Origin of the sequence: Streptomyces albus subsp. albus, from assembly GCF_000725885.1 — a bacterium.
GTDB lineage: Bacteria > Actinomycetota > Actinomycetes > Streptomycetales > Streptomycetaceae > Streptomyces > Streptomyces albus.
Genome location: NZ_JODR01000015.1, coordinates 115,344 through 166,389 on the forward strand (window position 1 = coordinate 115,344; position 51,046 = coordinate 166,389).

General features: G+C 74.2%; 50 protein-coding genes (1 of these 50 running past the window's edge). 21 read left to right on the plus strand and 29 right to left on the minus strand.

The window, feature by feature from the left end:
• Window positions 1-780, plus strand: partial view of a selina-4(15),7(11)-diene synthase gene (locus IO40_RS0118005; protein WP_031175737.1) — the 3' portion only. It extends 393 nt beyond the left edge of the window; only the last 780 of its 1,173 coding nucleotides appear in the window; its start codon lies beyond the left edge, outside the window; it ends in the stop codon at window positions 778-780.
• A gap of 154 nt (window positions 781-934) precedes the next feature.
• Here IO40_RS0118005 and IO40_RS0118010 read toward each other — a convergent pair whose 3' ends face one another.
• The 5 genes from IO40_RS0118010 to IO40_RS0118030 form a co-directional block, all read right to left on the minus strand.
• The gene (locus IO40_RS0118010) at window positions 935-2,143 is read right to left on the minus strand and encodes a low temperature requirement protein A (protein WP_016467916.1); all 1,209 of its coding nucleotides are present in this window, start codon (window positions 2,141-2,143) and stop codon (window positions 935-937) included.
• Entirely contained in the window at window positions 2,143-2,754 is a 612-nt protein-coding gene (locus IO40_RS33740; RefSeq protein ID WP_234029743.1) for a DUF488 domain-containing protein, read from the minus strand. The genes IO40_RS0118010 and IO40_RS33740 overlap by 1 nt, the downstream gene beginning before the upstream one ends.
• Before the next feature lie 142 nt (window positions 2,755-2,896).
• Window positions 2,897-4,465, minus strand: coding sequence for an amidohydrolase family protein (locus IO40_RS0118020; protein ID WP_031175738.1), 1,569 nt, complete (start codon window positions 4,463-4,465; stop codon window positions 2,897-2,899).
• 292 nt (window positions 4,466-4,757) lie between these two features.
• The gene (locus IO40_RS0118025; RefSeq protein WP_031175739.1) at window positions 4,758-5,978 is read right to left on the minus strand and encodes a S8 family peptidase; all 1,221 of its coding nucleotides are present in this window, start codon (window positions 5,976-5,978) and stop codon (window positions 4,758-4,760) included.
• A gap of 383 nt (window positions 5,979-6,361) precedes the next feature.
• Window positions 6,362-9,313 carry an ATP-binding protein gene (locus tag IO40_RS0118030; protein ID WP_031175740.1) on the minus strand — a complete coding sequence of 984 codons (2,952 nt, stop codon included), beginning with the start codon at window positions 9,311-9,313 and terminating at the stop codon, window positions 6,362-6,364.
• Between the two features lie 927 nt (window positions 9,314-10,240).
• On the opposite strand from IO40_RS0118030, the gene IO40_RS0118035 reads away from it, so the two are divergent.
• The 3 genes from IO40_RS0118035 (at window position 10,241) to IO40_RS0118045 (ending at window position 12,593) form a co-directional block, all read left to right on the plus strand.
• Window positions 10,241-10,468, plus strand: coding sequence for a hypervirulence associated TUDOR domain-containing protein (locus IO40_RS0118035; RefSeq protein ID WP_016467921.1), 228 nt, complete (start codon window positions 10,241-10,243; stop codon window positions 10,466-10,468).
• Window positions 10,465-11,748 carry an FAD-dependent oxidoreductase gene (locus IO40_RS0118040; RefSeq protein WP_016467922.1) on the plus strand — a complete coding sequence of 428 codons (1,284 nt, stop codon included), beginning with the start codon at window positions 10,465-10,467 and terminating at the stop codon, window positions 11,746-11,748. Before IO40_RS0118035 ends, IO40_RS0118040 begins: the two co-directional genes overlap by 4 nt.
• A gap of 68 nt (window positions 11,749-11,816) precedes the next feature.
• Entirely contained in the window at window positions 11,817-12,593 is a 777-nt protein-coding gene (locus IO40_RS0118045; protein ID WP_016467923.1) for a TSUP family transporter, read from the plus strand.
• Window positions 12,594-12,689: 96 nt separating this feature from the next.
• Here IO40_RS0118045 and IO40_RS0118050 read toward each other — a convergent pair whose 3' ends face one another.
• The 5 genes from IO40_RS0118050 to IO40_RS0118070 all read right to left on the minus strand — a co-directional run bounded on the left by IO40_RS0118050 (window position 12,690) and on the right by IO40_RS0118070 (window position 17,423).
• Window positions 12,690-13,376 carry a nitroreductase family protein gene (locus IO40_RS0118050; protein ID WP_031175741.1) on the minus strand — a complete coding sequence of 229 codons (687 nt, stop codon included), beginning with the start codon at window positions 13,374-13,376 and terminating at the stop codon, window positions 12,690-12,692.
• Window positions 13,377-13,408: 32 nt separating this feature from the next.
• On the minus strand, window positions 13,409-14,740 hold the full coding sequence (gene solA, locus IO40_RS33745; protein ID WP_262070663.1) for an N-methyl-L-tryptophan oxidase: 1,332 nt from the start codon (window positions 14,738-14,740) through the stop codon (window positions 13,409-13,411).
• Window positions 14,741-14,939: 199 nt separating this feature from the next.
• Window positions 14,940-15,512 (minus strand): phospholipase A2, encoded by a 573-nt coding sequence (locus IO40_RS0118060; protein ID WP_031175742.1) that lies wholly within the window; start codon window positions 15,510-15,512, stop codon window positions 14,940-14,942.
• A gap of 103 nt (window positions 15,513-15,615) precedes the next feature.
• A complete protein-coding gene (locus tag IO40_RS0118065; protein WP_016467927.1) occupies window positions 15,616-16,518 on the minus strand; it encodes a serine hydrolase in 903 nt (300 codons plus the stop codon).
• The gene (locus IO40_RS0118070) at window positions 16,515-17,423 is read right to left on the minus strand and encodes a LysR family transcriptional regulator (RefSeq protein ID WP_033229083.1); all 909 of its coding nucleotides are present in this window, start codon (window positions 17,421-17,423) and stop codon (window positions 16,515-16,517) included. Before IO40_RS0118070 ends, IO40_RS0118065 begins: the two co-directional genes overlap by 4 nt.
• Window positions 17,424-17,650: 227 nt before the next feature.
• On the opposite strand from IO40_RS0118070, the gene bla reads away from it, so the two are divergent.
• The gene (gene bla / locus IO40_RS0118075; protein ID WP_031175743.1) at window positions 17,651-18,586 is read left to right on the plus strand and encodes a class A beta-lactamase; all 936 of its coding nucleotides are present in this window, start codon (window positions 17,651-17,653) and stop codon (window positions 18,584-18,586) included.
• 60 nt (window positions 18,587-18,646) lie between these two features.
• On the opposite strand, the gene IO40_RS0118080 is transcribed toward bla, so the two are convergent.
• The 4 genes from IO40_RS0118080 to IO40_RS0118095 form a co-directional block, all read right to left on the minus strand.
• Window positions 18,647-19,468, minus strand: a complete 822-nt coding sequence (locus IO40_RS0118080; protein ID WP_234336551.1) for an SDR family NAD(P)-dependent oxidoreductase — start codon at window positions 19,466-19,468, stop codon at window positions 18,647-18,649.
• Between the two features lie 170 nt (window positions 19,469-19,638).
• The gene (locus IO40_RS0118085; protein ID WP_016467931.1) at window positions 19,639-20,100 is read right to left on the minus strand and encodes a GNAT family N-acetyltransferase; all 462 of its coding nucleotides are present in this window, start codon (window positions 20,098-20,100) and stop codon (window positions 19,639-19,641) included.
• Window positions 20,101-20,249: 149 nt separating this feature from the next.
• Window positions 20,250-20,495 carry a hypothetical protein gene (locus IO40_RS0118090; RefSeq protein ID WP_016467932.1) on the minus strand — a complete coding sequence of 82 codons (246 nt, stop codon included), beginning with the start codon at window positions 20,493-20,495 and terminating at the stop codon, window positions 20,250-20,252.
• Window positions 20,496-20,644: 149 nt separating this feature from the next.
• Complete coding sequence (locus IO40_RS0118095) at window positions 20,645-21,643, minus strand: ATP-dependent DNA ligase (RefSeq protein ID WP_106963602.1); 999 nt, start codon at window positions 21,641-21,643, stop codon at window positions 20,645-20,647.
• Between the two features lie 283 nt (window positions 21,644-21,926).
• On the opposite strand from IO40_RS0118095, the gene tdh reads away from it, so the two are divergent.
• From tdh to IO40_RS0118120, 5 genes are all read left to right on the plus strand, one after another.
• The gene (gene tdh, locus IO40_RS0118100; RefSeq protein ID WP_016467934.1) at window positions 21,927-22,955 is read left to right on the plus strand and encodes an L-threonine 3-dehydrogenase; all 1,029 of its coding nucleotides are present in this window, start codon (window positions 21,927-21,929) and stop codon (window positions 22,953-22,955) included.
• A 37-nt stretch (window positions 22,956-22,992) separates the two neighbouring features.
• Window positions 22,993-24,210 (plus strand): glycine C-acetyltransferase, encoded by a 1,218-nt coding sequence (locus IO40_RS0118105; protein WP_016467935.1) that lies wholly within the window; start codon window positions 22,993-22,995, stop codon window positions 24,208-24,210.
• Window positions 24,207-25,106, plus strand: a complete 900-nt coding sequence (locus IO40_RS0118110) for a LysR family transcriptional regulator (RefSeq protein WP_016467936.1) — start codon at window positions 24,207-24,209, stop codon at window positions 25,104-25,106. The genes IO40_RS0118105 and IO40_RS0118110 overlap by 4 nt, the downstream gene beginning before the upstream one ends.
• Window positions 25,107-25,327: 221 nt before the next feature.
• The gene (locus tag IO40_RS0118115) at window positions 25,328-26,797 is read left to right on the plus strand and encodes a sugar porter family MFS transporter (protein ID WP_030408018.1); all 1,470 of its coding nucleotides are present in this window, start codon (window positions 25,328-25,330) and stop codon (window positions 26,795-26,797) included.
• Window positions 26,798-26,864: 67 nt separating this feature from the next.
• Window positions 26,865-27,083, plus strand: a complete 219-nt coding sequence (locus IO40_RS0118120) for a hypothetical protein (protein ID WP_016467938.1) — start codon at window positions 26,865-26,867, stop codon at window positions 27,081-27,083.
• Between the two features lie 49 nt (window positions 27,084-27,132).
• Here IO40_RS0118120 and IO40_RS0118125 read toward each other — a convergent pair whose 3' ends face one another.
• Window positions 27,133-27,876 carry a uracil-DNA glycosylase gene (locus IO40_RS0118125; RefSeq protein WP_016467939.1) on the minus strand — a complete coding sequence of 248 codons (744 nt, stop codon included), beginning with the start codon at window positions 27,874-27,876 and terminating at the stop codon, window positions 27,133-27,135.
• Window positions 27,877-28,309: 433 nt separating this feature from the next.
• Here IO40_RS0118125 and IO40_RS0118130 point away from each other — a divergent pair, with 433 nt between their 5' ends.
• The gene (locus IO40_RS0118130; protein ID WP_016467940.1) at window positions 28,310-29,356 is read left to right on the plus strand and encodes a beta-ketoacyl-ACP synthase III; all 1,047 of its coding nucleotides are present in this window, start codon (window positions 28,310-28,312) and stop codon (window positions 29,354-29,356) included.
• 10 nt (window positions 29,357-29,366) lie between these two features.
• On the opposite strand, the gene IO40_RS0118135 is transcribed toward IO40_RS0118130, so the two are convergent.
• The 5 genes from IO40_RS0118135 to IO40_RS33750 form a co-directional block, all read right to left on the minus strand.
• On the minus strand, window positions 29,367-30,908 hold the full coding sequence (locus IO40_RS0118135) for a serine/threonine-protein kinase (protein ID WP_031175745.1): 1,542 nt from the start codon (window positions 30,906-30,908) through the stop codon (window positions 29,367-29,369).
• Window positions 30,901-31,689, minus strand: a complete 789-nt coding sequence (locus IO40_RS0118140) for a hypothetical protein (protein ID WP_016467943.1) — start codon at window positions 31,687-31,689, stop codon at window positions 30,901-30,903. Before IO40_RS0118140 ends, IO40_RS0118135 begins: the two co-directional genes overlap by 8 nt.
• A gap of 236 nt (window positions 31,690-31,925) precedes the next feature.
• Window positions 31,926-33,116, minus strand: a complete 1,191-nt coding sequence (locus tag IO40_RS0118145) for a cytochrome P450 family protein (RefSeq protein WP_033229057.1) — start codon at window positions 33,114-33,116, stop codon at window positions 31,926-31,928.
• A 94-nt stretch (window positions 33,117-33,210) separates the two neighbouring features.
• Window positions 33,211-33,900 (minus strand): HAD family hydrolase, encoded by a 690-nt coding sequence (locus tag IO40_RS0118150; RefSeq protein WP_031175747.1) that lies wholly within the window; start codon window positions 33,898-33,900, stop codon window positions 33,211-33,213.
• Between the two features lie 289 nt (window positions 33,901-34,189).
• Window positions 34,190-35,284, minus strand: a complete 1,095-nt coding sequence (locus IO40_RS33750) for a SigB/SigF/SigG family RNA polymerase sigma factor (protein WP_016467946.1) — start codon at window positions 35,282-35,284, stop codon at window positions 34,190-34,192.
• Window positions 35,285-35,605: 321 nt separating this feature from the next.
• On the opposite strand from IO40_RS33750, the gene IO40_RS0118160 reads away from it, so the two are divergent.
• The gene (locus IO40_RS0118160; protein WP_016467947.1) at window positions 35,606-36,316 is read left to right on the plus strand and encodes a VOC family protein; all 711 of its coding nucleotides are present in this window, start codon (window positions 35,606-35,608) and stop codon (window positions 36,314-36,316) included.
• A 98-nt stretch (window positions 36,317-36,414) separates the two neighbouring features.
• On the opposite strand, the gene IO40_RS0118165 is transcribed toward IO40_RS0118160, so the two are convergent.
• From IO40_RS0118165 to IO40_RS0118200, 8 genes are all read right to left on the minus strand, one after another.
• The gene (locus IO40_RS0118165) at window positions 36,415-36,642 is read right to left on the minus strand and encodes a DUF6480 family protein (protein ID WP_016467948.1); all 228 of its coding nucleotides are present in this window, start codon (window positions 36,640-36,642) and stop codon (window positions 36,415-36,417) included.
• 100 nt (window positions 36,643-36,742) lie between these two features.
• On the minus strand, window positions 36,743-37,123 hold the full coding sequence (locus tag IO40_RS0118170) for a DUF3662 domain-containing protein (protein ID WP_031175748.1): 381 nt from the start codon (window positions 37,121-37,123) through the stop codon (window positions 36,743-36,745).
• 101 nt (window positions 37,124-37,224) lie between these two features.
• Window positions 37,225-38,436, minus strand: coding sequence for an alpha/beta hydrolase (locus tag IO40_RS34885; RefSeq protein ID WP_051719266.1), 1,212 nt, complete (start codon window positions 38,434-38,436; stop codon window positions 37,225-37,227).
• A gap of 206 nt (window positions 38,437-38,642) precedes the next feature.
• Window positions 38,643-39,038, minus strand: a complete 396-nt coding sequence (locus IO40_RS0118180; RefSeq protein ID WP_031027960.1) for a DUF2795 domain-containing protein — start codon at window positions 39,036-39,038, stop codon at window positions 38,643-38,645.
• A 10-nt stretch (window positions 39,039-39,048) separates the two neighbouring features.
• Window positions 39,049-39,813 carry a VOC family protein gene (locus tag IO40_RS37660; RefSeq protein ID WP_016467952.1) on the minus strand — a complete coding sequence of 255 codons (765 nt, stop codon included), beginning with the start codon at window positions 39,811-39,813 and terminating at the stop codon, window positions 39,049-39,051.
• 108 nt (window positions 39,814-39,921) lie between these two features.
• On the minus strand, window positions 39,922-40,731 hold the full coding sequence (locus IO40_RS0118190; protein ID WP_016467953.1) for an SAM-dependent methyltransferase: 810 nt from the start codon (window positions 40,729-40,731) through the stop codon (window positions 39,922-39,924).
• Window positions 40,732-40,797: 66 nt separating this feature from the next.
• Complete coding sequence (locus IO40_RS38000; RefSeq protein ID WP_016467954.1) at window positions 40,798-40,968, minus strand: hypothetical protein; 171 nt, start codon at window positions 40,966-40,968, stop codon at window positions 40,798-40,800.
• 17 nt (window positions 40,969-40,985) lie between these two features.
• Entirely contained in the window at window positions 40,986-41,342 is a 357-nt protein-coding gene (locus IO40_RS0118200) for a PRC-barrel domain-containing protein (protein ID WP_016467955.1), read from the minus strand.
• A gap of 271 nt (window positions 41,343-41,613) precedes the next feature.
• Here IO40_RS0118200 and IO40_RS0118205 point away from each other — a divergent pair, with 271 nt between their 5' ends.
• From IO40_RS0118205 to IO40_RS0118240, 8 genes are all read left to right on the plus strand, one after another.
• Window positions 41,614-43,023: an ABC transporter substrate-binding protein gene (locus IO40_RS0118205; RefSeq protein WP_016467956.1), complete on the plus strand. Its 1,410-nt coding sequence runs from the start codon at window positions 41,614-41,616 to the stop codon at window positions 43,021-43,023.
• A complete protein-coding gene (locus IO40_RS0118210) occupies window positions 43,020-43,937 on the plus strand; it encodes a carbohydrate ABC transporter permease (protein ID WP_016467957.1) in 918 nt (305 codons plus the stop codon). Before IO40_RS0118205 ends, IO40_RS0118210 begins: the two co-directional genes overlap by 4 nt.
• Complete coding sequence (locus tag IO40_RS0118215; RefSeq protein WP_031175751.1) at window positions 43,934-44,761, plus strand: carbohydrate ABC transporter permease; 828 nt, start codon at window positions 43,934-43,936, stop codon at window positions 44,759-44,761. The genes IO40_RS0118210 and IO40_RS0118215 overlap by 4 nt, the downstream gene beginning before the upstream one ends.
• Window positions 44,762-44,982: 221 nt before the next feature.
• Window positions 44,983-45,357 carry a hypothetical protein gene (locus IO40_RS0118220; protein ID WP_016467959.1) on the plus strand — a complete coding sequence of 125 codons (375 nt, stop codon included), beginning with the start codon at window positions 44,983-44,985 and terminating at the stop codon, window positions 45,355-45,357.
• Window positions 45,358-45,480: 123 nt separating this feature from the next.
• The gene (locus IO40_RS0118225; protein ID WP_016467960.1) at window positions 45,481-46,101 is read left to right on the plus strand and encodes a carbonic anhydrase; all 621 of its coding nucleotides are present in this window, start codon (window positions 45,481-45,483) and stop codon (window positions 46,099-46,101) included.
• 11 nt (window positions 46,102-46,112) lie between these two features.
• Entirely contained in the window at window positions 46,113-47,729 is a 1,617-nt protein-coding gene (locus IO40_RS0118230) for a SulP family inorganic anion transporter (protein ID WP_016467961.1), read from the plus strand.
• A complete protein-coding gene (locus IO40_RS0118235) occupies window positions 47,726-48,508 on the plus strand; it encodes an SDR family NAD(P)-dependent oxidoreductase (RefSeq protein ID WP_030408032.1) in 783 nt (260 codons plus the stop codon). Before IO40_RS0118230 ends, IO40_RS0118235 begins: the two co-directional genes overlap by 4 nt.
• A gap of 40 nt (window positions 48,509-48,548) precedes the next feature.
• Complete coding sequence (locus IO40_RS0118240) at window positions 48,549-49,814, plus strand: glycosyltransferase (protein ID WP_031175752.1); 1,266 nt, start codon at window positions 48,549-48,551, stop codon at window positions 49,812-49,814.
• Window positions 49,815-49,845: 31 nt separating this feature from the next.
• Here the strand turns inward: IO40_RS0118240 and IO40_RS0118245 are convergent, their stop codons facing one another.
• Window positions 49,846-50,418 carry a tetratricopeptide repeat protein gene (locus IO40_RS0118245; RefSeq protein WP_016467964.1) on the minus strand — a complete coding sequence of 191 codons (573 nt, stop codon included), beginning with the start codon at window positions 50,416-50,418 and terminating at the stop codon, window positions 49,846-49,848.
• A 62-nt stretch (window positions 50,419-50,480) separates the two neighbouring features.
• Between IO40_RS0118245 and IO40_RS0118250 the strand changes: the two genes are divergently transcribed.
• Window positions 50,481-50,927: a GNAT family N-acetyltransferase gene (locus IO40_RS0118250; protein ID WP_016467965.1), complete on the plus strand. Its 447-nt coding sequence runs from the start codon at window positions 50,481-50,483 to the stop codon at window positions 50,925-50,927.
• Window positions 50,928-51,046 lie beyond the last annotated feature (119 nt).

The window sequence follows — 51,046 nt, forward strand, 5'->3', positions numbered from 1 at the left end:
CGTATGGAACTGCACGGCACACCCGCGCAACTGGCCCGCTGGGTCGATGCGCTGCGCGAGTACTTCCTGTCCGTGGTGTGGGAGGCGTCGCACCGCAGCAAGGGCACCGTCCCCGACCTCAACGACTACACCCTGATGCGGCTGTACGACGGCGCCACCTCCGTCGTCATGCCGCTGCTGGAGATGGGCCGCGGCTACGAACTCCAGCCCCACGAGCGGGACGACACCGCCGTGCGGGCCGCCGCCGAGATGGCCTACTTCATCATCACCTGGGACAACGACCTCTTCTCCTACCACAAGGAGTCCCGGGCACAGCAGTGGTACCTCAACGTCGTGCGGGTGCTGGAGCACCACCACGGGATGGACCCCGCACAGGCGATGGAGACCGCCGTCGCCCAACGCGACCGTGTCATGTGCCTGTTCCTGCGGCTCCAGGCCCGCCTCTCCGCAACCGGCAGCCCCCAGCTGCGCCAGTACCTGGACAGCCTCGCCGCCTTCATCCGGGCCGCGCAGGACTGGGGCATCTCCTCCCGCCGCTACACCACCCCCGAGGACCCGGCCGACCTGCCCACCGCCTTCCGCGACACCCCCACCGACGACAGCACCGAACCCCTCGACATACCGGCTGTCTCCTGGTGGTGGGACACCGTCCCCGAAGGCCCGGCGCCCGCCGCCTCGCACCGCGGCTCCGCCCTCGACGGGAACCGGCCCGCCGAAGTACCGCATCTGGCCGTTCCCGAGCGGGTGCCGGCCGGACGCCACCGGCACACCTACGCCTGAACAGCGGTCGTATGAGGGCCGTGAGGGCGAGCACGAGGAGCACGGTGCCGCGGACCGCACCGGGTGCCTGAACCGCCACCCGGGCCGGGGCCCCGCGCCATGGAGGGCGCGGGGCCCCGGTGCAGGCGGGGCGAGCGGCGTGGCGACGGGTACGTCACGCCGTGCGGACCGCCGCGCGGTGGAGGGCCGCGACATCGGCCGCCAGGACGGCGGCGACGGTCAGCCCCATGGCCAGCACCGCCGGGCCGAGGCCGATGAGCGGCGGGGCGCACCCCAGGGCCGGCACGATCGCGGCGCCGACCACCACCGGCAGGGGGTGGCGGACGGCTCCGGTGCGGGCCAGCCGGTGCAGGAAACCGAAGAGGAGCAGCACCCCGGCGGCGGGCACGGCGACGGCCAGTCCGGCGGCGCGGGGCGACAGAGGGGCGTGGTGCTCGGCGGCGAGTGCCGCCTCCAGCCCCGCGCCCAGCGCGGCCACCGCGGCGAACCCCACGTAGTGGCCGTATCCCCAGGTGAGGGCAGTGCGCAGGGTGGTCAGTGTGACGTCGTCGCCGGTGAAGTAGATCCACCACAGGGAGAAGACGAGCAGCAGCCCGCCGACGGCGATGAGCAGCACCGACGCGGTCAGACCGTGCGCGGTGACGGCCGCCTGCACGGCGGTCAGCGAGGCGAGGATGACCTCGCCGAGCACGATGATGGTGAACAGGCCGTACCGCTCGGCGATGTGCTGCGGATGCCAGCCGGTGGCGCGTCCCCCGGCCTCGGCCCAGGCGGGTACGGCCAGTTCGGCCGCCACCAGCAGCACGAAGGTGACCGGCAGCCAGGTGCCGGCGGCCCACTCGCGGGCGATCCAGCCGCCCTGGACGACGGCGATGCCCGCGGCGTAGCGCAGGGCCGTGCCGCGGCGTTCACGGTGCTCGGCGGCGGCCCGCAGCCACTGGGTGATCAGCGCGAGCCGCATCAGGACGTAGCCGGCGACCACCACGGTGAAGTCACCGTCCCGGAAGGCCGCGGGGACGCCCGAGGCCAGCACCAGGACGCCCGCCATCTGCACCAGTGTCAGCGTGCGGTAGAGCACGTCGTCGGTGTCGTAGGCGGAGGCGAACCAGGTGAAGTTCATCCAGGCCCACCAGATCGCGAAGAAGACAGCCGCGTACCCGGCCAGGCCCGTGCCCGGATGCCCTTCCGCGAGGGCGTGGTGGAGCCGGCCGGCGGCCTGCGAGACGGCGACGACGAACGTCAGGTCGAACAGCAGCTCCAGCGGGGTCGAGGCGCGGTGCTCCTCCGCCGAGTCCCGTCCGCGCATCGCCCGCCGCAGCGGGGGGCCGCTCCCCCGCGTGCCCTCCGGACCGCCGGCGCTCATCACGCATCCCCGGGACCGGTGCCGGTGCCGCTGGGGTGGTCCCCGTCGTGGGCCCCGTCGGCGGGACGGGAGGTGGACGGGGGTCTGTCGTAGACCAGCAGGCCGTCGTCGCGCAGCCGGGCGCCGGGCGTCGGCGGGTGGGCGGTGAGCCGGCCGTCGTGACCGAGGTGGTGGACGGGACGGCCGCGGGCGAGTACGGCGAAGTCCGCGACGAGCCGGCGGTGGCAGCGCCACCACACCGACTCGCCGCACATCACGGCGGTGGGGGTGCGCGCGGCCTCGGCCAGCAGGTCGTCCATGGCGGCGAGGAAGTCCGGGTCCCGGGTGTGGCCGGCGTAGCCGCGGAAGGAGGCGTTGTGCCAGAAGGTGTCGGGGCTGTCGTCGGCGGCGCGGCGGAAGCCGCCGAGCCGCCCGTCCCAGCGGTAGCCGATGCCTTCCTCGGGCAGCCACCGGCTCAGCGCCTCGCGGTGCACGTCGGGATTGCGGCGGCTGCCGGGTGCGGTGCGTACGTCCACCACGGACCGCACCCCGGCCGCGTGCAGCAGCCGGGCCAGCCCGGCGCGGCCGGCGGTGCCGTGACCGAACGTCAGCAGCGGCGGTAGGTCGTCCACGCCGCCCAGGATGGCACCGGCCGGCCGGCGTACCGGTGCCGTACACGGCCCGACGCCCCCGGACGGCGGGTGCTCGTGCACGGCGGGCGGCTGCCTCGCGGGCGGGCCGCCCCCGTGGCCGGGGCGCGGCGGCCGGGCGCCGTCAGCTGTCGTCCCCCGGGGTCGGATCGACCCGTTCGATACCGGCGCGGCGGACCACGGCACGGCCCGCCTCGCGGGCCCGCCGGACCAGTGCGGGGCCGTCCCAGTCGGTGGGCCAGCCGCGCCACAGCCTCAGACGGCCGGCCACGAAGACTGCGGTGATCTGGTCCCGGTTGGCGAGCCGCACCAGCTCCCACTCCAGGTCCCAGGAGGGTGTCAGCTCGGGCACGCGCAGATCGACGAGGAGGAAGTCGGCGGCCTGGCCGGCGGCGATCCGCCCGGTGGTCTTCCTCAGCCCGACCGCGTCCGCGCTGTGGGCGGTGGCGTGGTCGAGCCACAGGCGTCCGGCGCCGCAGACGGAGTCGCCGGTGTCCAGGCCGCTGGTCAGGCGCTGGGCGGTCTCGGCGGCGTCCACCATCCGGAAGCCGTCGCCGCGGGTGCCGTCGGTGCCGGTGGCGAACCGGACCTTCAAGGCGGCCATCATGGTGGCCTGGGCCACCGCGTTGCCCTTCCAGGCGCTGGCGACCGGGTTGTAGCTGACGGCGGCGCCGGTGTCGGCCAGCAGCCCGATCTCCTGCGGGGTGAGCAGGGTGGTGTGGGCGCACAGGGTGTGCGGGAGCAGGGCGCCCACGTGGTGCAGATGGGCGACGGGGCGGCGGCCGACGGATTTGAGGGAGCGTTCGACGGCGGCCAGGTGTTCGTTGACGTGCGTCTGGAAGACCGCACCGGCCTCCTCGCACATCCGGGCGGTCGCCTTGAGGACCTCGGGGGTGGCGTCCTCGGGCACGGGGATGGCCAGGGAGGGGTGGATGAGCCGGTGTCCGTCCCAGCGGGCGAGGTGTTTCTCGCCGCCCTTGCCGTCGGAGACGACCTTGCCCAGGACGCAGCGGATACCGGCCTCCTCCGCGCCCTTGGCCACGGCCTCGACGTCGACGGGGGCGCGGGTGCCGGCGTCGGCGACGGTGGTGAAGCCGCCGCGCAGCGACTCCAGCGCGGCGAGTTTCGCCGAAAGGTAGGCGCTCTCCTCGTCGAGCGCGTGTTCCAGCGGTTCCCACACCGTCTTGAAGATCTCGGAGGGCTGGCCGAACGCCTGGGCCTTGCCGAAGCTCTGGGTCAGATGGTGGTGGGCGTCCACGAAGCCCGGCATCAGCAGATGGCCGGCGAGCCGTACGGGTTTCGGGTGACGGTGTTTCGCGGTCAGTTCGCGGGCGGGGCCGACGGCGCGGAAGACGCCCTTCTCGACGAGGACGGCGTGGTCCTTCGCGAGCCCGGAGGGCAGCAGCACCCGGTCGGGTACGAGCAGCAGCCGGTCGCCGTCGAGGGCGTCGGGGCCGGGGCCGTCGTCGTCGGGGCGCGGAGCGCGGTCGCGCAGCTGGGCCGTCGCCGCCGGCGCGGCGTGGGTCCCGGCCGCCTCGGTGGCGTGGGCGGGCGTCGTCGCGGTGGCGCCCAGCAGGCCGGCCGCGCCGGTGGCACCGGCGCCGGCGAGGAAGCGGCGGCGTGCGATGTCGTCCCGTACGTTCTGCGGCGCGTCCTGTCCCGCCTGCTGCTGTGGTATCGACTCGTCCGCCACCGCGCACCTCCGGCCGTTTCCCGCGAAGAAGGCCCCGACCATAGATCAGCCCACGGTGCGGAACAAGCCTTCCGTCATACGGTAGTTGTGCGCTACATGTGGGACGAGAGAGGAGTCGCGGGCCGCCCGGTGCGGCACCGGCACGGCGTTGTGCCGTGCCGGCGCCGTACGGTGCGCGGCCGTATGCCGCGAGCCGTAGCGGTGCGGACACCGCACGGCCCGCGGCACCGTCCGGCGACGGTGCCGCGGGCCGCGGCCATGACGACCGCGAGAGCAGCGGTCGGGCCGGGGATCAGCCCAGGCCGGTGACGTTCAGCAGGGCGTTGGGAGAACCGGAACCCGGGTTGCCGACCACGCCCTTCTGCGCGGCGTTGACGAGGGCGTCACGCACCTGGCTCGGCGAGGCGCCCGGGTGGGCCGACAGGTAGAGCGCCGCGGCGCCGGCGGCGTGCGGAGTGGCCATCGAGGTGCCGCTCATCGTCGTGGAGCCGCCGCCGTTGCGGGTCGAGACGATGCTGCCGCCGGGTGCGAACAGGTCGAGGCAGCGACCGTAGTTGGAGAAGTACGAGCGGCCGTCACCGCGGTCGGTGGAGCCGAGCGTGATGGCGGCCGGCACCCGCGCCGGGCTGGTGCTGCACGCGTCACGGGAGTCGTTGCCGGCGGCCACGGCGAAGGTGACGCCGCTGTTGATGGCGCCCTGGACGGCGTTGTCCACCGAGGTGCTGGCGCCGCCGCCCAGGCTCATGTTGGCGACGGACGGGCCGCTGTGGTTGCGCGCCACCCAGTCGATACCGCCGATGACCTGGGACCACTGCCCGGAGCCGGAGCAGTTGAGCACCCGCACGGCGACCATCTTGACGTTCTTGGCCACACCGTAGGTGCGGCTGCCGACCGTGCCGGCCACGTGCGTGCCGTGGCCCTGGCAGTCGCTGGCGTCGGAGTCGTTGTCGATGAAGTCGTAGCCGCTGCGCACCCGCCCGCCGAAGTCGGGGTGCGTCATGTCCACGCCGGTGTCGACGATGTACGCGGTCGCTCCGGAACCGTCGTTGGGGTAGGTGTAGGAGCTGTTCAGCGAACCGTCGATCCGGTCGATGCCCCAGGAGGGCGGGTTGGGCTGGGTCCCGGTGGCCCGCACCTTGCCGTCGGCCTCCACGTACTTGACGCCCGGCGCCGCCGCGAGCTTCTTGGCCTCCGCCTCGGTCGCCCGGAAGGAGAACCCGCGGAACGCCGTGGAGTACACCTGGTCGACCGTGCCGCCGTAGGTGTCGGTGAGCCGCTCGGCCGTGGCCCGCGCCTGGGAGCGCACGGCGGACGACGCGGACGCCTCGCCGTCGAGGGCCACGATGTACCGGCCCGCTATCGCGCCGGGGGCGGAGGCGTTGCGGATGGTGCCTTCCTGCTCGCCGGGGGTGGACGCGCCCGCGGTGGCGGCCCCGCCCAGCCCCAGTACCGTGGCGGTCAGCGCACCGATGCCGAGGGCGGCGAAGCGTCTGCTGCGCGTACGAGTACCCATGGATGCTGCTCCTCATCGTGGGGGTGCCGGGCGGTTCGCGCCCGGTCAAGTGCCCACACCCTCCGTCCGGCACCGGAGCGAAACAATCCGGAATGCGATAGGTAGGGGTACGTATTCGGATAACGGACGCCCCGCGGCGGACGCCCCGTTACGGCCGCCCGCCGTCCCCGTCGGGATGTCCGCCGGCATCCCCGTCCCGCCGCCCGCCGACCCGGCACCCGTCCTGGCATACCGGCGCCCCGTCCTGGCGCCCCGGACTCACGCTCCCTCCCCCGGCGCCCCGGCCCGCGAACCGCCCTCCCCCGCCGGGGAGTCCCCGCCGGGGACTACCCGCCGGGGACTACCCGCCGGGGAGCCAGCCCCGGCCTGCGGGCCGGGCACGGTCAGCCGGGGGCCGCACCGTGCCCCGCTGCGGTCGGGTCCTGGCCGGCCGGGCGCAGGACGGCGACCTGGTCCCGCGAGGTCACGTTCAGCTTGCGCAGCACCCGCGCCACGTGCTGCTCGACCGTGCGCGGCGAGAGGAACAGCACCTCCGCTATCTCCCGGTTGGTGCGGCCCAGGGCCACCAGCCGGGCGACCTCCTCCTCGCGGGGCGACAGTTCGGCACCGTAGCCGCGCCGCCCCCGCCGGGAGGGCACGGCCGTACCGTTCTGTCGCAGCGCGCGGCGGCAGCGGGCCGCGTCCCGGATGGCACCCAGCGCCCCGAACTCCTCGGCCGCCCGGGCCAGTCCGGTGGCGTCGGGGGGCTCCCCCAGCGCCAGCCGGTTGCGGGCCGCGGCCTCGCCGGTGCGGGCCGCCGAATACGGCTGGGGCAGTGCGGCGTAGGCCGCGCGGGCGGCGTCGAAGACGGCGGCTGCCTCCGCGTGCCGCCGCTCCCCGGTGGCGACCACCCCGCGGCAGGCCAGATGGGCGGCTGCGGCCAGCGGGGCGTCCCGGCCGGCCAGCCGTTCGCCGAACTCGGCGGTCAGCTCGGCCGCTTCGGCGTGCCGGCCGCGGCGCACCAGCGCGCTGACCGTCATCGGCGCCAGATCCGCGGCCCAGGTCCAGATGCCCTTGACGCGGACGCGTTCGGTGGCCCGCAGTGCCTCGGCGCAGCCGGCCTCCTGATCGCCGCAGGCCATGTGCAGCCGGGCCATGGCGGCGGACGCGGCGGCCAGGATGTTGGCCGGCGCGTTGGCGGGGTCGGCCAGACCCGCGTCCCGCAGCCGGGAGGCGGCCTCCTCCCATTCGCCGCGGGCCGACGCCAGCAGACCGAGCACCAGATGGGCGTCGGCGGCGATGCCGGAGACGCCGCCGACCAGGCCGAGCGCCTGCCGGGCCCGTTCGGCCAGCCCGTCCCACCGGCCGGTGTGCCAGGCCAGCCGCAGCGCGGTGCCCTCCACGATGGTCTCCAGATAGGGCGCCCCGCATTCGGCGGCCAGCCGGCGGCCCTCCAGCCGGTAGCGGCGTGCCGCCTCGTAGTGGCCGAGGCAGGTGGCGGCGTCGGCGAGGTTGCCGCAGGCGCGGGCGACCTCGCGGCGTTCGGCCACCGACTGCCCCTGGGTGAGCAGTTCGTCGGCCGCCCGCCACACATGGGGCGAGCCGGTGGACATCAGCAGGGCGAGGTGGTTGCCGCGTACGGCGATCCGCAGGGCACCGTCCGTCTGGGTGGCCACCAGTTCCTCGGCCCGCGCGATCCACCGCTCGTGCACCTGGAGGGGCTGGTCGCCCCAGCTGGGCATGGCCAGCGCAGCCATGCCGCGGGCGGCGAGCGCCGGTCTGTCGCGCAGTTCGGTGACGGCGGTGGCGGTGTCGGCGCGGCCTTCCTGGTAGCGGCCCGCCTGGTTGTTGAGCAGCAGTCCGAGGTTGAGCCGGATCTCGCCGCGCAGCCCTTCGGGGAGGCCGGCGTCCCGCAGGACGCGGCGCAGCAGTGCGGTGGCGCGGCGGTGTGCCAGGCCCACGGCTGCTTCCCTGCTGAGCCGGGCCGCCAGCCGGCCGCGTTCCCGGGCGGGCAGCCTGCCGTCGCACAGCAGCTCTTCCAGCAGTTCGACGACGAGTGCGGTGTCGCCCATCTCGTGCGCGGCCTCGACGGCTTGTTCGCAGTGGTGCTGCCAGCCGGCCCAGTCGCCGGAGAGCCGCGCGTGGTAGGCGAGCCGTACCAGTGGCGGCGGGTCCTGGCGGGCGAGTGCGGCCAGTGCCCGCTGGTGGAGGGCGTGCCGGTCGGGGCCGGGCAGCATCGAGTAGACGGCTTGCTGGGCGAGGGTGTGGCGGAATCCGTAGCGGCCGTCCTCCTCCTCGTGGAGCATGCCGGACAGCAGGGCCTCGCGGACGGCGGCGGCGGCGCGGCGGGCGGCGGGCCGGGCGGTTGCGGCGGGTGGGGCCGCGTGCTGGGGTCCGCCGTCCTGCATGACGTCGGCGATCAGCTCCTCCTCGGCGGGGACGCGCAGGACGGCGGCGGCGCGGACGGCGTCGGCGGCTGCCGGGGACAGCTGTGCCATGCGGTCGGCGGTGGCCTCCAGCAGCAGGGCGGGGACGCGCATGGTGGCGACGTCCTCGACGTCGAGCCACTTCCTGCGGCGGGGGCCTTCGGTCAGCACCCGTACGGTCTCCTCCAGGACGAAGGGGATGCCCGCGGTGCGGCGGTGGAGTTCGGCCGCCAGTTCGGTGGAGACGGGCCGCCCGCCGGTCATGGCGGCTGTCAGATCGCTGACGGCCGCCGCGTCCAGCGGGTGCAGGGGGACGCGGATCTCGGTGGTTCCGGGCGGGCAGCGGTGGGCCCGGCCCAGGGGGAGGCCGCCGTCGGGCAGGTCCTCGCGCCGGTGGCTGAGGACGAGCGCCAGCCGCGGGGGCGGCGCGTCCACCAGGAACCGGAGCAGGTCGCGGGTGCCGTCGTCGGCCCAGTGCAGGTCCTCGACCACGACGACGGTGTCGCCCAGCGCCTCCAGCAGGGCGCGGACGGCGCGGAAGAGCCGGTGCTGGGTGGCGCGGTGGTCGGCGGCGGGTTCGGGGGCGGGCGGCAGGGCGGCGGCGAGTTCGGGCACGTGGGAACGGAGGGCGCCGCAGACGGGGTTGAGCCGCCGGGGCAGATCGTCGCCGAGGCCGCGGAAGAGATCGACGACCGGGCCGTAGGGGAAGGGCTCACGCAGCGGCAGGCAGTTGCCCGCCAGGACGCGTCGCCCCGGGGTGGCGGTGCGGGCGAGGGCCTCGTGGATGAGACGGGTCTTGCCGATCCCGGCCTCCCCCTCGACGAAGGCGACGGACGGCGCGGCGGCCAGCGCCGCGCACAGTGCGCCGAGTTCGTCCCTGCGGCCGACGAACCGGGAGGAGCGGGGGGACCGGAGAACCGCGTACGGCACGAAGCCACCTCCACAGCCACGCTCGGTCGCGTACGGGGTGCCGCCGGACCTGCATGGGTGTTCGACGTTCGGACTTGGGTCGGCGGTCAGCATCTTCCGTGTGTTCGGTACGGACAACAAGCCCCGCGGAGGGGCCGCCCGAAGGTGGTACGGCACCGGCCGGGGCGGCGTACGGCGGTTTTCGGCCCGGGCCGAGGCGGGGGGCGTGAAGGGTCGGGGCGCGGGGGTGCCCCGGGACCGCTCCCGCTGGAAGGTGGCGTGGAGCCACCGCAGCGACGTCGGGACCAGGACGGCACCCACGGCCGACGAGCCGGCGGCGGCCTCCCCGCTCGGCGGGGCGGGAGGCAGCACGGGGTACCGGCCGACGCCCCGGCCAGCAGCGGGCCCGCGCGACGGCCGGGGCGACGGCCGGCCGGGCCGCGAGGTCGGGCGCGGCCCGGATCGGCGTCGGCGCCGCCGAGGCGAGGCTCCGCACCAGTCCGGGTGCCGGACCGACGGCGTCCGCCGTGCGCCGTGCGCAGCGCCCGGTGGATGCTCCACGCCCGCCGCCCCGCCTCGGCGACGGTCCCCCGGCCTTCGGGGCCACCGCCGCGACCGGCCGCGGCGAGCGCCGCCGCGCGCGGGCCCCGCACGGAGCGCTCGGGCTGCCGGTGCCGCTTGCGCAGCCGGGCGGCCCGGGGCCCCGGCCGTCCGGACCGCCGCGGTCACCGGGACCGGACTCCCCTGGCACGAGGACGTCCGCCCCTCCTTGCCCTTTCCGACCAGGTTTTCCCGGCTTTGCCGTGGTAACTCCCGAGGTGGCGAGTGAGCGGAGCGGTCACCCGCGCGCCGGCACGCCACGCGTCTCGGCGTACCGGATCGGCGCGGAGAGGCCGCGGTCACCGCGCGCGCCGGCGCGGACGGCGTGCGGACCGGACGGAGGGTGACATGGGCAAGGACGGAGAGCTGCGGAAAGGCGACCGGGTGGCCTGGTCGAGCCACGGCAGCGAGGCGGTCGGCACGGTGACCCGGAAGATCACCCGGCGCACCCGCGCGGCGGGCCGGACGGTCGACGCCTCCCCCGAGGCACCGCAGTACGAGGTGGTCAGCGAGAAGTCGGGCCGCACGGCGGTGCACCGGCCGGAGGCGCTGCACAGGAAGCCGGGCCGGTCGTGAGCGAGCTGCCGGCCCACGGCGACGTGGTCGTGGTCGGGGCCGGACTCGCGGGCCTCGCGGTGGCCCGGCGGCTGCAGAGCCGCGGGGTGGACGTCGTGGTCGTCGAGGCGGCCGACGAGGTCGGCGGCCGGATCCGTACGGACACGGTGGACGGGTTCCAGCTCGACCGCGGGTTCCAGGTGCTCAACACCGCCTATCCGCAGCTGTCCCGGCACCTGGATGTGGGACGGCTCGACCTGCGCCCCTTCGAGCGCGCGCTCAGACTGCGCACCCGGGGCCGGACCGTGGTGCTGGGCGACCCCCGCCAGGACCTGCGGGCGGTGCCGGCTGCGCTGGCGGCACCGATCGGCTCGCCCCTCGGCAAGCTGGCGCTGGCCGCGCACGCCGCCGCCGTCGGCTATCTGCCCGCCCGGGTGCTGCTGCGCCGCCGCGATCTGCCCTCGGTGGTGGCGTGGCGGCGGCGCGGGCTGGGCGGCACCGTCACCGACACGCTGCTGCGGCCCTTCTTCTCCGGACTGACCTGCGACCCGGCGCAGGTGACCTCCAGCCGGTTCACCGATCTGATGCTGCGCATGTTCGTCCGCGGGGAGGCGGCCGTACCGGACGGGGGGATGTGGCAGCTCCCCGCCCAGCTCGCCCGGCTGCTCGCGGAGGGGACCGTGCGGCTGAACACCACGGTCCGCGAGGTCTCCCCGGAACGGGTCGTCACCGACCGGGGCACCGTCACGGCCCGCGCGGTCGTCGTGGCGACCGACGCGGAGACGGCGACGCGTCTGCTGCCCGGCCTCACGCCCCCGCGCTGGCGCGGCCTGACGACCTATTACCACCGTCTGGAAGGCGGCCCGCCCCCGGGCGGCGCGACCTTGACGGTGGACGCCGAACCGTCGCCGGTGACCAACACGGTGCCGGTCAGCGCCGCCGCGCCGTCCTACGCGCCGGCCGGGGTGACGCTGCTGGCCACCACCACCGTCCACGAGCGCGGCGGGCAGCCGCAGGACGCTTCGGGCCCGGCCGAGGAACGGGTACGGAGGCGAGTCGCCACGCTCCACGGGGTCGGTCCCGGCGACCTCGACCATGTGGCCACCTGTCCCGTCCCCCGGGCGCTGCCCGCGATGACGGCACCGCACCGCTTCCGCCGCCCGGCCGTGACCGGCGGTGTGGTGGTGTGCGGGGACCACCGGGCGACGAGTTCGATCCAGGGGGCGCTGGAGTCGGCCGAGCGGGCCGTGGAGGCCGTCGCCTCGCGGCTCGGCGTTCGGGCGGTGCACGAGGGCGGGTAAGGGGCGGAACGGGCTTCTGCGATGCTGAGTGGCCCCTGGTGCGCTCTCGGCAAGGACAGTTCACACCCGTGCATGACATATCGCTCACCGCCCTGGCGGCCCTGTGCGTCGCCGCTGCCCTGGCCGGCTGGATCGACGCCGTCGTCGGTGGCGGCGGCCTGCTGCAACTCCCCGCCCTGCTGATCGCCTTCCCCCATCTGCCGCCGGCCTACGCGCTGGGCACCAACAAGGCGGTCGCGGTGGTGGGCACCTCGGCCGCCGCGGTGACGTATGCCCGCAAGACACCGTTCGACGTACGGCTCGCGGCCCGCCTCGGGCTGGTGGCGGCGCTCGCCTCGGTCGGCGGCGCCTTCTTCGCCGCCGGAGTGGAAAGCTCCGTGCTGCGCCCGCTGATCATCGTGCTGCTGCTGGGTGTGGCCGCCTTCGTGGTGCTCCGCCCGCACTTCGGCCACACCGGCGGCGGTACGGTCACCCGGCGGCGCGTCCTGGCGGCGTTCGCCGTGGCCGGCGTGGGCATCGGCTTCTACGACGGAGTACTCGGTCCCGGTACCGGCACCTTCCTGGTCATCGCCCTGGTGGCCCTGCTCAACATGAACATGGTGACGGCCTCGGCCACGACGAAGGTCGTCAACGTCTGCACCAACATCGGTGCCCTGGCCATGTTCACCTGGCAGGGCACCGTGCTGTGGGCGCTGGCGCCCGTCCTGGCGCTGTGCAACATGGGCGGCGCCTTCCTGGGGGCGCACATGGCCCTCAAACGGGGCAGCGGCTTCGTCCGCGCGGTCCTGCTCGTCACCGTCGTCGGCCTGGTCGGCAAACTCGCGTACGACCAGTGGTGGGCCTGACGGGCACCCCGTGCCGCCCGGCGCTGTCCCGTCCGGCGCCCGCGTCCCGTTTCCGCGCCCGCGCCCCGCGCCCTCGTCCCGCGCCCCGCGGCGGTCTCAGCCGGACGGGGACCGCAGCCCCAGCGCGAACGCCGCGGCGAACGCGTGGGCCTCCGGCTCCCAGCCCAGCTCGCGCAGCTCCGCGCCCCGCGGCAGGCCCGCGCAGGCGCAGCCCGCCAGCCCGCGTTCCTCCGCCAGCAGATAGGCCGTCTGCACGGCGGCGCCCGCGTCCCACAGGACGGCGGGCAGCCCGCAGCCGGGGTAACGCGTCATGATGCGCGGCCAGTCGGCTCGCCACAGCACGAGCGCCGGGGGCGGTGGGGCGGTGGCGGGCCGCCGCAGAAAGCGGTTGACCCGCTCGTGCACCCGCCGCCGCCAGTCGGCGGTGGAGGGGTGTGCGAGCAGTTCGCCGGGCGTGCGGCAGGTGTAGGGCCCCGGTGCCACGCCGGTGACGTCCTCGGCCAGCACGCAGGGGGTGAGGCTGCAGGTGTCGCCGCAGGTCGGACTGGTCGAACCGGCAGGCTCACCGGCCCGGAAGAGGCCGCCGAGCACCGCGGCCAGGTCGGCGGCCGGCAGCGGGCCGGTCATGTCCCGGCGGGACCGCCGCCCGGACAGCACCCGGGTGAGGGGGGACGGCGGCGGCCCGGGCGGCAGCGCGATCCGGACGCCGTCGAGCGGCGGTTCGGCCGGGCGGGGCAGGCCGCTGTTCCCCTGCTCCGGGCCCGCTTCCAGCTGCTGCCACACGCGCCGCTCCGCGGCCGTCCACCCGGTTTCCGTCACAGCCGCCCCGCCACGGGGCCCGCCGCACCGGCGGCCCGCTCCTCGCCGTCCGCGCCGTGCCCGCCGTCCGCAGCGGCCCCACCAGTCCCACTGGCCCCGCCGTCCTCACCGGCGGTGCCGGCTCCGCCGACGGTGCGGTCCGGTGCGAAGGGGGCCAGGACCTCGTCGGGAAAGCGCGGGGTGCCGTCGACCATGCCCAGGACCACCTCGCCCAGCACCGGGAGGAATTTGAAACCGTGCCCGCCCAAGCCGGTGGCGAGCCAGACCGATTCGTGGCCGGGCGCCGCGCCCAGCAGGAAGTGGTTGTCCGGCGTCTGCGGATAGGTGCACACCGCCGCCCGCCGCCAGCGGCCGGTTCCGGCCAGATGGCGGCGCAACTGGTGCTCCGCCTCGGCGATCTCCGCGGGGCTCGCCTCACGGGGCAGCGTGTCGGGGTCGCACGGCGGCGGATCGCCCTCCGCACAGCACTTGAGGCCGCCGTCCGGGCCGTCCACGGCGGGCATCACGTAGAAGAGGCCGGGGTCCTGCCAGACGTGGACGGGGAACCGCTCGGGCGCGAAGTGGCCGGCGGCCTCCGGTGCGAGGTCGAACCAGTGCTGCACCTGCCGCTGCGGGCGGACGGGCACCGGCAGTCCGGGCAGCAGCCGTCGGCTCCAGGCGCCGCCGCACAGCACCAAGTGCCCGCAGGAGTAGGTCTCCTGGTGGGTGCGTACGGTGACCCCGCCGCGTACGCAGGTGAACGACAGCAGCGGCTCCCGGAACCGCAGCCGTGCCCCGTCCTCCTCCGCCAGCCGGTGGTGGAGCGCGAGCGCCTCCTCCGGCCGTACGTAGCCGGCCCGGACGTCGAGGCAGCCGACGGCGTCGTCGGGCACCGCCGTACCCGGCGGGGACAGTGCGCGGATGCCCTCGGCGTCCAGCACCTGGTGCGGCATTCCGAACCGCAGGGCGCAGTCGATGGTGGCCGCGACGGCGGGGGCGCCGGGCCCGCCGGAGATGAGCATGCCCGTGCGGTGCAGCAGGGGCGCCCCGTACGGTTCGGCCAGCTCGTCCCACAGATGGTGCGCGCGGGCCAGCAGCGGCATGAAGGCGTCCCCCTCCGCGTAGGCGTGCCGCACGATGCGGGTGCCTCCGTGGCTGGACCCCATGGTGTGGACCGGCCCGACCGCTCCAGGCCCAGCACGCTCAGCCCGGCGGCGGCCAGATGACGGACGGCGCTGCTGCCGGCGGCCCCCAGCCCGGCCACGACGACGTCGTAGGTCTCCATGCGTTCCCCTCTCACCGGAACCGGGGCGAGTCTGTCCTCGCGCGGAGGGGGGAAAACGGCGCACGGAATCGCCGTGCGTGACACCGGATCACGGCCACGCCCGCGCGGGGAAATCCGGCGGCGCACGGCGGGAACACCAAACACACTGCCGCACTTTCCGATTGTCGGATTTCCGGGAAGTGATGGGAAAGGCAGCGGTCACGCGGAACCGGCGCCGGGCCGGGGGCACGGAATCGGCGGAATCGGGGGACGGCGCTTCGGAATCAGAAGAAGGAGGCGTCGCCGCCGAGCTGAACGCCCAGGTAGTAGACCTCCGCGGCGTTGCGGCACTCGCGGTTCTTCCGCGCACCGGTGTAGGTGTCGTCGCAGATGCGCCGCATCTCGGTGCGGAAACGCCCGTCGATCCAGTTCTTCGTCTCGCGGGTCGGGTCCAGCTTGAGTTCGTGCCGGGCACCGTAATTCCGGTAACCGAAATCGTGCTGGACACAAGCCGGTCGGAACACCTTGCGGTACGGCAGGCTCCCGCCCGGAACGGAACAGCCGTCGGTCGTCCAGTTGAACGGCGGAATGTGCGGGGTGCTCGCGAACTGGCGGTAGGTCAGATTCATGATGCGGTCGGCCTTCTCGCGGAGGGCCGGATCGGCGGGCGCGGCGACGTCGGCCGGCACCCGCTCGTCCGCCACGGCGTGGGCCGGAGCCACCTCGGCACGGGCCGGAGCCACCGCCGCGTGGCCCGGAGCCACCGCCGCGTGGGCCGGAGCCGCCAGGCCGCCGCCGAGGACGCTCAGGACGGCCAGCGCCCCGGCGGCCCGCATGGTCGTGAATGTGCTGCGCATGGTGCCTCCCAGGTCGACAGATGATCGCTGTCACCTGCGAACGACCGCGAGGGGCCCGGCGGTGCGCCCCGTCCCTCACCCGGGGGACGGCGCGCGCGCTGCGTCACCCGTGCCGCAGATGGTCCCGCAACTCCCGTGCGACCTGTGCCATCAGCGCCTCGGCGCCGGGCTGCGAGGCTGCCGGGACGTGGGAGGAGGTGAGCACCGCCACCGCGTAGGCCGCGCCGTCGGCGTGCTCGACGACGCCCACCTCGTGCCGGAGGTTGAGGAGCGTCGCCGTCTTCGACGCCCAGGTGGAGGCGTCGGAGGTGAAGTCGGGGGCGAGCCGGTGGCGCAGCACGTTGTCCGCCATCAGCTCCCGCAGCCGCGCGGCGACGTCCGGGTGGACCGCCGAGGGCCGCCACAGCGCCTGGAGCAGATCCGTGAAGGCCCGTGCCGAACCGGTGTTGGCGCGCGTGACGTCGAGCTGCGGCAGCCGGTGGCCGCGCCCGGTGGTGCCGGCGTCGATCGCCAGGGACTGTGCCAGGTGCGCGTCCTGGGTCCGCAGCCGCTCCATGGGCGTCTGCGCGAGCTGGTTCATCGTGTGGCGGACGGCGATGCCGCCCAGGCCCAGCTCGCGCAGCAGGGCGTCCACGCGGGCCGGCGGGGTGAGACCGAACAGGGCGTCGGCGGCGCAGTTGTCGCTCAGCGAGGTGCTCAGATACAGCAGGTCCTCGACCGCCACCCGGGCGGGGTGCCGGAACCGGGTCAGTCCGGTGGGGCCGGGCCGGGTGACGCGCCCGGGCTGCACCATCAAAACCTGCGCACCGTCCAGTTCGCCGCGCCGGATGCGTTCGAGGGTGGCCAGTGCGAGGGGCAGTTTGGCCAGCGAGGCCACGGGCAGCTCGGTGTCCGGGTCGATGCCCACCTCCTGCCCGGTGTGCAGGTCGCGGACGAGGAACGAGCCCTCCAGGCCGGCGTCGTTCAGCTCCCGGCGCAGTTCGCGCAGCAGGGCGTCGGCGGTCATCGGGCCCCGGCCTCCTCGGTCTCCTCGGTCTCGTCGTCGGCGGCGCCCAGGCAGTGGGCGAGGGCGGCACCCAGCCGGGTGCGCAGCCGGGCGGCGTCGCCCTCCTCGGCGGCCAGCAGTCCGAAGGTGCGGGCCAGGTCGAGTTCGCCCAGGGGCCGCCAGTGGAGGGAGAACTCGCGGGCCTGCACGGGTGTGCACAGCAGCAGGTCCTCGGAGGCCAGCACCTCCGCCGCCGCCTGGGTGAGGCTGGTGGCGACCGCCAGTTGTGCGGGGCGCAGTCCGAGGGCGTCGCGCAGTCGCACCAGGGGGTCGCGGATGTGCGGTACGTCGTCCTCGGGCTGGAGCCACACCTTGCGCGGGGGTTTCCTGTCGGTGCGCCGGGGGCGCAGCGTCTCCAGGTAGCGGCGCGGGGACCGGGGCCGGGCGACCTGGGCGAGGCCAAGCGGTACGGACCAGTCCGCCTGGTCGGGCGGCACCGCCACCAGCGCGGCCCGCACCTGCTGGGAGCGGACGAGGTGGGGGCGCTCGGCGGGGGCCGCGGTGAGGACCTCCAGCATCATCCCGTGGCCGCGGGCGTCGGCGGCGAGGCGGGCGAGGCCCGGGGTGGGGCACAGGTCGGGGACGGCGAGCCGCAGCGGCCGGTTCCGCGCGGTGGCCGCCTCGTGCTCCAGTTCCTCGGCCGCGAGCAGGAGGCGGCGGGCGGCGGGGAGGAGTTCGCGGCCGAACGGGGTGAGGTGCGCGCGCCGGGAGCCGCGGTCGAAGAGCCGTTCCCCCAGATGTTTTTCGAGCGCGGCGACCCGGCGGCTGGCGACCGACTGCGACATGCGCGCGGTCGCCGCGCCGCTCGTGAAGCTTCCGCGTTCGCCGACGTGCACGAAGGCCCGGCACGCTCCCACCAGATCCACGGCGGCCACTCTATGCGGCGCCGTTCCGGGCTTGGCCACCGCTCCCATGCGGAAAGCGCATCGTTCGCCGCGATCCGGTCTTGGACAGCATGAGTGCTCGCGTAAGAGGCTTCCGGCCTGGGTGGACGGCCGTGCGGACGCGGCCTCGGACAGCCGGGACGGCGCCGCCGTGCCCGTGTCGCCGCACCCGTTCGAACGGCCCCTGGAGACCGGAGGTATCGATGACCATGCGTACGACCACGGCACGCCGCGCCGTACTGGGCGCGCTCGGGCTGACGCTCGTGGTGCCGCTGACGGCCTGCGGGCAGGAGGCGCCGGGGGCCTCCTCCAAGCCCGCCTCGTCCGGCGCCTCCGCCTCGCCCGCCGCCGTGAAGCGCGCCCAGACGGCCGAGCGGTTCGCCAAGATCGAGCAGAAGTTCGATGCGCGGATCGGCGTGCAGGCGGTGGACACCGGCACCGGACGTCAGGTCGCCTACCACGCGGACGAGCGCTTCGCCTACGCATCCACGCACAAGGCGTTCACGGTCGCCGCCGTGCTCGACAAGTACTCGGTCGACGGCCTCGACAAGAAGAAGATCGCCGTCAAGGCGAGCGACCCGGTCGGCCATGCCCCCGTCACCGAGGCGAACGTCGGCAAGAAGCTGACGCTGCGCGAGCTGTGCGAGGCGGCCGTGCGGCAGAGCGACAACGGCGCCGACAACCTGCTGGTCCGCGACCTGGGCGGGCCCAAGAAGCTCGAGGCCTTCCTGGAGGGCCTCGGCGACCACGTCACCGAGGTCAGCCGGTACGAGCCGGACCTGACGGAGGCCACGCCGGGCGACACCCGGGACACCACCACGCCCCGCGCCTTCACCAAGGACCTGCGTGCGGTCGTCCTCGAAAAGGGCCTCGGCAAGCAGGAGCGCAAGCTGCTCGACTCCTGGATGCTGAACAGCCCGACGGGCACGAAGCTGATCAGGGCCGGGGTGCCCGACGACTGGAAGGTCAGCGACAAGAGCGGCGCGGGCCGGTACGCCAGCCGCAGCGACATCGCCGTGGTCCGCCCGCCCGGCAAGGCCCCGATCGTGGTGTCGGTCATGTCGAAGCGCACCGAGGAGGACGCCTCCTACGACGACCGGCTGGTGTCCGAGGCGGCCACCGTCGTGGCCGACACCCTCGGCTGACCCCTCCCCCCGTCCGCGCCCCGGCCCCCCGGCGGGGCGCGGACACGACGGCCGGGCGGCTCAGCCCGGTGCCAGCCGGCTGAGCCGTTCGGTGGCGTCGTACTCCCGCGCGCGGGCCGCGTGCAGTTCGCGGACCATGTCGAAGGACTTGCCGCCCACGACCAGACGGCGTGGCGGCTCCTGCATGGCGGCCACTTCGCGGACCAGCGGGGCCGCGGTGGCGGGGTCCGGGCCCGCGTCGTCGCCCCACATCCCGGCCAGCCGGGCGCGCAGCGCCTCGTACGCCGGGTCGGGTTCGGTCGCGGTCGTACCGGCGGTGAACAGTCCGGTGTCGTAGCCGCCCATCTGGAGGACGGTGACCTCGATCCCGAACTCCTCGACCTCCATGGCCAGCGCCTCGCTGACCGCCTCCAGCGCGGCTTTGCCCGCTCCGTAGAAGCCGACGGAGGCCATGCCGCCGCCGCTGCCCATCGAGGTGACCTGGAGCAGCCGCCCGCCTCCTTGCTCGCGCAGCTTCGCGACGACGGCCTGCGAGACCCACACGGCGCCGAAGAAGTTGACGTCGAAGTGGTCGCGGATCTGCTGTTCGGTGGCCTCCTCGACCATGCCGTACAGCAGTCCGCCCGCGTTGTTGACGACGACGTCGAGCCGCCCGAACGCGGCGACGGCCTCGTCCACGGCGGCGAAGACGGCGTCACGGTCCGAGACGTCCAGCGGCAGCCGCACCAGCCGGCCGGGGTGGCGCTCCGCCAGCCCGTCGAGGGGTGTCACGTCGCGGGCGGCGGCCACGACCCGGTCCCCGGCCTCCAGCGCCGCCTCGGCGAAGGCGCGGCCCAGCCCCCGTGAGGCACCCGTGATCATCCAGCATGCGGTTTCCGGCACAGCGGCCCATCCCCTCTCGTACGGCGCGCCACGGCGCGCGGACGGCAGCCGTCACACCCATTGACGCGACGAACCGTTCCGTCTCGCCATCACCCTAGCCCACACCATCCCCCGCACACCAGCGCGTTCCCCTCCGGAGGGCCGCCGCCGGAGCGGTGCGGAGGCCCGGCTCAGTCCCCCGCCGGCTGCTTCGTGAAGTGGAACGCGGCGATGCCCATGCCCTGACGCATGTAGAAGCGGTGGGCGTCCAGCCGCTGGGTGCCCGAATCCAGGCTCAGCGTCCGGCAGCCCGACGCACGGGCCCGCTCCTCCAGATGGGCCAGCAGTGCCCGGCCCACACCCGAGGAGCGGCGCACCGAAGTGGTGACCAGGTCGTCGACGTACAGCGTGCACATGTCGAAGGTGCGCACCATGACGCGCCAGCCGGCCACGCCGAGACACTCCCCGCCGCCCGGCGCCTCCGCGCCCTCCCCCTCCTCGGTGAACGCGGCGGTGAACCGCAGCCCCTGCCGGTGGCCCTCCGCGTACAGCTCGTGGAACAGATCGTCGGTCATGTGCGGGCGCAGTTCCCGCAGTACGGGCAGCACGGCGGACAGCCGGGGATCGCCCGGGGGCAGATCGATGATCAGCACGCCGTCACCTTCCCGCCGCCCGGCCGGCCCCGCTCCCCGCCCGTGTGCCCCGCCCACGCGGGGCAGGGCACACGGGGCACACGCGGCTCACGGATGCGGAGCGATGTCACGAGAAGGCGATGTCACGTGAGCGGCGCGGCGGAGGGATGTCACAGGAACAGGACGCCCAGGCCGAACAGTCCCTCGTTCTTGCCCAGCTTGACGAGGCGCTGATCCTTCTTGGGTCGGCCCTGCTGACCGGTGCCGGAGGACGCCTGGCCGGGCGCGGTGGCCGACGGGGCGCCGCCCGGAGTGGGTTCGGCTGCCTGTGCGACACCGCACAGCGGTACCAGGGCGGCCACCGTGAGGGCGGCGATGCCCGCGGCGGTGCGGGACGGGAGGGGAAGGCGACGCATGGGGACTCCTTGTCGTCGTGCGACGTGCGGCCGGGCGCCCGGCCGACGGCAGGGGACGCTGCCCTTCCACGTTGCACCGCGTCACGCCCCGCTGCGCGCCGTACTGGTCCGGACAGGGCACACCGCCCACTCCGCGCCCCCACCACGGGCTAAGCGCCCTGCTCCCCGAACCGCGGCACCTGCGGCACACCCACGTCCGCCCGCACACGGCGGGCCTGCACCGGGTGGCGCCAGCGACCCTCGTCGAAGGCCACATCGGCCTCGAACTCCACCACCTGCGCGGGGTCCACGCAGCGGTGCCGCAGGATGTCGCGGCTGCCCCAGCCGGAGCGGAACCGGGCGTCCGTCCAGGGGTGGCCGGGCCCGGCGGGGACCAGCAGCCGGCCCAGTTCGCGGCGGAGCGTGGTGGGGACGGGGGCGCTCTGCGCGACCAGGCGCAGCTCCCCCTCGTCGTCGTACCGTCCCAGCAGCAGCATGTCCGGCGCGGTGACGGGCCCGGTGACGGCACCGACGACCGCCTCGGCGGTGGCGCGGGCCCGCAGCTTGCGCCAGCCGCGTTCGCCGGGCCGGTAGGGCTGGCCGAGTCCTTTGACGACCATGCCCTCGATGCCGACGCGCCCCCAGGCCGGGTCCAGCCATTCCTCGGCCCGGTCGGGGTCGGTGGTCATGGGGCACAGGGCCCACGGGGGCTGGAGGTCGTGACGGGTGAAGAGCTCCTCCAGCAGGGCGCGGCGCTCCCGGTAGGCGCGGTCCATGATCAGGTCGCCGTCGAGTTCGAGCAGGTCGAAGGCGATGAAGTGGGCCGGGTGCGCGGCGGCTGCCGCCTCGGCGCGGGGCCCGGTGCGCTGGGCGCGCGACTGGAGCCGGCCGAAGCTGACGGCGCCGTCCTCGATGACGACCAGTTCGCCGTCGAGCACTGCCTCGTGGCCCAGTACGGCGGCGGCCCGCAGGAGGTCGGGGAAGCCGGGGCCGAGGTCGGTGCCGCGGCGGGACTGGAGGCGGGGGGCGTCGGGGCGCGCGAACAGCATGGTCCGGTAGCCGTCCCACTTGGCTTCGTACGCCAGTCCTCCGGCGCGGGGGGTGACCTCCACCGTGCGGGCCGTCATCGGGGAGACGGGCGGATCGAGCCGCCGGTCGTGCTCGCCCATACGCCACATATAACGCGGCGCGGCGGGCCGCGCGACCGCACCGCGTGCCGGGCCGGAGGGCGGGCCCTCCGGCCCGGCGGGAGGGAGGGGCGGTCCGGACGGCGCGTGAAGGGAAGCTGGGGGCCCGGTTAAGAAATCCTCGATGGATTCCGGGGCCGCTGTGCGGCACATTCGTCCCGGCGGCGCGCCTCGGCACCGCCATCCCCTCCCGTACCAGGGCCCAGGGCCGGTGTGGCCCGCACCGGGCCCTGCCGTGGCGCGAGACGAGACAGGAGCCCGTGGCGTGAAGGCGCTGGTCAAGCAGAAGGCGGAACCCGGACTGTGGCTGGCCGAGGTGCCGGAACCGCAGACCGGTCCCGGCGATGTCCTCATCAAGGTGGAGCGGACCGGCATCTGCGGCACCGATCTGCACATCCGCGACTGGGACGGCTGGGCCCGGCAGGCGGTCACGGCCCCGCTGGTGGTGGGGCACGAGTTCACCGGCGTGGTGGTGGAGACCGGCCGCGACGTGACCGGCGTCAAGCCCGGCGACCGGGTCAGCGGCGAGGGCCATCTGGTGTGCGGCACCTGCCGCAACTGTCTGGCGGGCCGACGACATCTGTGCCGGGCGACGGTGGGGCTCGGGGTGGGGCGGGACGGCGCCTTCGCCGAGCTGGTGTCACTGCCGGAGCAGAACGTGTGGGTGCACCGCACCCCGGTCGACCCGGACATCGCCGCGATCTTCGACCCGTTCGGCAACGCGGTGCACACGGCGCTCTCCTTCCCGCTGGTCGGCGAGGACGTGCTGATCACGGGTGCGGGTCCGATCGGGCTGATGGCCGCGGCGGTGGCCCGGCACGCCGGTGCCCGCCACGTCGTCGTCACGGATGTCAGCGAGGAGCGGCTGGAGCTGGCCCGCAAGGTGGGCGCCTCGCTGGCCCTGGACGTCTCGGACGCGACCGTCGCGGACGGCCAGCGGGCCCTGGGGCTGCGCGAGGGCTTCGACGTCGGGCTGGAGATGTCCGGCAACCCGGCCGCGCTGCGCGACATGATCGCGAACATGACGCACGGCGGGAAGATCGCGATGCTCGGTCTGCCCGCCGAGGACTTCGCCGTGGACTGGGCCCGCATCGTCACCTCGATGATCACGCTCAAGGGCATCTACGGCCGGGAGATGTTCGAGACCTGGTACGCGATGTCGGTGCTGCTGGAGGGCGGCCTCGACCTCAGCCCGGTGATAACCGGCCGGTACGGCTACCGCGACTTCGAGGCCGCCTTCGACGACGCGGCCGGCGGCCGGGGCGGCAAGGTCATCCTCGACTGGACCCGCTGACCCTCCCTCCCACCTACCTCCTGGAGACCTGAGAGAGATGTTCGACTCCGTACGCGACGAGCTGCGCGCCACCCTCGACGAGATCACCGCGGCCGGGCTGCACAAGCCGGAGCGGGTCATCGGCACCCCGCAGTCCGCCACCGTCGAGGTCACCGCGGGCGGCCGGCCGGGCGAGGTCCTCAACTTCTGCGCCAACAACTACCTGGGCCTGGCCGACCACCCCGAGGTGCTGGCCGCCGCACACGCCGCGCTGGACCGCTGGGGCTACGGCATGGCCTCGGTCCGCTTCATCTGCGGGACGCAGGAGGTGCACAAGGAGCTGGAGGAGCGGCTGTCGGCGTTCCTCGGCCAGGAGGACACCATCCTCTACTCCTCCTGCTTCGACGCCAACGGCGGTGTCTTCGAGACGCTGCTGGGCGAACAGGACGCGGTGATCTCCGACGCTCTCAACCACGCCTCGATCATCGACGGCATCCGGCTGTCGAAGGCCCGCCGCTTCCGTTACGCCAACCGTGACATGGCCGACCTGGAGCAGCAGCTCAAGCAGGCGCAGGACGCGCGGCGCAGGCTGATCGTCACCGACGGCGTGTTCTCGATGGACGGCTATCTGGCGCCGCTGCCCGAGATCTGCGACCTGGCCGAGCGGTACGACGCGATGGTGATGGTGGACGACTCCCACGCGGTCGGCTTCGTCGGCGAGGGCGGACGCGGCACCCCCGAGCTGCACGGCGTCATGGACCGGGTGGACATCATCACCGGCACCCTCGGCAAGGCGCTCGGCGGCGCCTCGGGCGGCTATGTGGCGGCCCGCGCCGAGATAGTGGCGCTGCTGCGGCAGCGGTCGCGCCCGTATCTGTTCTCCAACAGCCTGGCACCGGTGATCGCGGCGGCTTCCTTGAAGGTGCTCGACCTGCTGGAGTCGGCCGGTGACCTGCGCGAGAGGCTGCGGGCCAACACCGAGCTGTTCCGCCGCCGGATGACCGAGGAGGGCTTCACTCTGCTGCCCGGCGACCACCCGATCGCCCCGGTGATGATCGGTGACGCGGCGGAGGCCGGGCGGATGGCGGAGCTGCTGCTGGAGCGCGGCGTCTACGTGATCGGCTTCTCCTACCCGGTGGTGCCCCAGGGCCAGGCCCGGATCCGGGTGCAGCTGTCCGCGGCGCACTCCGCGCAGGACGTGCACCGCGCGGTGGACGCGTTCGTCGCATCCCGGGCGGAACTGGCGCGGACCGCTGGGGGAGAATCGGTCGCGTGATCGAAGCGCGGCGGCTGCACATCCTCCGTGCGGTGGCCGACCACCGCACGGTCACCGCCGCTGCCGCCGCGCTCTATCTGACCCCCTCGGCCGTCTCCCAGCAGCTCGCAGCGCTGGAGCAGGAGACCGGCCACCGGCTGGTCGAGCGCGGCGCGAAGGGCGTGCGCCTCACCCCCGCCGGGGAGATCCTGCTGGCCCACACCCATCGCGTTCTCGCCCAGCTGGAGCGTGCCGAGGCGGAGCTGGCGGCCTACGGTTCGGGAGCCGCGGGCCAGGTGAACCTGGCGTCCTTCGCCACCGGCATCGGCCTGGTGGTGGCGCCCGCGCTCTCCCGGCTGGCCCGCACGGCGCCGGGCATCCGGGTACGGGTGCGGGACGCGGAGGGCGACGAGAGCCTGCCGATGGTGCTGGACCGGGAGACGGACGTGGCGGTGGCCGTCGAGTACCGGGGCGCGCCCGGCGCGGACGATCCGCGGCTGTGGCGGGTGCCGCTGTACGCGGAGCCCTTCGACGCGGTCGTCCCGCGGGGGCACCGGCTGGCGGAGGCCGGCCGGGTGCCGCTGGCCGAGCTGGCCAAGGACACCTGGATCGGGCCGTTCCCCGGCAACCCCTGTCACGACGTGGTGGTGCTGGCCTGCGAGCACGCGGGCTTCGAGCCCAGGATGGAACACTTCTCCGACGACTTCCGGGCCGTGGTCGCCCTGGCCTCGGCCGGCGCGGGCGTCGCCCTCGTACCGCGGTCGGCGCTGCTGGGCACGGATGTGGGGGCCGTCGCCGTGCACCCCGTCGACGACATCGCCCCCACCCGTCGCGTGTTCGCCGCCGTACGGCGCGGCGCCGAGGAACACCCGCTGATCAGCCCGGTCCTGGACGCCCTCACCGAGGCGGCACGCTAGCGGCCGTCCGACCGGCCCCGGGGCGGCTGCCCCCGCGAGCCCCCCCACGGCGCCGGGGCGGGCCCCTCTCCCTCCCGTCCCCGGCCGCCGGGTCCGCGGACGCATGGCCCTGCCTGTCGGTGGTATGCGGACTCCGACTCTCGCCGGTGGATGTTGCCTCGTCGACGGGAGTACGGAACGATACGGACTTATCTGCACAAACTGGTCAGGTGATATGGCGTATGGCTGAGACGGCACCGAACGCGCCGGCCTCCTCACCCTCCGGCCCCCACGGCAAGGCGATCGGCATCTCGATCGCCGCCGCGGTGGGCGGCTTCCTCTTCGGCTTCGACTCCTCCGTGATCAACGGCGCGGTCGACGCCCTGTCGGGCCACTTCGAGATGGGCGCGTTCCTGTCCGGGTTCGTGGTGTCCATCGCACTGCTGGGCTGTGCCGTCGGCGCCTGGTACGCGGGGCGGCTCGCCGACGGATGGGGCCGGCGCAGAGTGATGCTGCTGGGCTCGGCCATGTTCATCGCCAGCTCGGCCGGCTCGGCCTTCGCCTTCTCCGTACCGGATCTGCTGCTGTGGCGCGTCATCGGCGGACTGGGCATCGGGATCGCCTCCGTGATCGCGCCCGCCTACATCTCCGAGGTGGCGCCCGCCTCCGGCCGCGGCGCGCTCGGCTCGCTCCAGCAGCTCGCCATCACCATCGGCCAGCTCGTCGTCCTCAGCTCGAACAAGGGCCTGGCGGGTGCGGCCGGGGGCGCCGCCCACGACCTGTGGTTCGGCATGCCGGCGTGGAGGTGGATGTTCCTGGTCGGCGTCATCCCGGCCGCCGTCTACGGGCTGCTGGCCCTGCTGATCCCCGAGTCCCCCCGCTATCTGGTGCTCAAGGGACACGACGACGAAGCCGCCTCCGTGCTGGGCCGGGTCAGCGGCGAGCCCGACCCGCAAGGGAAGGTCGCCCGGATCCGCGAGACGCTCCGCAAGGAGCACCGCAGCTCCTTCCGGGACATCCGCGGCGAACGCTTCGGCCTGCACCCGCTGGTGTGGGCCGGCATCATCATGGCCGCCTTCCAGCAGCTGGTCGGCATCAACGCGATCTTCTACTACTCGACGACGCTGTGGAAGTCCGTCGGTTTCAGCGAGTCCCAGTCCTTCACCACATCGGTCATCACCGCGGGCATCAACGTGGTCATGACGGTGGTCTCGATGATGTTCGTGGACCGCGTCGGGCGGCGCAGGCTGCTGTCCATCGGTTCCGTCGGCATGTTCCTGGCCCTCGCGCTGACGGCGGTCGCCTTCTCCCACCAGCGGGGCAGCGGCACCGATGTGACCCTGCCCGACCCGTACGGGCCGATGGCACTGGTCGGTGCCAACGCCTTCGTGATCTTCTTCGCTCTCTCCTGGGGCCCGATCATGTGGGTCATGCTGGCGGAGATGTTCCCCAACCGGATGCGGGCCATGGCCCTGGCCATCGGCACGGCCTCCAACTGGATCTTCAACTTCATCGTCACCTTCTCCTTCGAGCCGATGACCCGCAAGGTCGGTCTGACCTGGCTCTACGGCGCGTTCGCCTGCTTCGCCCTGCTGTCCTTCTTCTTCGTGCGCGGCAAGCTGCCGGAGACCAAGCAGCGGGAGCTGGAGGAGATGACCGGGGAGACCTACCGGCGCCCCCAGCCGGCCGGACGCTCCGGCACCAAGGAGTGACCCCGGCGTCCCGGGCGCGGCGGGCGACCGGGATGCGCGCCCGGGGCACCCGGCGCAGGCTGGAGGTATGGCCGACGCACCGATCATCGTCTACCCGGCCGACGCGCAAGGCGGGCGCCGGGTGCGCGCCCGCGGGGCGATCCTGGGCCGGGCCTACAACGTCAACGACGTGCTCGCCCTGCTCGGCGACGCCGGGTTCGACCCGGACGAGATCTCCCTGGACGGCCCGCTCATCGAGTGGCGCGGCGGCGGCGCCTGGGCCTGGGACCCCGGCGAGGGCGACTGACCCCGCGCCGCCGGACCGTGCGGTGCCGTACGGTCCGGCGGGGCACGGTTCAGCGTGGGTCCAGCCCCGCCTCCAGAGCCGCGGACCGCAGCACGTCGCGGAGCATCTCGGGGGTGAGCCGTCCGGTGAAGGTGTTGCGCTGCGTGACGTGGTAGCAGCCGTGCACCGCCAACGGCGCGGCGTCGCCCTGGGCGGGCGGCAGTTGCACGCGGACGCCGTGGCCGAACGCCGGACGGGGCCGCGGCACCCGCCACCCGCCCTCGGCCAGCACCGGGAGCACGGTCTGCCAGGCGAAGGCCCCCAGCGCGACGACCGCCCGCACCGTGGGGTGCAGGAGCTCCATCTCCCGCACCAGCCACGGGCGGCAGGTGTCCCGCTCGGCGGGGGTCGGCTTGTTGGCGGGCGGCGCACAGTGCACCGGGGAGGTGTACCGGACGCCGTGGAGCTCCAGCCCGTCCCCGGCATGGGTGGAGGTCGGCTGCGACGCCAGCCCCAGCTCGTGCAGCGCGGCGACGAGCACGTCCCCGGCGCGGTCACCGGTGAACATCCGCCCGGTGCGGTTGCCGCCGTGCGCGGCCGGGGCCAGGCCGATCAGCAGCAGCCGCGCGTCGGTGGCCCCGAACCCGGGCACGGGCCGCGCCCAGTAGTCCCAGTCGCGGAAGGCGGGCCGTTTGACCCGTGCGACCTCCTCGCGCCACTCCACCAGCCGGGGACAGGCCCGGCATCCGCTCAGCGACCGGCCGAGCGCTGTCAGGTCCGCCGCCCTCGGCGCCTGCTCGGCAGGATCGGTCATGGGGCTGCGCCTCCTCGCCGTGCGTCCGGTACCGCGTGCGGGTACCCCAGCGTTCCAGACCGGCGCTTCATACCTTCGGTGGACACGCGTTGTCCCCCGCGCGGGCGAAGGGGCCACACGCGCCGGACACCGCCCCGGCCGGCGAACGGCCAGCTCAGAGCACCGGAAGCAGGGCCACGGCGGGCGGAGCGGGACCGCCGGGCCGCCGTGCGGCGGTGGACGCTGGGGTAGAAAAGGGGGCTGCCGCCGCCCAGCCGCGCGGCCTCCGCCCGTCCACTCGTCCACTGAATCCACGCGTCTTCGCCTCTTTCAGTCCGATCCGTCACCGGCGCCCCGGTACCGTCCCACCGGGCCGCCGCCGACCACAGGGGGTCCTGGTGCTCGTGCGCCTGGAGAACGTCCCGGCCGCCCACGCCGTCCCGCGGACCACCGCGTGCTGAGCCGCCCTGCCCCGTCCGTACTGGCCGCGCCCGCCACCTCGCTGCGGCCGGTGGTGCTGGAAGCCGTCAGCGGCTGGGTGCCGCCCCGGGTGGTGCCCAACGCGCTGCTGCCCCGCCAGTGGGAGGTGGACGACGCGTGGGTGCGCACCCGGACGGGCATCGAACGACGGCACGTCGCCGACCCCGGCACCTCCACCGGTGACGCGGCCCACCACGCGGCCCGGCGGCTCCTCGACCGCGCGGGCCGGCCACCGGTCGACGCGCTCGTACTGGCCACCGCCACCCCCGACCATCTGTGTCCGGCCACGGCACCCGCGGTGGCGGCCCGGCTCGGGCTCGGCACCGTGCCGGCGTTCGACATCTCCGCCGTGTGCAGCGGCTTCGTCTACGGACTCGCCCTGTGCCAGGGCACCGTCGCCGCCGGGCTGTTCGACCGGGTGCTGGTGGTGGGCGCCGACATCTACTCGCACTGGCTCGACCCGGAGGACCGTTCCACCGGGGTGCTGTTCGGCGACGGCGCCGGTGCCGCCCTGCTGGCCCGCGGCGACAGCGGTGACGCGCCGGGCGCCCTGCTCGCCTTCGATCTGGGCAGTGACGGCGAGGGGTACGACCTGATCACGGTGCCCGGCGGCGGCGCCCGCTCCCGCTCCCGCGGCACCCCGGACCAGCCCGGCGACCGCTACTTCCGGATGCGGGGCGCGGCGGTCTTCCAGCAGGCGATCGAGCGGATGACCGCCTCGTGCCGCACGGTGCTGGACCGCGTCGGGTGGCGGCCCGAGGAGGTCGACCACTTCGTGCCCCACCAGGCCAACGCGCGCATCCTGCACGCGGTCGGCAAGCGTCTGGGCATCCCCGAGGAGCGGTGCGCACTGCATCTGCGCGAGGTCGGCAACACCGGGGCCGCCTCCATTCCACTGGCGCTCGCCGACGCCCAGGAGGCCGGACGGCTGCGCCCCGGGGCGCGGGTCCTGGTCACCGCGTTCGGCGGCGGGCTGACCTGGGGCTCCGCCGCACTGCTGTGCCCGGGGCCCGCCGCCTGACGGCCGCCGCTCAGCGGGTGTAGTCGCGCAGATAACGCTCCACGCGGTCGGTGTGCTCCCGTACCCGGTCGGGAACGCCGCCGGCCTCGATGACCGTACGGGAACTCGTGCGGTAGCCGGCGGCCATGAGGGCGGGCAGGTCCTTGCGCAGGCCCTTCTTCTTGTACTCCTGGTCCAGCCAGCACACGAAGCCGGCCATCGACGCGATGGCGTCGGGCGGCGACATGTAGTCCTTGTCGCCGTCGCGGTCGCCGTCCTTGGCCCAGGCCTTGAAGACCGACGGGGTCCACATCGCGATGCCGTACTCGTCGGTCTCCGGCCGTCTGGCATCGGCGTCGAAACCGCTCTCAGCCTTGAGCATCGCCGCCAGAAAGGCGGGCGTGACCTCCTTCTCGGGGCACTGGCGGGCCGCGGCGGTGATCACCGGGCGCAGGCCGCGGGGCACGTCGGAGCCGGCGGGGATCGCGCCGGGCACGGGCGGGGAGGCCGCCGGCGGGCGCTCGTCGGAGGCGGCCTTGTCTGAGGCGGCCTTGTCGTGCTGGCCGAGCAGCAGTGCGGCCGTGGTGGCGACAGCCACCAGCGGTACGGCGACGGCCGCCGCCACCACGGCCGTACGGCGCCCGGCCCGGCCGGACCGGCGGCCGGGGCCCCCGCGCGCCGGCGCACCGGCGCGGGCGGCCAGGGCCGTGGCGTCCAGCGCCGACCGGGAGGCGTGGTCGGGCCGCAGACAGTCGGTGATCAGTTCCCGCCAGCCGTCCGGGACGCCGGCTTCGAGGCGCAGGGTGGCGTTGCCGCGCGCGTACGCCTGGGCGGCCAGGGCGCGGGCCCGTGCCGTGGAGCCGGGGAACGGATGCAGACCGCCGGTGAGCACCTGGTGGGCCAGGACGCCGAACGCCCAGATGTCGGCGGTCGGCCGCACCACGCTGCGCCCGCCCTCCCGGTCGGACCACCATTCGGGCGGTACGTGGTCGAGGGAGCCCAGCGGCGGCACATAGGCGTGGGTGCCGTCGAGTTCGACGGTGAGTCCGAAGTCGCCGAGCCACACCCCGCCGTCCGGAGCGAGCAGCACGTTTCCGGGCTTCAGATCGCCGTGGACCCAGCCGCGCCCGTGGATGTGGGCCAGCGCGGCGGCGACCCCGGCGAGGATGCGGCCGGCGTCGGGCAGTGGTGCGGGCGCGCTGTCGCGGTGTGCGGCGAGCACGTCCTGGAGGCTGCCGTCGGCGCGGGCCATCACCAGTGCGGTGGCGCCGTCGAGTTCGGGGCGCTCGGGGTCGTGGACGGTGAGGACTTCGCGGGTGGGCACCACGTGCGGGTGGTCGGTGTCCAGGCTGAACCGCACCTCGCGCCGCACCAGTTGTTCCATGGAAGCGCGCTGGCCGGGCGGCAGCAGATGGGTGGGCAGCAGTTTGACCGCGGCCTCGCCGCCGTCGGTGGCATGGGTCGCCGCGTACACGACGCCCCAACTGCCCGCGCCGATCGGGCCGGTCAGCAGCCAGTCGCCCACCCGGTAGCCGGCGGGCAGGTCGATCCGGGAGTGCGCGCTCTCAGCCATGCATGCCGCTCCCCACCCGGTCGCGGGGCGTGGACGGGCGCAGCAGCGCGAGGTGTTCCTCGCGCACGAGGTCGAAGCGGAGTGCGAGCGCGACGAGTTCGGCACGCTTGCGGCTGGTGCCCGCGGCGCGTTCCTCACCGCCGCGCAGCCGCAGTTTCACGGTGGCCAGATAGTCGATGTGGTAGTTGACAGCCGACCGGGTCAGGTCGTGACAGCCCTCCAGGGGGCGCAGCCGCTCCAGCACCTCGCTGACACCGGGGATCGCGCCGCTGGAGGGATCGCGCAGCCTCGGCTCGCACAGGGCGAGCAGGACGAGGAAGTACTTGGCGGTCTGGTCGAGGGCGAACGGGCTCTGGGTCGGTTCGCCCGCCGGTACGCCCGTCCCCGCGTCCAGGTAGGTGTGTTCCGGCGCGAACACCTTGAAGTCCACCTCGCCGTCGCTGGCGGGCAGCACCACGCGGGAGAACTCGAAGGGCACGGGCGCGCCCAGCCTGCCGGGCGGCACCTTGATGTGCTCCCCGGCGCCTTCCATGTTCTCGACGACGTAGGTGGCGTGGCCGCTGTAGTTGGACAGCCGCCAGTAGTCCTCGGCGGCCGTGATCACCCCGGCGTGGCGGGACACCCCGGGGTCGTCCAGGGTGATCCGCACCGGGCTGCCGGGGCCGCCGCGTCCGAAGTCGGCCGTCTCCCCCGGGCCCAGGTGCAGCAGGTGCGGTCTGCCGTCGGAGGAGCCGCTCACGTGGCCTTCCCGACCCGGCAGTTGAACGATGACCGTGTCCATGGTGCGCCCTCCCCCTTCGGCCGCGGGAATCCTATCCCCACCCTGACATCCGTCAGGGTCCACGCTGGACCCTGACCTGCCACGATGGAAGGTTTTCAGCCGTAGCCCGGTACCGGCGCCACCCGGGTGGGTGATGTAGCGCCCCGCCGAACTGCCCGCCCGGGTGACGCCGCAGCGGGAGGGCGTCGGCTCAACAGCGGCTCACCGCCTGCTCCGCGCGAGAGATCGGCACCTGTTCAGCGGGTGAGGGGCAGGGCCCGCAGCGCGTGGGAGCGGAAGGAGGTGCGCCACTGGAGCCGGTCCACCTCCACGGCCGGCCGCAGACCGGGGAAACGCCCCAGCAGGGTCTCCAGGGCGAGCCCGGTCTGCATACGGGCCAGCGGCGCGCCGAGGCAGTAGTGCATGCCCTGACCGAGGGAGAGGTGGGCGTTGTCGCGGCGGCGGATGTCGAGCCGGTCGGGCGCCGGATAGCGCTCCGGGTCGCGGTTGGCGGAGGCCGGGCAGAGCAGCACGGTGTCACCGGCCGGGATGGTGGTACCGGCGATCTCCACGGGTTCGGTGGGGAAGCGGCGGATGGCCGTCAGCTGGGAGTGCGCGTACCGCATCAGCTCCTCCACCGCGTCGGGCAGCAGTGAGGAGTCGCCGCGCAGGGCGGCGAGTTGCCCCGGGTGGCGCAGCAGCGCGAGGAAGCCGGCGCTGAGCAGGTGCTGGACGTTCTCGATACCGGCGCCCAGCACGAGGAAGGCCAGCGAGCACAGTTCGTCCTCGGTCAGCCGGTCGTCCTCGTCGCGGGCGGCGATCAGCGCGGACAGCAGATCGTCGCCCGGCGCCTTCCGCCGTTCGTCCACGAGTGCGCGCAGGAAATCGTGGACGGAGGTGACCGCCTCGGCGACCTGCTGCGGGCTCTCCAGTGCGAGCATCGTCGACACCCAGGAGCCGAACGGACGGCGGTCCGGCTCGGGCACACCGAACAGGTCGCAGACCACGGTGAGCGGCAGCGGGGTGGCGAAGTCGTGGACGAGGTCGGCCGTCCCCTCGCTCTCCAGCCGTTCCTCCAGCCGGTCGGCGAGGCGGTCGGCCACCGCCTGGATGCCGGCCCGCATGGCCTCGGCGCGACGCGGGGTGAAGCCCTGGGAGACCAGGCGGCGCAGCCGTATGTGGTCGTCGTGATCGATGTTGAGCAGATTGGCGTCGAGGGCGGGCGGCAGCGCGTAGCCCTGGTAACCGCCGGTGGAGTGGGCCTTGTTGACGGACAGCCGGCGGTCGGCGAGCCCGGCGCGTACGTCCGCGTCGCGGGTGACGAGCCACACCGCGGTGCCGTCGGGCAGGGCGACCCGGTGCACGGCTTTCTCGTCCCGCAGCTTGTTGTAGACCGCGTGCGGCATGGCACGGAACGACTCGTCGAAGGGCTGCGGCAGTGCCGTCATGTGTCGCCTCTCCGTCAGTTCGGTCAGGTGGTGCCGATGTGCTTGCCGCACAGGCTAGAACCCGCCGTTCCGGAAGGGAGAGCGAGGTTGGTGATCAAGGGGCGGGCGCGGGCAGGGCCAGCAGCCCTTCGGCCACCTGCGTCAAGTCCTCACCGGTCACGTCGGGTTGGGCGAACAGGGAGCTGTGGCGGCCCTCCAGGCGGGCGCACCAGCCGCTGACCAGTCCGGCACGGGTGGCGCCGTGGCAGTCCCAGGCGTGCACGGCGACGACGGCGGTCCGGGCGGGCGGTGTCCCCATACGGTGCGCCGCCGCGTGGTAGAGCCTGCTCGCCGGCTTCCACGCCCCGGCCTCGCCGGCGGTCACCACCTGCGTCACGTTCGGGGCCAGGCCGTTGCGTTCCAGGAAGGCGCGGGTCACCTCGGCTTCGCCCACCGTCAGACAGCCCACCGCCACACCGGCCTGCCGCAGCCGGCGCAGGGCGGGCAGCGCGTCGTCGTAGGCGGGCAGCAGGGGGAAGCCCTCCAGTACGTGATCGACGTCCGCGTCCCGGACCGTCTGCCCGCTCTCCACCCGCAGCGCCTCACGGGCGGCGTCGCGGAAGCCGGCCGTCTCACCGGTGAGGGCCAGCGCCATGCAGTCACGCTGGAGGCGCAGGAACCACGGGTGGAGCGCCGCGGGCGGCAGACCGGTGTCCGCGAAACGGGCGGCGAGCGGGTCGAGCCGCATCAGCGTCTCCAGGACGTCGAAGACGACGGCGAGCGGGCGGGGTGCGGCAGTGGCCATACAGGTGCGTCCCCCTTGCGGTGGCATCGCTCTCGGGTACGGGCATGCGCTCGGTCACGGGCTCCTCCCCGGGCGGGTTCCGGGCCGTGTCACGGGGCAAGGGCCCGGCCCGCGCCTGGGTCGGGGCTCGGCCCGGCTCCGGGGGCAGGGCTCAAGCTCCCTCGGGCGAGGGCGGGCCCCTCATGGGCGGGGCCCCTCGTGGGCCGGGCCCAAGCCCCCTCGGACAGGATCCGGGTCCGCCTCGGGCACGGGTCCCTCGGGGGCGCGGGGCTCAAGCCCCCGCCGGGGCTCAGGCCGCCTTGGGCGGGCCGGTGTGGCGGTCGGCTTCACGCTCGTCCTGCCCGCCGCCCTCGCCCTCCTCGATCTCCTCCCGCACCCGGCGGCAGGCCGCGGCCAGCAGGCGGGAGACGTGCATCTGCGAGACCCCGAGCCGACGGGCGATCTGGGACTGCGTGAGCTCCCGGAAGAACCGCAGGTACAGCAGGCGCTGCTCCCGCTCGGGGAGGCGGCACAGACAGGAGCGGACCGCCTCACGGTCCACGACGTGGTCGTAGCCCATCTCGTCGGAGCTGAGGGTGTCCATGAGGCAGATCGCCCCGTCGCCCGCGCCGTCCCCGCCCCCGCCGGCCTCGGCGGAGACCGGCGCGTCCAGGGAGAGCGAGTTGAAGCACTGGAGCGCCTCCATGCCGGTGAGGGTGTCCTCCTCCGACAGCCCGGCGTGCGCGGCCAGCTCCGGGACGGTGGGCGCGCGCCCGGAGGAGGTCAGCTCCAGCTCCCGCATGCTGGCCCGGACCCGGTTGCGCAGGTCCTGGACCCGGCGGGGGACGTGGATCTCCCACATGTTGTCCCGGAAGTGCCTCTTCAGCTCGCCGTAGATGGTGGGGATGGCGAACGTCTCGAAGGCGTTGCCGCGCGCCGGGTCGTACCGCTCGACGGACTTGACCAGGGCCAGCGCCGCGACCTGCTCCAGGTCCTCCAGGGACTCGCCGCGGTTGCGGAACTTGCGGGCGAGCCGGTGGGCCATGGGCAGCCAGGCGGTGACGACGCAGTCCTGGAGCCGGCGGCGTTCGGGGCCGTCGGGCAGCCTCACCAGTTCGGCGAAGTCGGCCGCGGTGTCGGGGGCGTCGTGATGGGTACGACGGGTGTCGGAGGACGTGACGGTCCTGGCCCCGGTCCTCGGGGCCCCGGGTTCGCCCTCCGGGGCTCTGGCCTCCGCGGCGTCCACGGCGTCGCCGGCCTCGACGGCCTCGGTGGTCGCACCGGCCTCCGCGAGGTCGCGGGGATCCGGGGTGTCGGGGAGGTGCTCGGTGGCCGCCCGGGTGTCCTCGGCAGCCGGGCGGGTGCGGGTGCCGTCCTCGTTGGTGCGGAACCGCGTGGTGTTCATGGGCTGCTCACTCCCACGTCTCACATGGGTGCTGTGCAAGACAGGCGAGAAGCGATCCCCCAGTCCGCTTCCGGACAGATATGGCGTGGGTGCCGCCGGGTTTACAGCGGCCCTTTTTCACCGTGACACACACCACGCCGCGCGGCATCTTCGCAGGTCACGCCCGTTCGCGGGGAGTGTGGAGCGGACCTACGCAGCGTGTCGGCCACCCGCCCCGGCCGCCCGGGGCACCGTCGCGTTTCCGCCGGTCACCGGCGGGCACCCGCCCCCTCTCGCGGCAGGCGGGCCGCGGGGTGCGGCGACGGAGCCAGGAGGACTCGGATGGCGGAGCTGCCCGGGACGGCGTGCTGGGTGAGTCTGACGACCCCCGACCGGCGGGCCACGGAAGCGTTCTACGGTGCGGTGCTGGGCTGGTCGTTCGACGACGGGGCGCTCGCCCCGGAGGCCCGGGTGGCGACCTTGGCGGGAGAGCCGGTGGCGGGGCTGAACGAGGCCGCGGCGGCCCGGGGCCTGCCCGCCCGCTGGACGGTGTTCTTCCTGGTCGAGGACGCCGACGGGGCAGCCGAACTGATCGCGGAGCGGGGCGGCACGGTCGCGGTGGGCCCGGTGGACTTCGGCAGTGGCCGCACCGTGCTGGGCGCCGATCCGTGCGGTGCCGCGTTCGGGCTGTGGCAGGGCACGGCGCCCCCGCGCTGGGGCGTGGGTGCCGGTCGGGCGCCCGTTCGACTGTGCCTGCGCACTTGTGACCCGCAGGGCGCGCTCGCCTTCTACGGCGCCGTTCTGGGCCGCGGCCCGGACGGGGCGCCGTCGCCGGGCGGGACCGGCCCGCGGCTGCGTACCGGGGCGAGGCCCGGTGATCCGGAGCCGGCTGCCCGGCCGCGCTGGGAGGTGACGTTCCCGGTCGCCGATCCCGAGGGGGCGGCTGCCGCGGCTCGGCGGAACGGGGGGTCCCCGGTGGCCCTGCCGGAGGGCGGAGTCACCGTCTGTGATCCGCACGGCGCCCTGTTCGGACTCGCCCGGGCCGAGCCCTGACCCTCACCGCAGCGCCGGGGCCGGGCGCCTTCGGCTGAGGGCTCCGTTCCGGCTTGAGGCTCCGTTTCGGTGGGGGACTCCGTGCGCACCGGCAGGTGCTACAGGCCCAGCAGGTAGCCCAGGAAGAAGACGAGGAAGACGGCCACCACCGCGCCGATCAGGATGAGCGGGGTCGTGCGCCAGCCCTTGGTCGGGTTGTGGGTCTCGCGCGGGCCCGCCTCGGAGGTGCTGCCCTCCGCGGGCGGGGTCTCACCGGGCGGGACCTGGCCGCCCTCCTCCAGGCCGGTGGTGTGGGCGGGGTCCGGGTCGGGATTGGCGTAGCTCATGCCCTCCGGGTGGACCCGATCACCCCCGCGTACACCTGGCGGGGCCCGGTTCCTGGGACCGGCCGGTTCAGGGGCCACCCGGTTCCTGGGACCGGCCGGTTCAGGGCCGCGGGGTGATGCTGCTGTGCAGGCGGTAGCGGCGGGGCTCCTGCCCGTCACGTGGCGGGTGCAGCCACACGGCGACCGGGCCCGCGAAGCTGAAGTGCCGTTCGGCGGCGTGCCGGCGCACCTCGGAGGCGAGCCGTTCCCCGACCGCGCCCGCCTCCTGGGCCAGCCGGTCGTAGCTGTCGCGGGGCAGCTCCAGCACGAAGGAGTTGGGCACCACGGTGCGGCCCCGGCCCACGATGACCGCGTTGGCCTCACACTCGCGGCGCAGCATGTCCACCACTTCGACCTGCTCCTCGCCGCCGCGCCGCAGCAGCCCCCACAGGGTGTTGGAGAGGCGTTCCATCCTGTTCTCGACGTCCCGCAAGATGCTCATCGCTCCCGGTTGCCCGCTGTGCGCGGCTCTCACTCCCCCCGAACGAGTGGTGGTGGCCGCGGTGGCTCCGCCGGCCGGTCACAGCGGGCGGAAGGAGGGCGTCAGGAGGTGGGGGACGCCCAGCCGTTGGGGCAGGAGCGGGTGCCGGAGCCGTGGATGTAGTCGAGGAAGTTGCGCAGGTCCTGCTGCCACAGCCGCATCTCGTGCCCGCCGGGCCCTGTGCAGTAGCGGTGGGTGACCCCGCGGGCGGTGAGCGGGGCGTGGAGGGCTTCATTCCACTCATGGATATCGCTCTCGCCGGTACCGGCGTAGAGGGCCAGACGCCCGTCGTACGCCTTGTACGACGCCTCGGTGGCGGCCACCTGCACGGGGTTGAAGGCCGCCCAGCCGGAGGCGGGCCCGAACACGGTCTCCATGCGGTGGGCGGTGCTGCCGGTGACCCGGTAGGTGCCGTCCAGCAGGCCCGTCCAGGAGAACGCCGCGCCGTAGAACCACAGGGAGTCGTTGACGGTGCGCTGTGCGGCGGCCGGGCGGATGTCGGTGCCGCCGGAGAAGACGCCGACGGAGGAGAACAGGTCGCGGTGGGCGGCGGCGTACTTCAGAGCGCCGAGTCCGCCCATCGACGCCCCGGCCACGGCCCGGCCCGACCGCTCGGCGCGGGTGGCGAAGTTGGCGTCGATCCAGGGCAGCAGCTGCCGGATGTGGAAGGTCTCCCACTGCGGGGCGAAGTTGCCGTCCGTGTGTCCGGGCCAGTCGCTGTACCAGCCGGCCTTGCCGCCCTCGGGCATCACGACGATGCCGTCGAACGCGGTGCCCTCCAGGGTGTGGGCGATGTCGCCGTCGCCGGGCTCGGACCACTGCTTCACATCGGCGGCGCCGCCGTGCAGCAGATAGAGCACGGGGTACCGCCTGGCCGGGTCGTAGTGGGCGGGCAGGTGGATGCGGACCTTGACCGGCTTGCGGAGGGGGTCGATGGACGGCTTGCCCGCTCCTGCCGGGGCGAAGACCGCGTCGGTGAGGAAGGTGGCCTCCCCCAGCCGCCCGTCGAAGCCCGGCACCTCGCGCCACTGCGTGAGGTCGAGCCCGTGTGCGTCGGGCGCCGGGAGCGGCGGCAGGGCGGTGGCGGTCCCGTCCGCGGGGCGGGCCTGCGCCCGGGGTACGGCCGTGGGCAGTCCGAGCGCGACGGCCAGGGCGAGGGCCGCGCACCAGGCGGGCCAGGGTCTGTGACGTGCGGGGCGGCGGCGCCCGGCGGGGGCCGCCGCCTGAGGCCCCGGTGGTCTTCCCCGTGCGGAACGACGCTGTGCTGTGCGCATGTCCCCTCCCCTGCCGGCGGGCGGCCGTACGGATGTGCCGTTGCGAGGGGAACGTATGCGCGGGGGCGGGGCCCGGGCATCCACCGGCCGGTTGGTCCCTCGCCCCACCGGACCGGCACCAGTGGGGTAGCCGGTCCGGGTGTCTCCAACCAGCACGGTAGGCGGGGCGGGGGTCGGTGCCCGGCGGGCTGCGGGGGGGTGCCGCGTCAGCTGCGGCGGGTCTCGGTGTGGAGGCCCAGGGCCTGGGCGACCTCCTGGACGTTGGCGTAACGGGCGTCGGCCGGGAGGCCGGAGGCCAGTTCGAGGAGCCGGTCGGGGGCGTGCTCGGCGCGCAGGGTGTCCAGGACCTCCTCGCGGCCGGCCGGGTACAGGTGCCGGCCGAGGTACTGCGCGATCTCGGAGCGCAGCTCCACGTCCCGGGAGGACATGCCGGCGGGGGTGCCGCCGGTGCGCAGGGCCTGGGGGTCGCGGACGGCTTCCGGCTGGTCCTCGCCGGAGGGTTCCATCTCGCGCGCTTCCTCGCGGTTGGAGCGCAGGTCCCCGCGGAGCCGCTTCTTGGCCTCGTCGTCCTGGATCGGGCCGTTCTTGTCGTTCTCCTGCATGGTGTGCTCCTTACGTGCTGAGCAGACAGAAGGAGGCGCCCTTGGGGTCACGGAGGGTCGCCGACCACCCCAGGGGTCCGGGCTGGGGCGGGGTGACGACCTCGCCACCCTCCCGTTCCGCGGCGTCGACCGCCGCGTCGAGGTCGGGTACCCGGAAGTACGGCTCCCATCTCGCCCGGATGCGGGGATCCGGCGGGGACTCGGGGGCGCCGCCGCGGAGTCCGGCCACGGGGTGGCCGTCCACGCGCACGACGATCTCGTCGTACTTCTCCTCGTAGGTGACGCCGTGGCTGGGGTTGTCCACCCAGTCGAAGATCTCGCCGTAGAAGACAGCGGCGGCGAAGGCGTCGCGGGTGTGCAGTTGCAGCCAGGCGGGTGCCGGGCCGGCGCCCACGCCCCAGGCCGCGGGGCCGGGGCCCTGCCACAGGCCGAAGGGGGCGCCCCACTGGTCGGCGGCGATCACGGCCCGGCCGCCGTCCTCCCGCAGGGGACCGACGGCGACCGTGGCACCACGCTCGGCGATGCGTTCGGCGACCAGGTCGGCGTCCTCGACCTTGAAGTAGACGGTCCACCGCTCGGCCTCGGGACCGGCGCCGTCGGCCAGTGCGTTGAAGCCGGCGACCGGCTGGCCGTCCACCAGGGCGACCCGCGAGTCCGGGCCGTCGGTGACCGTGTCGTACGTCCAGCTCAGCACGGATCCGTAGAACTCTTCGGCGGCCCGTTGATCAGGGGTCATCAGACTCACCCAGCAGGGCACTCCGCCGACCGAAGCCATGTGTCCGCCTTCCGCAGCGTGAGGCAACGTGCGTGCTCCACTCAGGGTACATAGCGGAGCAAGACGGGCATAACGGGCACGGTGCGTTCGGGTGGCCGCACCGGCAGGTCACGGCTTGCGGGCGACACCCCCGTACGCGTCCACCCGCACCGGCTCGCCCAGCGGCGCCACGTCGGGCCGCCACTCGGGGCAGGGCACCACGCCGGGGGCCACCGGCTCCAGCCCCTCGAAGTACTCCGCGATCTGCTGCGGCGACCGCAGGAAGTAGCGGACCTCCCCCGCGTCGTTGTTGTGACGCTCCTGGGCCGCGCGCAGCCGGGCGTCGGTGCTCGTACCGTCGCAGACCAGCAGGAAGCTGCCCGACGGGAGGGCCGCGAGCAGCTCGCGGACGATGCCGCACGCCTCCGCGTGGTCGGGGACGTGCCCCAGGACGCCGCTGAGGACCAGGGCCGTCGGCCTGCCGAGATCGAGGGTGGCGGCGGCCCGCTCGACGATCGCCGCGGGCTCCCGCAGATCGGCGTGGAGGTAGTCGGTCGCACCCTCGGGGTGACTGGTCAGCAGCGCGCCGGCGTGCAGCAGCACCAGCGGGTCGTTGTCGACGTAGACGATCCGCGCCCGAGGGTTGACGCGCTGTGCCAGCTGGTGGGTGTTGTCGACGGTGGGCAGACCGGTCCCCACGTCGAGGAACTGGTCGATCCGCGCCTCACCCGCCAGGTAGCGGACGCCGCGGGCGAGGAAGTGACGGAAGGCCCGCGCGTTGTCCACGATGCCGGGGAACGCCTCCCGGAAGCGGTCCCCCGCGATCCGGTCGGCCTCGTAGTGGTCCTTGCCGCCCAGCCAGTAGTTCCAGATCCGGGCGGAGTGGGGACGGTCGGGGTCTATCTCGTCGAGCCGGTCGTCACGCAGGTCCTCCGCCATGTGCACTCCACCCCTCGGCAGCCACTGTCGTCACTGCCCGGCCTGCCGGGCGGCGGCCGGACCCCGTCAGCGTACGCGGCGGTTGTTCGCCCGGGAGGTGATCCGGTACCCCGCCCACAGGAAGGCGATCAGGGCGACGACGATACCGATGATGAGCAGATAGAAGAGCCCTTTGAGCACCGCGCCGAAGATCCCCAGCACGATGGCCACGAGGACCAGGAAAAGGAACAGTGCCATGGCGGTGCCTCCCCGTCTCAGCGGCGCGCGAGGCGGCGCTCGCCGCCCGCGCCCGGGGTGTACTGCAGTTCGTAGTGCGCGAAGACGGCTGCCTCCTGCTCCGCGGGCAGCACGCCGTCGGTCCCGATGGAGGGGGCGTCCTTGATCTGGCTCTTGGGGTAGCGGACCTTGACGTACTGCGGGCCCACGGTGGCGCCCGCCAGCGGCACGAAGACCAGGCGGTGCCGGGTGGGCATGCCGATGGTCACGGTGGCGAAGGAGGGCCGGTCGGTGGCGGTGTCCACGTACACCGACTCCAGGGAGCCGATCTTGCTCCCGCTCTCGTCGACCACGTCGTGCCCGCGCCATTCCCGGATGTCGTCCGGTTCGAACATCTTTTCCTCCACATATACGCCCTGTTTCCATAGTGACACCGAATTCGTCCTGATACCCGACGGTCGTACTGGTGACCGCTCGTTCGGGTGAGGCCCGGCCACGGAGGGTGCGGCAGGACAGCGCCCGCGGGTCACACGAAGGCGCCGGTCAGCGGCAACTGCACGGAAAGGCCCGCCACTTGGGCGGCTGCGCGGGGGTCTGGCCGGGCCGCACACCCGCTGGTACGGTCCTGACCCGCTCGCACTGGGCCCGGCACGGGAGGGGGCGCGCATGCCGATGGACGAGGGGATGAGAGCCGGCCGCCGGGCCACCGCCCGGGGGCCCGGCCGCCCCGGCCCGCGCCGCTTCCTGATCCTCGCGCCGGCCGTCGCCCTGCTGGCGGCGCTGGTCACGGCCTGCGGCGCGCTGACCCCGGGGAGCGCCGCCGATCCGGGCCGGCCCCGCACCGTCCCGTCGTCCACCGCCGTGCCCGACGAGGACATCACCTTGAAGCTCACCTTCGCCGACGCCCCGGCGATGGTGGACGCACTGGTCGCGGCGTTCCACAGAAAGCATCCGCGCATCACGATCGAGCCGCGCTACACCCAGTTCGCCGACTACGTGAAGAGCATCAAGCTCACCATGGCATCGGACAACGCGCCCGATCTGGCGCAGTACGCCGTCGGGATGGACGACATCGCCGCGCGCGGCGACATCCTCGAGCTGGCCCCCTACCGCGACGCCTACCGCTGGCGCGCGAAGCTCCCCGCCTCCGCCCTCGACCAGCTGTCCGGGTCCCGGCTCACGGGCCCCGGACGGGGTGCGGCCGGCAAGCGGCTGTACGGCGTTCCGGCCGGCCTGTCGATGACGGGGATCTACTACGACAAGGAGCTGGCGCGCCGCGCGGGCATCACCCGGCCGCCGCGCACCCTGGCCGAGTTCGAGCGGCAGCTCGCCGCGGTGAAACGTGCGGGGATGACACCGCTGGGCGTGGGCGCGCTCGACTCCGGCGGGCTGCACCTGTGGGCGGCGCTGCTCAACAACGCGATGCCGCCCGCGGAGTACCGGCGGTGGATCAAGGGCGAGAGGGGCGCCACCATCGAGACGGCCCGGGCGCTCGCGGCCACCAGGAAGCTGGCGGAGTGGAGCCGCAAGGGCTACTTCGACGACTCGGCCATCGGGACCACCCAGAACGACTCGACGGGGCAGTTCGTGCGCGGCCGGAGCGTCTTCCTGGTCAACGGCAACTGGGCGGCGGGCCAGTTGGCGCAGGCCATGGGGAAGAAGGCAGGGTTCTTCCTGATGCCGGGGGCCCGCCCGGGGGCCCGCGCCGTCTCCTCGGGCTTCAGCGTCTCCTACGCGGTCTCCTCGCGCACCGCGCATCCGCAGGCGGCGGGGGCCTTCCTGGACTTCCTCACCTCGGCGGAGGCGCAGAAGATCGTCAGCGACAACGGTTTCCTGCCCACGGACGAGGACGCCGTCCCCGTGCCCCGGGGGGTGCTGGGCGAGGTGGCGCGGGCGCACCGGCGCGTCACCGCCGACGACGGGATGAACCACTTCCCCGACTTCGCGGCGCCCGCGATGCTCGATCCGCTGCGCGCGGGGGTGCAGAAGCTGATGGCGGGCCGCACCACGCCCGAGGCGTTCCTCGGCTCGCTCCAGGACGTGTGGGACGAGCGGTACGGCGGAGGCGGACGGTGAGCCGCGGGGGGCGCACCGCGCGGCGGCCCTCCGGGGTGCGCCGGGTGCGGGGCCGCCGGCGGGGCTGGCTGTTCGTCCTGCCCGCGCTGGCCGTCTATCTGACGTTCGCCGTGCTGCCGGCGCTGCACACCGCCTATCTCTCGCTGTTCGAGTGGGACGGGGTGACGCTGGGCCGCTGGGCGGGCCTGGACAACTACCGCCGGGTCGCCACCGATCCGGCGCTGCGCGGTTCGGTGGTCAACGCGCTGGTGCTGGTGGTCTTCTTCTCCTTCCTGCCTGTCGTGGCCGGCCTGGTCACGACGGCGCTGCTGGCCCGGCACCGCCGCAGGGGGATGGCCGTCTGGCGGCTGCTGTTCATGCTGCCGCAGGTGGTGCCGCTGGTGGCGGTGGGTGTGACGTGGCGCTGGCTGTACGGGGACGACGGGCTCATCAACGAGACGCTGGGCGGTATCGGGCTGGGCGGCTGGGCGCGGGCGTGGCTGGGGGACTTCGACTGGGCGCTGGTCGCGGTGGGCCTGGTGGGCACCTGGGTGCTCAGCGGGCTGTGCATGATGCTCTTCCTCAGTGGCGTGCACAAGGTCGATCCGCAGCTGTACGAGGCGGCACGGCTGGACGGCGCGGGCCCGGTGCGGGAGTTCGTCTCGGTGACGCTGCCGCAGCTGCGCGGCGAGCTGGCCGTCGCGCTGACGGTCACCACGGTGGCCGCGCTGGCCGGTTTCGACATCGTCTACGTCACCACCGGGGGCGGCCCCGGGGAGGAGACGGCCGTGCCGGGGCTGCTGGTCTACCGGCTGGCGTTCTCCGACGGCAAGGTGGGCCTGGCCTCGGCGCTGGGCGTGGTGCTGAGCGTGCTGATCCTGGCGGTGGTCTATGTGATCAACCGGCTGGCACGGCCGGAGAGGACGGAGGCATGAGCACGGCGTCACCGGCGGAGCGCCGGTCGGGGTACGCGCTGCTGACGGTGCTGGCGCTCGCCGTCGTCGTCCCGTTCCTGAACGTCTTCCTGGCGTCCATGCAGCCCTCGGGAGAGCCCGTGGTGGGCATGGCGTGGCCCGAGCACTGGAGCCTGGACAACTACCGGCAGGCGTGGACGGTCGCGGGGTTCTCCGAGCTGATGCGCTCCAGTCTGGTGATCGCCGCGGGGGTGGTGCCGGCCACGCTGCTGCTGTCGGGGCTGGCGGGCTACGCGCTGGGCACGCTGCGGCTGCCGGGCGGCGACGGGGTGGCGGCGCTGTTCGTCGCGGGGCTGACCATCCCGGTGGAACTGATCGTCGTGCCGCTCCACTTCGATCTGCGGAGCGTGGGCCTGACGGACTCCTACCTGGGCGTGATCCTGGTGGAGATCGCGCTGTTCCTGCCGTTCGGCGTGTTCTGGATGCGGACACACTTCCGGACGGTGCCGCCGTCGCTGGTGGAGGCGGCGCGGATGGACGGCGCCTCGGCGTGGACGGTCCTGGTCCGGGTGCTGCTGCCGCTGGCCCGGCCCTCGCTGACGACGCTGGGCGTGCTGGTGTTCATGTGGTCGTGGAACCAGTTCCTGCTGGTGCTGGTGCTCATCCAGGATGCGGCGAAGCGGACGGCGCCGGCGGGGCTCGGGTTCTTCGTGGGGCAGAACAACACGGATGTGCCCATGCTGGCGGCCGGCACGATCGTGGTCATGTTGCCCATCACAATCGTGTATCTGGTCTTCCAGCGCAGCTTTGTGGCGGGACTGCTCCAAGGGGCGTTCAAGGGCTGAACCGGCCGGTCAAGGGCACTGGAGTACGGATATCGGTCACCGTTTCGAGAATCCGGCTGGCGCATTCCTGTCGTTGCGGCCGAAAAGCAGAAGCCCTACGCAGAACTCCCGGCATCTCCCTGCCGAGTTCACCTGGAGTTCACCGAACACGCTGTGCAACGAAACATCCTGTGGGTGACGATGAAGCCCCCAGCGCATGACCGGTGACCGGGAGGAGGAGCATGCGACGCTGTGTGACCGTCGTTCGAACAGCCGTCCACGCGTTCGTCCTGCTTCTCGCTCTGCTGCTGGCCGCCCAGGGGGCGAGCACGAGCGCCCTGCCGGCTTCGGGTGAACGCGCGCCCGCCGCCGTCCAGTTCAACGCGCTCTCCTCCACCCCCGAGGTCGAGCACACCGCTGTCGACCTGCACGCGCGCCGCACCGTCCGCTCCCCCGCCGCACCGCCGGCCCCGGGCGAGCGGCCGACATTCGCACGCAGCCACCGGGCACCCACGCACGCCGCGCACACCAGGCCGCTTCCCCGGACGGGAAGCGCGGGCATGCCGTGGAGCAGAACCGTCGACATGCCCGTACTGCACCAGGTGTTCCGGCACTGATACCGGCCCCGGCAGCCGCACCTCCCACACCCCGCGGCCCGCCGGCGGGCCCGGCGGCCGGCGATGTGCGCTGCCGTGACGGCATCACTCACCGAACGCTCACCGAAACGCAAGGTAATCATCATGCGCTCTCTCATCGCTCATGCCCGCGCCTTCCCGGCGCGGATACGTGACCACGCCGACGACCGCGACAGCTACGGCAGGCTGGCCGAGGGCCAGTCGCCCGAAGCCCTCTTCATCACCTGTTCGGATGCGCGGGTCCAGCCCGCCGTCTTCACCGGGGCCCGCCCCGGCCAGCTCTTCGAACTGCGGACCGCCGGCAACGCGGTGCCGCCCCACGAGACGGACGGCCGGCCCACCGGCGAATCCGCGACCATCGAGTTCGCGCTCGGCGTCCTGAATGTGCCCGAGGTCGTGGTGTGCGGGCACTCCCACTGCGGCGCGGTGGGCGCCCGGATCAGGAACGAGGACCTGGCCGCGCTGCCGGCCGTGCACGGCTGGCTGGACGCCCAGCTGCCGCCGCCCGCTCAGCTGGCGTCCGACGAGTCCGAACGGCACCAGCCCGATGTGGCCGCCGCCGTGCAGCGGCACGTGAGGGTGCAGCTCGCGCGGCTGCGCCGCTATCCGTGCGTACGCGAACGGGAGGCGGCCGGGCAGCTCAGGCTGCGCGGCTGGTACTACACCGTGCACACCGGCCAGGTACTCGAACTCGACGCGCGCACCGACGCGTTCCTCCCCCTGTGAGAGGCGGCGTCATGACATCCGACAAGCACGAGAAGTTCCCCGGGCACGACAAGAACACCGGGCAGGACGGGAACGGCAAGCACGAGGAGCACGGGAGGCAGGAGGGGAGCGCGGCCGGGACGTCCCCGGCCGCCCGGCTCAATCCGTTCCGCAGCCGGGGCAGTCTGCGCGCCGACTTCACCGCCTCGCTGGTGGTCTTCCTGGTCGCGCTGCCGCTGTGCGTGGGCATCGCCGTGGCCTCCGGCGTACCGGCCGAACTGGGCCTGGTCACCGGCATCGTGGGCGGTCTGGTCACCGGTTTCCTGCCCGGCAGCAGCCTCCAGGTGAGCGGCCCCGCGGCCGGCCTCACGGTGCTGGTGTACGAGGCCGTGGACACCTACGGGCTCAGCGGTCTGGGCGTGCTGGTGCTGGCGGCCGGACTGCTGCAACTGCTCATGGGCGCACTGCGACTGGGCCGCTGGTTCCGGGCGATCTCCGTCTCGGTCGTCCAGGGCATGCTCGCCGGTATCGGTCTGGTGCTGATCGCCGGTCAGCTGTACGCGCTGGCCGACGCGGACGCGCCCGGCAGCGGCCCCGGCAAGCTGGCGGGCCTGGGCAACCTGGTGCTGGAGACCGCCGGTGATCCCGGCGCGCTGACGGCGGTCGGTCTGGGCACGGCCACCGTGCTGGTGCTGCTGCTGTGGCCCAAGTGGCGGGCGGGGGCGCGGGTGCTGCCGGCGCCGCTGGCCGCCGTGCTGCTGGCCACCGCCGTGACCGTCGGCTTCGACCTGCCGGTGGCCCGCGTACAGGTGCAGGGCCTGCTGGATGCCGTCCAGCCGCCGGGCCTGGGCGACTTCGGCGGGCTGGCCTCCCTCGGGATGATCAGCACCGTGCTGGCGTTCACCCTGATCGCCTCCGCCGAATCGCTGTTCAGCGCCGCCGCCGTGGACCGGCTGCACGACGGTCCGCGCACCCAGTACGACAAGGAGCTGATGGCCCAGGGCGCCGGCAACACGGTGTGCGGCGCACTGGGCGCGCTGCCGATGACGGCCGTGATCGTACGCAGCTCCGCCAATGTGGCGGCCGGCGCCAGGACCAAGGCGTCCCGGGTGCTGCACGGGGTGTGGCTGCTGCTGTTCACCGCCGCCTTCCCCGCCGCACTGGGCATGATCCCGCTGTGCGCGCTGGCCGGTGTGCTGGTGCACGCGGGGTGGAAGCTGATCCCGCTGCGCGAACTGGGGCCGATGTGGCGCGAGCACCGGGCGGAGGCCGTGGTGCTGGCCGTCACGGCGCTGGCGATCGTACTGACCGACATGTTCCAGGGCGTCCTGCTGGGCCTGCTGCTCGCGGTGGTCAAGACCGCGTGGGAGACCTCGCACGTGCATGTCGAGACCCACGACCCCGGCGAGGGCCGGCCGCTGGTGGTGACCGTGCTGGGCAACGCCACGTTCCTGCGGCTGCCCAAGCTCCAGGACCAGTTGGAGGCGCTGCCCGCCGACCGGCCGGTGGAGCTGCGGCTGGAGAAGCTGCGGCACGTGGACCACGCCTGCGGGCTGGCGCTGTCCGCCTGGGAGGAGCAGCACAACGCGGCAGCGGCGCGTACCGCGTCTGTCCGGGAGGGAAAGGACGCCTCTAGCATGATCGGATGACACGATTCGAGGGGTACGCGGCGCTGGTGACCGGCGCCGGACAGGGCATCGGCGAGGCCGTCGCACGCCGCCTCGCCGGGGAGGGCGCGCGCGTCCTGGTCACCGACCGGGACGCCGCGCGTGCCGACTCGGTGGCCGCCGCCATCCGTGCGGACGGCGGCGCCGCCGAGGCCCGGACCTGCGACGTGACGGACGCGGCGGCGGTCGAGGCCGCCGTCGCCCACGCCGGGGAGACGTTCGGCGGTCTCGATGTCCTGGTCAACAACGCCTACGCCTGTCACCGCGACCCCGAGCGCTTCGAGCAGTGGGACGAGGCGCCCTGGTACGAGGACTTCGAGGTGACCGTGCACGGTGCGGCGCGCTGCGTCCGTGCCGCGCTGCCCCTGCTGGAGGGGGCATCGGGCCGGGGCGCGGTCGTCAACATCGGTTCCGTCAACGCCGAACGGCACTTCGGCGACCACGCCTACAGCGCCGCCAAGGCCGCCCTGGCCTCCCTCACCCGGACGCTGGCCGTCGAGTCGGCCCCGCGCGGGATACGCGTCAACCTCGTCGAGCCGGGCACCGTGCGCACCGATGTGTGGCGCAACCGGGCCGCGATGCTGGAGGAGGTCAGCGCCCACTACCCGCTGGGCCGGGTCGGGGAGCCCGCCGACATCGCGGCGGCCGTCGCCTTCCTGGCGTCCCGCGACGCCGCGTGGATCACCGGCGTCTCACTGCCGGTGGACGGCGGGCTGCTGGTCTCCAACCTGGCGATGAACCGCACGATGGCTCAAGGCTGAAAGCGCCCCGCCGGGCGGGCGCCTCACGGATACTGACGCCATGCGCGTTGCGGTGATGACGGCGGGCTCGCGGGGCGACATCGCGCCCTACACCGGGCTCGCGCACGGTCTGGCCCGGGCCGGGCACCGGGTCACGGTGGCCACCCACGCCTCCTTCGGCCCGCTGGTGACGGCGGCCGGGGTGGAGCTGTGCCCGCTGCCCGTCGATCCGCGGGCCGAGCTGGAGTCCGCACGCGGCCGGGCCCTGCACGAGTCCACCACCGGCCCCGGCAAGCTGCTGCGGCTGACGAGGATGGCGAGGGAGCTGGTGGGCGGGATGGCGCCACCGCTGGTGGAGCTCGCCCGGCGCTGCGACCTGCTGCTGCTCTCCAGCTCCCTGGCGCCGCTGGGCAACGCCATCGGGGAGGGGCTCGGGGTGCCGAGCGCGGGCGTCTTCCTCCAGCCGCTGCACTCCACGGCCGCCTTCAGCCCCTCCGTGCTGGGCGCCCGGTCGTTCGGGCCGGTGGGCAACCGGCTGGCGGGGCGGATGACGAACGAGGCCGTGGACCGCGTCTTCTCCCAGGCGGTGCGCACCACCGTGCGGGACCTGCTGTCCCTGCCGCCGGCTGCGGCGCGGGCGGCCCGGCACCGGGCGCGTGAGCGGCGCGGCTGGCCCGTCTGGCACGGGTTCAGCCCGGTGCTGGTGCCCCGGCCCCGGGACTGGCGGCCGGGTCTGGAGGTGTGCGGCTACTGGTGGCCGTACGATCCGCCGGACGCCCGACTGCCCCGCCACGTCGAGGAGTTCCTGGCGGCGGGGCCGCCCCCGGTGTTCGTCGGGCTGGGCAGCGCCACCGTGCCCGACGCGGAGGCGACCGGCGCCCTGGTGGTGCGGGCGCTGCGCAAGGCGGGGCTGCGCGGAGTGGTGCAGCGCGGCTGGGCGGGGCTGCACGCCGACGACGGCCCGGACCTGCTGACCGTCGACGAGGTGCCGCACGCACTGCTGTTCCCGCGGACGGCCGCCGTCGTGCACCACTGCGGCGCGGGCACGACGGGCGCCGGGCTGCGCGCGGGCGTGCCGGCGGTGCCGGTGCCGGTGCAGTTCGACGCCGGGTTCTGGGCGGCACGGCTGGTCGCCTCGGGCGTGGCACCCGCCGTGGTGCCGCTGCGCCGGCTGACCGCCGACCGGCTCGCCGCCGCGCTGACGGCCGCCGTACGCGACCCTTCCTACGGGCGGTGCGCCCGCAGGGTGGCGGCGCGGCTGGACGCGGAGGACGGGACGGCGGCGGTGGTGCGGGCCGTGGAACGTCTCGCGGCGCGGCGCGGCTGAGGGCGGGCGGCCGGGGCGGTCCGGCGGCGGCTCAGCCGGGGTGCGGTACCGGGCCGTCGGGGGCGGGCCCGTCCTCCATCAGCAGCCGTGCATAGGCGGCCATCGACCGCTGGTAGCGGGGCAGATGGGGGGCGAGGGCCGTCAGCACGAGGGAGACGCCCTCGCGGGCCCGGCCCAGATCGGTGAGCGCGAGGGCGAGGGTGGCGCGTACGGCGTCCTCCAGCGCGGCGACCTCGGCGGCCTCGGGTCCTTCCTCGGGAGCGCGGGCGAGTTCCGCCCGGAGCAGGGCGACGGACTCCTGGGGCCGGCCGGTGTTCCGCAGGGAGCTGGCGAGTTGGACGACGGCCCGCCGGCGGCGCAGCCCGGTCAGTCCGGTGCGCAGCGCCGCGCGGTAGAACCGTACGGCCGCCTCGGGCAGGCCGGTGGAGTCGTGGGCGCAGCCGCGTTCGAAGTCCGCGACGGCGCTGCCCGCGGGCAGTTCGGCCGCGAGGGCCTCCACCGCCGCGCGGAATCCGTCCTCGCCGCGTTCGGCCACCAGCGCGTCCATCCGCGACCAGGTGCGCTCCAGCCGCGTCTCCCAGTCGTCACCATCCGGTCGATCCATGGGAGGAGTCTGCCACGGCCACGACGCTCACGCGTTCGAATTACCCTGTTAGCGTGTAACCCATGAACAGCACTGACGACCATTACACCTATGTGGTGCGGCCCGGTGTCCCGGACGTCGGGACCTTCCGCTCGCTGCGCCGCGCGGCCGGGATGAGCGACCGGTCGGCCGAGGCCGTCGCCCAGGGCCTGCCCCACACCTGGCACGGCGTGGTGGTCGAGGCCGCACCCCAGGACGACCCCGCGGCCGGCCGGATCGTCGGTATGGGCAGGATCGTCGGCGACGGCGGCGCCTGCTTCCAGATCGTGGACGTGTGCGTACTGCCCGAGCACCAGGGCCGGGGCCTCGGCACCCGGATCATGGCGGAGCTCACCGGGGAGCTGGAGCGCCGGGCCCCCGCCACGGCCTACGTCTCCCTCATCGCGGACGGCGACGCGCACCGCCTCTACGCACGGTTCGGCTTCACCGGGACCGCGCCCCGCTCGATCGGCATGCACCGCACCGTATGAGCCCTCCGGGGCCCGGCGGAGACGGCGGTTTCTAGCGGTCGTTGCAACACGTGGTTGTGTTGATCAGGCCGCGAGCAGTTTATGCAGGCGCTCGGCTGGGGTTTCCCAGCCGAGCGTTT

Coding starts and splice junctions, on each gene's coding strand:
- IO40_RS0118245 (WP_016467964.1), bottom strand. CDS start 50,418: ATGGATCGACCGGATGGTGACGACTGGGAGACGCGGCTGGAGCGCACC.
- IO40_RS0118230 (WP_016467961.1), top strand. CDS start 46,113: ATGACATCCGACAAGCACGAGAAGTTCCCCGGGCACGACAAGAACACC.
- IO40_RS0118205 (WP_016467956.1), top strand. CDS start 41,614: ATGCCGATGGACGAGGGGATGAGAGCCGGCCGCCGGGCCACCGCCCGG.
- IO40_RS0118105 (WP_016467935.1), top strand. CDS start 22,993: ATGTTCGACTCCGTACGCGACGAGCTGCGCGCCACCCTCGACGAGATC.
- IO40_RS0118160 (WP_016467947.1), top strand. CDS start 35,606: ATGGCGGAGCTGCCCGGGACGGCGTGCTGGGTGAGTCTGACGACCCCC.
- IO40_RS0118115 (WP_030408018.1), top strand. CDS start 25,328: ATGGCTGAGACGGCACCGAACGCGCCGGCCTCCTCACCCTCCGGCCCC.
- IO40_RS0118235 (WP_030408032.1), top strand. CDS start 47,726: ATGACACGATTCGAGGGGTACGCGGCGCTGGTGACCGGCGCCGGACAG.
- IO40_RS0118010 (WP_016467916.1), bottom strand. CDS start 2,143: ATGAGCGCCGGCGGTCCGGAGGGCACGCGGGGGAGCGGCCCCCCGCTG.
- IO40_RS0118095 (WP_106963602.1), bottom strand. CDS start 21,643: ATGGGCGAGCACGACCGGCGGCTCGATCCGCCCGTCTCCCCGATGACG.
- IO40_RS0118200 (WP_016467955.1), bottom strand. CDS start 41,342: ATGTTCGAACCGGACGACATCCGGGAATGGCGCGGGCACGACGTGGTC.
- IO40_RS0118125 (WP_016467939.1), bottom strand. CDS start 27,876: ATGACCGATCCTGCCGAGCAGGCGCCGAGGGCGGCGGACCTGACAGCG.
- IO40_RS0118250 (WP_016467965.1), top strand. CDS start 50,481: ATGAACAGCACTGACGACCATTACACCTATGTGGTGCGGCCCGGTGTC.
- IO40_RS37660 (WP_016467952.1), bottom strand. CDS start 39,813: ATGGCTTCGGTCGGCGGAGTGCCCTGCTGGGTGAGTCTGATGACCCCT.
- IO40_RS0118140 (WP_016467943.1), bottom strand. CDS start 31,689: ATGGACACGGTCATCGTTCAACTGCCGGGTCGGGAAGGCCACGTGAGC.
- IO40_RS34885 (WP_051719266.1), bottom strand. CDS start 38,436: ATGCGCACAGCACAGCGTCGTTCCGCACGGGGAAGACCACCGGGGCCT.
- IO40_RS38000 (WP_016467954.1), bottom strand. CDS start 40,968: ATGGCACTGTTCCTTTTCCTGGTCCTCGTGGCCATCGTGCTGGGGATC.
- IO40_RS0118150 (WP_031175747.1), bottom strand. CDS start 33,900: ATGGCCACTGCCGCACCCCGCCCGCTCGCCGTCGTCTTCGACGTCCTG.
- IO40_RS0118135 (WP_031175745.1), bottom strand. CDS start 30,908: ATGGCTGAGAGCGCGCACTCCCGGATCGACCTGCCCGCCGGCTACCGG.
- IO40_RS33750 (WP_016467946.1), bottom strand. CDS start 35,284: ATGAACACCACGCGGTTCCGCACCAACGAGGACGGCACCCGCACCCGC.
- IO40_RS0118190 (WP_016467953.1), bottom strand. CDS start 40,731: ATGGCGGAGGACCTGCGTGACGACCGGCTCGACGAGATAGACCCCGAC.
- IO40_RS0118180 (WP_031027960.1), bottom strand. CDS start 39,038: ATGCAGGAGAACGACAAGAACGGCCCGATCCAGGACGACGAGGCCAAG.
- IO40_RS0118060 (WP_031175742.1), bottom strand. CDS start 15,512: ATGCGCAGCACATTCACGACCATGCGGGCCGCCGGGGCGCTGGCCGTC.
- IO40_RS0118170 (WP_031175748.1), bottom strand. CDS start 37,123: ATGAGCATCTTGCGGGACGTCGAGAACAGGATGGAACGCCTCTCCAAC.
- IO40_RS0118215 (WP_031175751.1), top strand. CDS start 43,934: ATGAGCACGGCGTCACCGGCGGAGCGCCGGTCGGGGTACGCGCTGCTG.
- IO40_RS0118240 (WP_031175752.1), top strand. CDS start 48,549: ATGCGCGTTGCGGTGATGACGGCGGGCTCGCGGGGCGACATCGCGCCC.
- IO40_RS0118220 (WP_016467959.1), top strand. CDS start 44,983: ATGCGACGCTGTGTGACCGTCGTTCGAACAGCCGTCCACGCGTTCGTC.
- bla (WP_031175743.1), top strand. CDS start 17,651: ATGCGTACGACCACGGCACGCCGCGCCGTACTGGGCGCGCTCGGGCTG.
- IO40_RS0118145 (WP_033229057.1), bottom strand. CDS start 33,116: ATGACGGCACTGCCGCAGCCCTTCGACGAGTCGTTCCGTGCCATGCCG.
- IO40_RS0118165 (WP_016467948.1), bottom strand. CDS start 36,642: ATGAGCTACGCCAATCCCGACCCGGACCCCGCCCACACCACCGGCCTG.
- IO40_RS0118025 (WP_031175739.1), bottom strand. CDS start 5,978: ATGGGTACTCGTACGCGCAGCAGACGCTTCGCCGCCCTCGGCATCGGT.
- IO40_RS0118120 (WP_016467938.1), top strand. CDS start 26,865: ATGGCCGACGCACCGATCATCGTCTACCCGGCCGACGCGCAAGGCGGG.
- IO40_RS0118225 (WP_016467960.1), top strand. CDS start 45,481: ATGCGCTCTCTCATCGCTCATGCCCGCGCCTTCCCGGCGCGGATACGT.
- IO40_RS0118035 (WP_016467921.1), top strand. CDS start 10,241: ATGGGCAAGGACGGAGAGCTGCGGAAAGGCGACCGGGTGGCCTGGTCG.
- IO40_RS0118065 (WP_016467927.1), bottom strand. CDS start 16,518: ATGACCGCCGACGCCCTGCTGCGCGAACTGCGCCGGGAGCTGAACGAC.
- IO40_RS0118090 (WP_016467932.1), bottom strand. CDS start 20,495: ATGCGTCGCCTTCCCCTCCCGTCCCGCACCGCCGCGGGCATCGCCGCC.